55 protein-coding genes and 1 pseudogene (1 of these 56 cut by a window edge) are annotated in these 55444 nt (G+C 68.1%); 30 read left to right on the top strand and 26 right to left on the bottom strand.

Translation table 11 applies throughout. The features are described 5' to 3' along the window. From hemA to MMG85_RS18550, 9 genes are all read left to right on the top strand, one after another. Positions 1 to 155, top strand: the 3' portion of a protein-coding gene (gene hemA, locus MMG85_RS14275; RefSeq protein ID WP_241046625.1) for a glutamyl-tRNA reductase. Its footprint begins 1126 nt before the window's first position; 155 of the gene's 1281 nt are visible here — the last part of the coding sequence; the start codon falls outside the window, past its left edge; its stop codon occupies positions 153 to 155. Beyond that, the gene (gene prfA / locus MMG85_RS14270; RefSeq protein ID WP_241046624.1) at positions 133 to 1218 is read left to right on the top strand and encodes a peptide chain release factor 1; all 1086 of its coding nucleotides are present in this window, start codon (positions 133 to 135) and stop codon (positions 1216 to 1218) included. Before hemA ends, prfA begins: the two co-directional genes overlap by 23 nt. Beyond that, a complete protein-coding gene (locus MMG85_RS14265) occupies positions 1215 to 1661 on the top strand; it encodes a GNAT family N-acetyltransferase (protein WP_241046623.1) in 447 nt (148 codons plus the stop codon). The genes prfA and MMG85_RS14265 overlap by 4 nt, the downstream gene beginning before the upstream one ends. Positions 1662 to 1870: 209 nt before the next feature. Further along, entirely contained in the window at positions 1871 to 3595 is a 1725-nt protein-coding gene (locus tag MMG85_RS14260; protein WP_241046622.1) for a tetratricopeptide repeat protein, read from the top strand. Between the two features lie 25 nt (positions 3596 to 3620). Then, positions 3621 to 4139 carry a molybdenum cofactor biosynthesis protein B gene (moaB, locus tag MMG85_RS14255; protein ID WP_241046621.1) on the top strand — a complete coding sequence of 173 codons (519 nt, stop codon included), beginning with the start codon at positions 3621 to 3623 and terminating at the stop codon, positions 4137 to 4139. A 17-nt stretch (positions 4140 to 4156) separates the two neighbouring features. Beyond that, positions 4157 to 4495 (top strand): helix-turn-helix domain-containing protein, encoded by a 339-nt coding sequence (locus tag MMG85_RS14250; RefSeq protein WP_055940720.1) that lies wholly within the window; start codon positions 4157 to 4159, stop codon positions 4493 to 4495. 30 nt (positions 4496 to 4525) lie between these two features. After that, positions 4526 to 5305: a polyphosphate kinase 2 gene (ppk2, locus tag MMG85_RS14245; RefSeq protein ID WP_241046620.1), complete on the top strand. Its 780-nt coding sequence runs from the start codon at positions 4526 to 4528 to the stop codon at positions 5303 to 5305. 3 nt (positions 5306 to 5308) lie between these two features. Then, the gene (locus MMG85_RS14240) at positions 5309 to 5713 is read left to right on the top strand and encodes a hypothetical protein (protein ID WP_241046619.1); all 405 of its coding nucleotides are present in this window, start codon (positions 5309 to 5311) and stop codon (positions 5711 to 5713) included. Between the two features lie 578 nt (positions 5714 to 6291). Further along, complete coding sequence (locus tag MMG85_RS18550) at positions 6292 to 8625, top strand: glycosyl hydrolase family 18 protein (protein WP_345778857.1); 2334 nt, start codon at positions 6292 to 6294, stop codon at positions 8623 to 8625. A gap of 66 nt (positions 8626 to 8691) precedes the next feature. Here the strand turns inward: MMG85_RS18550 and MMG85_RS14225 are convergent, their stop codons facing one another. The 3 genes from MMG85_RS14225 to MMG85_RS14215 are packed head-to-tail and all read right to left on the bottom strand — an operon-like array spanning position 8692 to position 10804. Then, positions 8692 to 8958 carry an acylphosphatase gene (locus MMG85_RS14225; RefSeq protein ID WP_241046618.1) on the bottom strand — a complete coding sequence of 89 codons (267 nt, stop codon included), beginning with the start codon at positions 8956 to 8958 and terminating at the stop codon, positions 8692 to 8694. After that, complete coding sequence (locus MMG85_RS14220; protein WP_345778856.1) at positions 8958 to 9530, bottom strand: TlpA disulfide reductase family protein; 573 nt, start codon at positions 9528 to 9530, stop codon at positions 8958 to 8960. Before MMG85_RS14220 ends, MMG85_RS14225 begins: the two co-directional genes overlap by 1 nt. Beyond that, complete coding sequence (locus MMG85_RS14215) at positions 9527 to 10804, bottom strand: YihY family inner membrane protein (protein ID WP_241046617.1); 1278 nt, start codon at positions 10802 to 10804, stop codon at positions 9527 to 9529. The genes MMG85_RS14220 and MMG85_RS14215 overlap by 4 nt, the downstream gene beginning before the upstream one ends. 77 nt (positions 10805 to 10881) lie before the next feature. Here MMG85_RS14215 and wrbA point away from each other — a divergent pair, with 77 nt between their 5' ends. The 4 genes from wrbA to MMG85_RS14195 are packed head-to-tail and all read left to right on the top strand — an operon-like array spanning position 10882 to position 13029. After that, positions 10882 to 11478: an NAD(P)H:quinone oxidoreductase gene (wrbA, locus tag MMG85_RS14210; protein WP_241046616.1), complete on the top strand. Its 597-nt coding sequence runs from the start codon at positions 10882 to 10884 to the stop codon at positions 11476 to 11478. Further along, positions 11478 to 11810, top strand: coding sequence for a DUF2069 domain-containing protein (locus tag MMG85_RS14205; RefSeq protein ID WP_241046615.1), 333 nt, complete (start codon positions 11478 to 11480; stop codon positions 11808 to 11810). The genes wrbA and MMG85_RS14205 overlap by 1 nt, the downstream gene beginning before the upstream one ends. Beyond that, the gene (locus tag MMG85_RS14200; RefSeq protein WP_241046614.1) at positions 11810 to 12523 is read left to right on the top strand and encodes a hypothetical protein; all 714 of its coding nucleotides are present in this window, start codon (positions 11810 to 11812) and stop codon (positions 12521 to 12523) included. Before MMG85_RS14205 ends, MMG85_RS14200 begins: the two co-directional genes overlap by 1 nt. A 20-nt stretch (positions 12524 to 12543) precedes the next feature. Then, complete coding sequence (locus MMG85_RS14195; protein ID WP_241046613.1) at positions 12544 to 13029, top strand: asparaginase domain-containing protein; 486 nt, start codon at positions 12544 to 12546, stop codon at positions 13027 to 13029. Between the two features lie 140 nt (positions 13030 to 13169). Here the strand turns inward: MMG85_RS14195 and MMG85_RS14190 are convergent, their stop codons facing one another. Next, entirely contained in the window at positions 13170 to 13514 is a 345-nt protein-coding gene (locus MMG85_RS14190) for a GNAT family N-acetyltransferase (RefSeq protein WP_241046612.1), read from the bottom strand. A 404-nt stretch (positions 13515 to 13918) separates the two neighbouring features. Beyond that, entirely contained in the window at positions 13919 to 14134 is a 216-nt protein-coding gene (locus tag MMG85_RS14185) for a DUF4287 domain-containing protein (protein WP_241046611.1), read from the bottom strand. 540 nt (positions 14135 to 14674) lie between these two features. On the opposite strand from MMG85_RS14185, the gene MMG85_RS14180 reads away from it, so the two are divergent. Continuing rightward, positions 14675 to 16348 carry an EAL domain-containing protein gene (locus tag MMG85_RS14180; protein WP_241046610.1) on the top strand — a complete coding sequence of 558 codons (1674 nt, stop codon included), beginning with the start codon at positions 14675 to 14677 and terminating at the stop codon, positions 16346 to 16348. Between the two features lie 122 nt (positions 16349 to 16470). Here the strand turns inward: MMG85_RS14180 and MMG85_RS14175 are convergent, their stop codons facing one another. From MMG85_RS14175 to MMG85_RS14165, 3 genes are read right to left on the bottom strand one after another with little or no spacing between them, the layout of a single operon-like run. Next, positions 16471 to 17028, bottom strand: coding sequence for a hypothetical protein (locus MMG85_RS14175; protein WP_241046609.1), 558 nt, complete (start codon positions 17026 to 17028; stop codon positions 16471 to 16473). Between the two features lie 52 nt (positions 17029 to 17080). Next, entirely contained in the window at positions 17081 to 18463 is a 1383-nt protein-coding gene (locus MMG85_RS14170; RefSeq protein WP_241046608.1) for a hypothetical protein, read from the bottom strand. After that, positions 18438 to 19484, bottom strand: a complete 1047-nt coding sequence (locus MMG85_RS14165) for a hypothetical protein (RefSeq protein ID WP_241046607.1) — start codon at positions 19482 to 19484, stop codon at positions 18438 to 18440. The genes MMG85_RS14170 and MMG85_RS14165 overlap by 26 nt, the downstream gene beginning before the upstream one ends. A 615-nt stretch (positions 19485 to 20099) precedes the next feature. Here MMG85_RS14165 and MMG85_RS14160 point away from each other — a divergent pair. After that, positions 20100 to 21413 carry a M12 family metallopeptidase gene (locus tag MMG85_RS14160; protein WP_241046606.1) on the top strand — a complete coding sequence of 438 codons (1314 nt, stop codon included), beginning with the start codon at positions 20100 to 20102 and terminating at the stop codon, positions 21411 to 21413. A 10-nt stretch (positions 21414 to 21423) separates the two neighbouring features. Further along, entirely contained in the window at positions 21424 to 22443 is a 1020-nt protein-coding gene (locus tag MMG85_RS14155; RefSeq protein ID WP_241046605.1) for an MvdC/MvdD family ATP grasp protein, read from the top strand. Here the strand turns inward: MMG85_RS14155 and MMG85_RS14150 are convergent. The 5 genes and pseudogenes from MMG85_RS14150 to sufT form a co-directional block, all read right to left on the bottom strand. Beyond that, positions 22370 to 22696: a YbaY family lipoprotein gene (locus MMG85_RS14150; RefSeq protein ID WP_241046604.1), complete on the bottom strand. Its 327-nt coding sequence runs from the start codon at positions 22694 to 22696 to the stop codon at positions 22370 to 22372. The two genes, MMG85_RS14155 and MMG85_RS14150, sit on opposite strands and share 74 nt — an antisense overlap. Positions 22697 to 22845: 149 nt before the next feature. Beyond that, positions 22846 to 23079, bottom strand: coding sequence for a proprotein convertase P-domain-containing protein (locus MMG85_RS14145; RefSeq protein ID WP_345778858.1), 234 nt, complete (start codon positions 23077 to 23079; stop codon positions 22846 to 22848). Between the two features lie 114 nt (positions 23080 to 23193). After that, positions 23194 to 24636 (bottom strand): annotated as a pseudogene (locus tag MMG85_RS14140) (S8 family peptidase); the annotation flags it as partial. Positions 24637 to 25015: 379 nt separating this feature from the next. Then, positions 25016 to 26113: a branched-chain amino acid aminotransferase gene (locus tag MMG85_RS14135; RefSeq protein WP_241046633.1), complete on the bottom strand. Its 1098-nt coding sequence runs from the start codon at positions 26111 to 26113 to the stop codon at positions 25016 to 25018. 51 nt (positions 26114 to 26164) lie between these two features. Beyond that, on the bottom strand, positions 26165 to 26716 hold the full coding sequence (sufT, locus tag MMG85_RS14130) for a putative Fe-S cluster assembly protein SufT (protein WP_241046603.1): 552 nt from the start codon (positions 26714 to 26716) through the stop codon (positions 26165 to 26167). 110 nt (positions 26717 to 26826) lie between these two features. Between sufT and MMG85_RS14125 the strand changes: the two genes are divergently transcribed. Continuing rightward, positions 26827 to 27240, top strand: coding sequence for a hypothetical protein (locus MMG85_RS14125; RefSeq protein WP_156383547.1), 414 nt, complete (start codon positions 26827 to 26829; stop codon positions 27238 to 27240). Between the two features lie 7 nt (positions 27241 to 27247). On the opposite strand, the gene MMG85_RS14120 is transcribed toward MMG85_RS14125, so the two are convergent. Further along, complete coding sequence (locus MMG85_RS14120) at positions 27248 to 29413, bottom strand: alkaline phosphatase D family protein (protein ID WP_241046602.1); 2166 nt, start codon at positions 29411 to 29413, stop codon at positions 27248 to 27250. Positions 29414 to 29579: 166 nt separating this feature from the next. On the opposite strand from MMG85_RS14120, the gene MMG85_RS14115 reads away from it, so the two are divergent. Then, positions 29580 to 31955, top strand: coding sequence for a TonB-dependent receptor (locus tag MMG85_RS14115; protein ID WP_241046601.1), 2376 nt, complete (start codon positions 29580 to 29582; stop codon positions 31953 to 31955). Between the two features lie 75 nt (positions 31956 to 32030). Here the strand turns inward: MMG85_RS14115 and MMG85_RS14110 are convergent, their stop codons facing one another. Beyond that, a complete protein-coding gene (locus tag MMG85_RS14110; RefSeq protein ID WP_241046600.1) occupies positions 32031 to 33419 on the bottom strand; it encodes an NAD(P)(+) transhydrogenase (Re/Si-specific) subunit beta in 1389 nt (462 codons plus the stop codon). After that, positions 33416 to 33715, bottom strand: coding sequence for an NAD(P) transhydrogenase subunit alpha (locus tag MMG85_RS14105; protein ID WP_055940657.1), 300 nt, complete (start codon positions 33713 to 33715; stop codon positions 33416 to 33418). The genes MMG85_RS14110 and MMG85_RS14105 overlap by 4 nt, the downstream gene beginning before the upstream one ends. Before the next feature lie 163 nt (positions 33716 to 33878). Here MMG85_RS14105 and MMG85_RS14100 point away from each other — a divergent pair, with 163 nt between their 5' ends. From MMG85_RS14100 to MMG85_RS14085, 4 genes are read left to right on the top strand one after another with little or no spacing between them, the layout of a single operon-like run. After that, positions 33879 to 34214 carry a hypothetical protein gene (locus MMG85_RS14100; RefSeq protein ID WP_241046599.1) on the top strand — a complete coding sequence of 112 codons (336 nt, stop codon included), beginning with the start codon at positions 33879 to 33881 and terminating at the stop codon, positions 34212 to 34214. Between the two features lie 23 nt (positions 34215 to 34237). Then, positions 34238 to 34807 (top strand): RNA polymerase sigma factor, encoded by a 570-nt coding sequence (locus MMG85_RS14095; RefSeq protein WP_241046598.1) that lies wholly within the window; start codon positions 34238 to 34240, stop codon positions 34805 to 34807. Further along, entirely contained in the window at positions 34804 to 35196 is a 393-nt protein-coding gene (locus MMG85_RS14090; RefSeq protein ID WP_241046597.1) for a hypothetical protein, read from the top strand. The genes MMG85_RS14095 and MMG85_RS14090 overlap by 4 nt, the downstream gene beginning before the upstream one ends. Beyond that, complete coding sequence (locus MMG85_RS14085) at positions 35193 to 35636, top strand: DUF3106 domain-containing protein (RefSeq protein ID WP_241046596.1); 444 nt, start codon at positions 35193 to 35195, stop codon at positions 35634 to 35636. Before MMG85_RS14090 ends, MMG85_RS14085 begins: the two co-directional genes overlap by 4 nt. A 9-nt stretch (positions 35637 to 35645) precedes the next feature. On the opposite strand, the gene MMG85_RS14080 is transcribed toward MMG85_RS14085, so the two are convergent. The 3 genes from MMG85_RS14080 to MMG85_RS14070 all read right to left on the bottom strand — a co-directional run bounded on the left by MMG85_RS14080 (position 35646) and on the right by MMG85_RS14070 (position 41504). Continuing rightward, a complete protein-coding gene (locus MMG85_RS14080; protein WP_241046595.1) occupies positions 35646 to 36752 on the bottom strand; it encodes an NAD(P) transhydrogenase subunit alpha in 1107 nt (368 codons plus the stop codon). A 74-nt stretch (positions 36753 to 36826) separates the two neighbouring features. Continuing rightward, positions 36827 to 39139 carry a DUF1631 domain-containing protein gene (locus MMG85_RS14075; RefSeq protein ID WP_241046594.1) on the bottom strand — a complete coding sequence of 771 codons (2313 nt, stop codon included), beginning with the start codon at positions 39137 to 39139 and terminating at the stop codon, positions 36827 to 36829. A 187-nt stretch (positions 39140 to 39326) separates the two neighbouring features. After that, positions 39327 to 41504, bottom strand: a complete 2178-nt coding sequence (locus MMG85_RS14070) for a DUF1631 family protein (protein WP_241046593.1) — start codon at positions 41502 to 41504, stop codon at positions 39327 to 39329. Positions 41505 to 41644: 140 nt separating this feature from the next. On the opposite strand from MMG85_RS14070, the gene MMG85_RS14065 reads away from it, so the two are divergent. The 3 genes from MMG85_RS14065 to MMG85_RS14055 are packed head-to-tail and all read left to right on the top strand — an operon-like array spanning position 41645 to position 43746. Further along, positions 41645 to 42226 (top strand): nitroreductase, encoded by a 582-nt coding sequence (locus MMG85_RS14065; protein WP_241046592.1) that lies wholly within the window; start codon positions 41645 to 41647, stop codon positions 42224 to 42226. Then, complete coding sequence (locus MMG85_RS14060) at positions 42219 to 43139, top strand: 5'-3' exonuclease H3TH domain-containing protein (RefSeq protein WP_241046591.1); 921 nt, start codon at positions 42219 to 42221, stop codon at positions 43137 to 43139. The genes MMG85_RS14065 and MMG85_RS14060 overlap by 8 nt, the downstream gene beginning before the upstream one ends. Before the next feature lie 40 nt (positions 43140 to 43179). Then, positions 43180 to 43746, top strand: coding sequence for an NUDIX hydrolase (locus MMG85_RS14055; protein WP_241046590.1), 567 nt, complete (start codon positions 43180 to 43182; stop codon positions 43744 to 43746). 5 nt (positions 43747 to 43751) lie between these two features. Here the strand turns inward: MMG85_RS14055 and MMG85_RS14050 are convergent, their stop codons facing one another. Genes MMG85_RS14050 through prmC form a run of 4 tightly spaced genes read right to left on the bottom strand, consistent with a single transcriptional unit; the run spans position 43752 to position 47050 of the window. Next, a complete protein-coding gene (locus MMG85_RS14050) occupies positions 43752 to 44261 on the bottom strand; it encodes a DUF4019 domain-containing protein (RefSeq protein ID WP_241046589.1) in 510 nt (169 codons plus the stop codon). A gap of 17 nt (positions 44262 to 44278) precedes the next feature. After that, on the bottom strand, positions 44279 to 45193 hold the full coding sequence (locus tag MMG85_RS14045) for a dienelactone hydrolase family protein (protein ID WP_241046588.1): 915 nt from the start codon (positions 45191 to 45193) through the stop codon (positions 44279 to 44281). A 12-nt stretch (positions 45194 to 45205) separates the two neighbouring features. Further along, the gene (gene pip, locus MMG85_RS14040; RefSeq protein WP_241046587.1) at positions 45206 to 46147 is read right to left on the bottom strand and encodes a prolyl aminopeptidase; all 942 of its coding nucleotides are present in this window, start codon (positions 46145 to 46147) and stop codon (positions 45206 to 45208) included. Positions 46148 to 46177: 30 nt separating this feature from the next. After that, positions 46178 to 47050 (bottom strand): peptide chain release factor N(5)-glutamine methyltransferase, encoded by an 873-nt coding sequence (prmC, locus tag MMG85_RS14035; RefSeq protein ID WP_241046632.1) that lies wholly within the window; start codon positions 47048 to 47050, stop codon positions 46178 to 46180. Between the two features lie 368 nt (positions 47051 to 47418). Here prmC and ahpC point away from each other — a divergent pair, with 368 nt between their 5' ends. The 5 genes from ahpC to MMG85_RS14010 all read left to right on the top strand — a co-directional run bounded on the left by ahpC (position 47419) and on the right by MMG85_RS14010 (position 53436). Beyond that, complete coding sequence (gene ahpC, locus MMG85_RS14030; protein WP_055940616.1) at positions 47419 to 47982, top strand: alkyl hydroperoxide reductase subunit C; 564 nt, start codon at positions 47419 to 47421, stop codon at positions 47980 to 47982. Between the two features lie 237 nt (positions 47983 to 48219). Next, positions 48220 to 49806, top strand: a complete 1587-nt coding sequence (ahpF, locus tag MMG85_RS14025; protein ID WP_241046586.1) for an alkyl hydroperoxide reductase subunit F — start codon at positions 48220 to 48222, stop codon at positions 49804 to 49806. Positions 49807 to 49877: 71 nt separating this feature from the next. Then, complete coding sequence (gene oxyR / locus MMG85_RS14020) at positions 49878 to 50849, top strand: DNA-binding transcriptional regulator OxyR (RefSeq protein ID WP_241046585.1); 972 nt, start codon at positions 49878 to 49880, stop codon at positions 50847 to 50849. Between the two features lie 111 nt (positions 50850 to 50960). Further along, positions 50961 to 51401: a nucleoside diphosphate kinase regulator gene (gene rnk, locus MMG85_RS14015; RefSeq protein WP_241046584.1), complete on the top strand. Its 441-nt coding sequence runs from the start codon at positions 50961 to 50963 to the stop codon at positions 51399 to 51401. Positions 51402 to 52470: 1069 nt separating this feature from the next. Then, the gene (locus MMG85_RS14010; protein ID WP_241046583.1) at positions 52471 to 53436 is read left to right on the top strand and encodes a transaldolase; all 966 of its coding nucleotides are present in this window, start codon (positions 52471 to 52473) and stop codon (positions 53434 to 53436) included. A gap of 253 nt (positions 53437 to 53689) precedes the next feature. On the opposite strand, the gene msrA is transcribed toward MMG85_RS14010, so the two are convergent. The 3 genes from msrA to MMG85_RS13995 are packed head-to-tail and all read right to left on the bottom strand — an operon-like array spanning position 53690 to position 55366. Next, positions 53690 to 54340, bottom strand: a complete 651-nt coding sequence (msrA, locus tag MMG85_RS14005) for a peptide-methionine (S)-S-oxide reductase MsrA (RefSeq protein ID WP_241046582.1) — start codon at positions 54338 to 54340, stop codon at positions 53690 to 53692. Positions 54341 to 54389: 49 nt separating this feature from the next. After that, positions 54390 to 54659 carry a DUF2007 domain-containing protein gene (locus MMG85_RS14000; RefSeq protein WP_241046581.1) on the bottom strand — a complete coding sequence of 90 codons (270 nt, stop codon included), beginning with the start codon at positions 54657 to 54659 and terminating at the stop codon, positions 54390 to 54392. Between the two features lie 38 nt (positions 54660 to 54697). Next, positions 54698 to 55366 carry a glutathione S-transferase family protein gene (locus MMG85_RS13995; RefSeq protein ID WP_241046580.1) on the bottom strand — a complete coding sequence of 223 codons (669 nt, stop codon included), beginning with the start codon at positions 55364 to 55366 and terminating at the stop codon, positions 54698 to 54700. Positions 55367 to 55444 lie beyond the last annotated feature (78 nt).

The raw sequence follows: 55444 nt of genomic DNA, 5'->3' as shown, positions 1-55444 counted from the left end.
TGACCAACCGCCTGCTGCATCCGCCGACCGCCGCCCTGCGCGAGGCCGCGATGAGCGGCGATGCCGACCTGGCGCGCGCCGCCGACCGCCTGTTCCCCGCGCAGCCGCCCTTTTCCCATCTGAAGAAAGACGATGACGCCGACGCTGCGCCGTAAGCTCGAAGCGCTGGCCGAACGCCGGGAAGAACTCGAACGCCTGCTCGCCGATCCCGGCGTGATCGGCGACAGCGAGCGCTTCCGCAATTTCTCGCGCGAGTTCTCGCAGCTCGAACCGGTGGCCACCGCGATGGCGGAAGAGAAGCGCGCGCAGGCCGACCTGGCCGCCGCGCAGGCGATGCGCGGCGATCCGGAACTGGCCGAACTGGCCGACGAGGAGATCGCCGCCGCCCAGCAGCGCCTGGCGCAACTCGACGACGAACTGATGTTGCTGCTGCTGCCCAAGGACAACCGCGACGAGGGCAACCTGTTCCTGGAAGTGCGCGCCGGCACCGGCGGCGACGAGGCCGCGATCTTCGCCGGCGACCTGTTCCGCATGTACGCGCGCTACGCCGAGCGCCAGGGCTGGAAGGTGGAGATCGAATCCGACAGCCCCGGCGAACACGGCGGCTACAAGGAAGTGGTGGCGCGCATCGTCGGTCGCGGCGCCTATTCCAGGCTCAAGTTCGAATCCGGCACCCATCGCGTGCAGCGCGTGCCCGAAACCGAATCGCAGGGCCGCATCCACACCTCGGCGGCGACGGTGGCGATCATTCCCGACGTGGACGAAGTGGACGACATCGTCATCAATCCCGCCGACCTGAAGGTCGACACCTTCCGCTCTTCGGGCGCGGGCGGCCAGCACGTCAACAAGACCGAGTCCGCCATCCGCATCACCCACGTGCCCAGTGGCGTCGTGGTGGAATGCCAGACAGAGCGCAGCCAGCACGCCAACCGCGACAAGGCGATGAAGCGACTGAAGGCGCAGTTGCTCGATGCCGAGCGCAGCAAGCAGCAGGCCGCCCAGGCGGAGACGCGCAAGCTGCAGGTCGGCAGCGGCGACCGCAGCCAGCGCATCCGCACCTACAACTTCCCGCAGGGCCGCATCACCGACCATCGCGTCGATGGCCTGACCCTGTACGACCTGCCCAACATCATCCAGGGCAACCTGGACGAACTGATCGACCGGCTCAGTCGCGAGCACCTGGCGGATGAACTGGCGCGGCTGACGGAGGCCGCATGAATCCCATCGTGCGCCGCACCGGACTGACGCACCTGGACGTCGTCGCCGCCCTGTTCGACCAGTACCGCGGCTTCTACGGCCAGCCCTCCGACTTGGCGCTGGCGCGCGATTTCATCCGCGCCCGCATGGAACGCGACGAATCCGTCGTGCTGCTGGCGTGGATCGACGAGCGAGCCGTCGGCTTCACCCAGCTGTATCTCACGTTCTCGTCGGTCAGCGCGGCGCGCGTCTGGACACTCAACGACCTGTTCGTGACGCCAGGCGCACGCCGCAACGGCGTGGCCCGCGCCCTGCTGTCGGCGGCCGCTGATTTCGCCCGCGCCGATGGCGCGCTGCGGCTGGAACTGGAAACCGACCACGACAACGCCAACGCACAGGCGCTGTACCGCGCGATGGGCTGGGCCGCGTACGACGGCACGCTGCGCTTCCGCCTGCCGCTCTGAGCGTACCCTTGGAGGCTGTCGTACTCATTGTGGAAGCGACGTCAGTCGCGACAGTGATGCCTTGTTCGCGACTGACGTCGCTTCCACAGTCGGGAGTCCTGGCATCCGCGACTTGTCGCGCACGGTCGCCCGTCGCTAGGCTGCACGCATGATCGCCGCGACCTCTCCCCCTGCACCCAGCACCTGCGGCATTGGCCCCGGAAATCGCGATGGCCGCTGAAGACCCGCGCGACGAACGCGCACAACTGCGGCAGCGGGTGCAGCAAGCCCCGCACGACTTCATCGCGTGGGTGATGCTGTCGGATGCCGAACTCGACCACGGTGATGCCGAAGCCGGGCAGCGCGCCGCCGAGCGCGCGTTGAATCTCCGTCCCCGCCATCCCGAAGCCCTCGCCCGGCTCGGCCGCAGCCACTGGCTGTCGGGGCGCCACGTGCAGGCCGCGCAGACGCTGAGCGAGGCCGCCGCGCAGGCGCCGCAGCATCCCGGCATCGCGCTGTGGCTGGGCCATGCACTGGAAGATGCCGGTGAAGCCGAAGCGGCCGCACAGGCCTACGAACACGCCTACCGGCTGGTGCCGGACGAGCCGATGTTCGCCGCGCACCTGCTGAACTGGCGCCGCAAGCTGTGCGACTGGCGCGAGCTGGATGCCCTGTCGGCACAGGTGCGTCGCGCCGTCCGCGCAGGCAACGGAGTCGTGGAACCGTTCGCCTTCCTCAGCGAAGACGCCAGCGCGGACGAACAGCTGGCCTGCGCGCGTCAGCGTGCGCAGGCGTTGGCGTCGGTGATCCGACCGCTGCCGCCTGCCTCGCGCGCATCGGTGGACGCGCCGCTTCGCCTCGGCTTCCTGTCCAACGGCTTCGGCGCGCATCCCACCGGGCTGCTGACGGTGGCGTTCTTCGAAGCCCTGAAGGTGCAGGACGCGGGGGCCGCGCACCTGTTCGCGCTCACGCCCGATGATGGCAGTCCGATCCGGCAACGGCTGAAGGCAGCGACACAACTACACGACCTGTCCGGACAACCGCACGCCCGCATCGCGCAGGCCATCCGCGATCAGCGCATCGACGTGCTGTACGACCTGCGCGGCTGGGGTGGCGGCGGCACGCCGGAAGTGCTGGCGATGCGGCCCGCGCCCGTGCAGGTCAACTGGCTGGCCTATCCCGGCACGTCGGGTGCGCCCTGGATCGACTACGTGCTGGCAGACCGCTTCGCCCTGCCCGCTACATTGGCGCCGGCCTACAGCGAAGCGGTCGCCTGGCTGCCCGGCGCCTTCCAGCCGTCGGACACCCGTCGCGCGGTCGACACGCCTCCGTCACGCGAAGCCTGCGGGCTGCCTGCTGTCGGCGTGGTCTATGCCTGCTTCAACAACAGCTACAAGATGAATCCACGCAGCATGACGCGGATGCTGCGCGTGCTCGCCGGCGTTGAAGGCAGCGTGCTGTGGCTGCTGTCCGGGCCTGGTCTTGCCGACGATCGCCTGCGCGCGGCGGCACGGGCGCACGGCGTGGATCCGGCGCGGCTGGTGTTCATGCGCAAGCAGCCGCATGCGGACTATCTGGCGCGCTACCGGCATGCCGACCTGTTCCTCGACACGCATCCGTACAACGCGCACACCACCGCGTCGGACGCCCTGTGGGCAGGCTGTCCGGTGCTGACCTGCCCCGGCACGACGTTCGCCGCGCGCGTGGCCGGCAGCCTCAACCATCATCTCGGCCTGGACGACATGAACGTGGCCGATGACGACGCGTTCGTCGCCACGGCGATCCGCCTGGGCCACGATGCCGCCGCGCGCACGGCATTGCGCACGCGCCTGCAGAACGCACGCGCGGACGCACCGCTGTTCGACATGCCGCGCTTCGCGGAAGGCTTTGCCGACATCGCCCGGCGCATGGCGGACCGGCACCGCGCGGGCCTGCCGCCCGCGCCACTCGACTGACCCGCGATTGCGCTACCCTGCGCGCATGAGCCATGCCGATGCCCTGATCCCGCTGCGCCTCTGCGTGCTGACCGTGTCCGACAGCCGCAGCCTCGCCGACGACCGTTCCGGCGATTACCTGGCCGAAGCGCTGACGCAGGAAGGCCACCACCTGCACGACCGCGCCCTGCTGCCCGACGACCGTTACCGGTTGCGCGCATGCGTCTCGCAATGGATCGCCGATCCGGACGTCGACGGCATCCTGGTGACCGGCGGCACCGGCTTCACCGGCCGCGACTCCACGCCCGAAGCGCTGCTGCCGCTGCTGGACAAGGAAATGCCCGGCTTCGGCGAACTCTTCCGCCATGTCAGCGTGGACGAGATCGGCACCTCCTCACTGCAGTCGCGCGCCTTCGCCGGCCTGGCCAACCAGACCTTCCTCTTCTGCCTGCCCGGCTCCACCTCGGCCTGCCGCACGGCGTGGGAGAAGATCATCCGCGCGCAACTCGACGCACGCACGCGCCCCTGCAACCTGGCGACGCTGCGTCCCCGCCTGAAGGAATGAGCCAAGGAGCGCCCGCGATGTCACTCGATGCCACCCTGCGTCTGCTCACCAAGGCCAGTGGCCTGACCGCCGCCGACCTCGCCGCCGCCATCCCGCGTGCCGGCGTGGCCACGGTGAAATCCTGGCTCGCCGGCGAGAAGCTGCCCGGCGGCGACCAGCTCGCCGCGCTGGCGCGTGCGTTCGGTGTTCCGGCGGGTGCCCTGCTGTCGGAACTGGCGACCACGCTGGACCCCGCCCGCACGCAGGGCGAACACGACCTGCTGGCCGCCTACCGCGCGCTCAACACCCGCCAGCAGGGCGCACTGCTCGAAGTCGCCCGCGGCATGGCCGGCCACACCGCCCGCCGCAAGCGCTGACCCCCTTCCCACACCGCACAGGATGCCGCGATGAAAGCCCTCAAGCGCAAGGAATACGAAGCCCGCCTCAAGCCGCTGCAACTGGAGCTGGCCGCGATGGCACGCTGGGCCTCGCATTTCGGTGCGCGCATCGTGGTGGTGATGGAAGGCCGCGACACCGCCGGCAAGGGCGGCGCCATCGGCGCGATCACCGAACACCTCAACCCGCGCCAGTGCCGCGTGGTGGCGCTGCCCAAGCCCAGCGAGCGCGAAGCCACGCAGTGGTATTTCCAGCGCTACATCTCGCACCTGCCGGCGGCCGGGGAGATCGTGCTGTTCGACCGCAGCTGGTACAACCGCGCCGGCGTGGAGAAGGTGATGGGCTACTGCAGCGACGAGCAGCACGCGCGCTTCCTGCAGCAGGCGCCGGTGTTCGAGCGCGGCATCACCGACGACGGCATCCTGCTGTTCAAGTACTGGCTGTGCGTGGACCAGGCGCAGCAGGAAGAGCGTTTCGCCGAGCGCGCCGAAGAACCGCTGAAGAGCTGGAAGCTGTCGCCGATCGACCTGAAGGCACGCGAGAAGTACGCCGACTACACCGCCGCGCGCGAAAGCATGCTCAAGGCCACCCATACCAAGCACGCGCCATGGACGCTGGTCGACTTCAACGACCAGCGCATCGGCCGCCTCACCCTGATCCGCGATCTGCTGGACCGCCTGCCTGATACGCAGGTGCCGCTGGAACCGCTGGGCCTGCCTCCGCTCAAGGGCAAGCTGCACAAGGAACGCTACGGCGTGCTCAAGCCGATCAAGCCGCACCACGGCGGCTGACGCATGCGGTTGCCGCTGATGGCCGCACTGTGGCTGGCCGCATCGCGCGCGATGGCGCAGGACGCCGCTGCAGCATCCGACAACGCCGATGCGACGACGCTGGAAACCCTGACCGTCCGGCCCGAGCCGGAGGAAGTGGTGGACCTCTACCGCTTCGAGAATCCGGTCGAGGTCGAACCCACCATCTTCGACCGCAGCTGGAAGGAACCGACCAGCCTGGAGCAACTGGGCAAGAACGGCGGCATCGTGCCGGTGCTGGCCGGACTGGCGGCGAAAGGCATCCAGAGCGGCGCACGCAAGATCCCGGGCTGGAAGGAACCCCGGCAAGAGGTGATCGCACGCCCCCCGCCGCTGGACGAGGAACAGGCCGCTCGGGCATTGCGCCTGCAGCAGTCCGGCGAACCCTGAGGCTGCATCACCGGCCGCAGCGCCCTGCGCGGATCATCGACGCGAACGCACGTCGACGACCGCGCGACGACCGCCCGATCCTGCCCTGCGAACTGCCGGGCCCGCTGCCCGACATCCCGTTGGCGGACGAACCGTCGGCCGCGTCGTCACTGACAGCGAACCGGCCTCTTCACGCCGGTGCGGACAGGGCATGCACACGCCAGACAACGACGACCAGCGTCGCACCCGGCACGCCATCGACAGGTCGCCACGGGACATCGTGCGGTCACCGCGTGTCCGTGCGCCGCCCGCGTGAACGCGCGCGCGATGATGCGCGCCGCGCGTACACGTCTCCACAGTTGACGCACGGCATGTCGCACGCCGGCAGGTTCCGTCTGCTTACCAACACGACACAGCCATTGCAGCGCCAACAATTGCGATAGCCCAACTGCATCACATCGGTTCATGCGTGCATGCGGCATACCGGCATCCGGCGGATCCGATGCGAACCGTCCACCCCACACCGCACTACCCGGCACGACGGGGACTGCCCTGCAGTCCGCGACCTCCACCTTACGCAAGGCTATGGGAGAGTGATCATGTTGAGGAGATTGGGCAGAACCTACTGGCTGATCGGCGCACTGGCGATGGCCGCCAGCGGCAGCGCCTACGCGCAGACCGTCAGCTGCAGCGGCATACCCGCGTGGACGTCGTCCACCATCTACAACCCTGGCGACAGGCTGGTGTACCAGAGCCGGCTGTACGAAGCGAAGATCCAGATCTGGAACGCACCACCGACGCATTGCACGAGCTGCGGCTGGTACCAGGACCTGGGCGCGTGCGGCACCGGCAGCAACCAGCCGCCCAGCGTCACGCTGACGGCACCCGCCAATGGCGCATCGGTCGCCACCGGCAGCACGGTGACCGTCAGCGCCACCGCCAGCGACAGCGACGGCACCATCGCGCGCGTGGAATTCTTCCGCGGCACGACGTCACTCGGCGTGGATACCGCATCGCCGTACACGGTCAGCTGGAGCAACGCGACCGCCGGCAGCCATGCCTTCCGCGCGGTCGCCACCGACAACGGCGGCGCGACCGCCCAGTCGGCCACCGCGACGATCACCGTGGGCACGGCCTCCGATACCGTCGCGCCCAGCGTACCGGGCGGATTGAACTCGCCATCGAAAACCGCGTCCAGCGTGTCGCTGGCATGGAATGCCTCCACCGACAACAGCGGTGGCAGCGGGGTGGCCGGTTACGACGTCTACCGGAACGGCTCGCTCGCGGGCTCGGCCACCGGCACCAGTTACACCAGCACGGGACTGTCGGCCAGCACCGCGTACAGCTTCACGGTCCGCGCACGCGACAATGCCGGCAATGCCTCCGCACAGAGCGGCGCCATCAGCGTGACGACATCGGCCATCAGCGACAGCGTCGCACCGTCGGTGCCCGCCAATCTGGCCGTGGTCGGCCAGACCGGCAGCAGCATCTCGCTGGCGTGGAACGCCTCCACGGACAACAGTGGCGGCACCGGCGTGGCCGGATATGACGTCTACCGCAATGGCGCACTCGCCGGGTCGTCCAGCGGCCCTGCCTACACCGTGAGCGGACTGGCCGCTGCCACCAGTTACAGTTTCACCGTCCGCGCGCGCGACGCGGCCGGCAACGCATCGGCACAGAGCGCGGCCATCACCGGCAGCACCACGTCCGGAGGCGGCGGCAGCAAGCGGCTGCTCGGCTACTTCGTGCAGTGGGGCATCTACGCACGCAACTACCGGGTGAAGAACATCGACACCAGCGGTACCGCCGCCAAGCTCACCCACATCAACTACGCCTTCGGCAACGTGCGCAACAACCGCTGCGAGGTCGGCGTGACCCAACCCACCAACGAGGCCACCGGCGCCGGCGGCGACGCATTCGCCGACTACACCAAGGCCTTCAGCGCGGCCGAAAGCGTCGATGGCGTCGCCGATACCTGGGACCAGCCGCTGCGCGGCAACTGGAACCAGTTGAGGGAACTGAAAGCCAAGCATCCCGGCCTGAAAGTGCTGATCTCGCTGGGCGGCTGGACGTGGTCGCGTGGCTTCGCCGAGGCCGCCAGGCCCGCCAACCGGCAGGCGTTCGTGGCCTCGTGCATCGACGCCTACATCCGCGGCAACCTGCCCGTCACCGACGGTGCGGGCGGTACGGGCGCGGCGCTGGGCGTGTTCGACGGCATCGACCTGGACTGGGAATACCCCAATGCCTGCGGCCTCAGCTGCGGGTCGGCGGAGGACCGCGCCAACTTCACCGCGCTGCTCGCCGAGTTCCGCCGCCAGCTCAACGCGGTGCGTCCCGGCCTGCTGCTCACCGTGGCGGTGGGTGCCGGCGTCGACAAGATCGCCGCCACCGATCCGGGCCAGTACGCGCAGCACCTGGATTTCATCAACATCATGAGCTACGACTTCCACGGCACGTGGGAACCACGCACAAACCATCATTCGGCGCTGTTCGATTCGCCCAACGATCCTTCCACCGGCGACATCCGCCTTTACAACAGCAATGATGCGGTCGAGGCCTTCCTGCAGCGGGGCGTGCCGGCGTCGAAGTTGAACCTGGGCATCGGTTTCTACGGCCGTGGCTGGACCAATGTGCCGAACGTCAACAACGGCCTGTACCAGACCGGCAGCGCTGCCGCGGGCACGTACGAAGCGGGCAACGAGGACTACCGCGTGCTGAAGAACCTGGCCTGGCCCAGCTTCATCGATCCGGTCGCGCGCGCGCACTGGATCTACAACGGCACCACGTTCTGGTCGTTCGACAACCCGGCGATCATCACCGAGAAGATGAACTACACCAAGGTGCAGGGACTGGGTGGCGCGTTCTTCTGGGAGCTCAGCGGCGACGATGCGCAGGGCACACTGGCCAAGACGATGAGTGCGGGACTGGAGTAACCGCACGCGGCGGAAGGGAAGCGGCCGAAGGGCCGCTTCCCTTCTTCTGCCGCCACGAAGATGGCGTCAGCCAGTCACGAAACCGTCGTTGACGGCCCCCTTCCAGTCGCTGCGCGCCACCTCGTCCACGCGGGCCGAGGGCGGCCCGTGGCGGAGCCATTCCTCCAGCGCGCCGAGCGCAATGGCATCGCCATGAGCGATCACCTCCACGCGGCCATCCGGCAGGTTGGTCGCACGACCCGACAGTCCCAGGTCCAGCGCACGCTCGCGGGTGGAGGCGCGGAAGAACACGCCCTGCACTTTGCCGCTGACCAGGAAGCGCGCCGCCGCCATCACGCCTTCGCTTGCGGACCGCCCGCGGCAGCGATGGCGGCCTCGATCTCCTTGCCCGTCACCGGGCCGAGGAACTGCTTGGCCACCTTGCCGTCCGGCGCGATCAGGTAGGTGAGCGGCAGGCCGCGCGGCGTGGCGAAGTCGGCCGGCGGGTTGTAGACATCGAGAATGGCGATGGGATACACCACCGGCCGTTCCTCCAGGAAGGCCTTCAGGTCGTCGGCTTCGATCTCTTCGTAGGCCAGCCCGATCACCTCGATGTGCTCGTTGTCCTTGTCCAGCGCGGACAGGTCGGGCATCTCCTTCAGGCACGGGGCGCACCAGGTGGCCCAGAAGTTCACCACCACCCACTTGCCGCGCCGTGCGGCCAGCGTGTAGTCGGCGCCATCGAGCGTCTTGACCTGCAATACCGGCACCTCCGCCGTGCGGTCGGCAGGCTTTTCGGCGTCGGGGTCCACGGTCTGCACATGCGCTTCGATCGCCGGCTCCGCCACGTCGGCGGGCGCCGAGCCTGCATTGCATGCGGCCAGCAGCAATACCGCTGCCAGTGTCAGGGAGGAAACGGACTTCATGCAGGCTCCTGGTGGGATTCGGTGAACAGGTCGCTGACGCGTTTCTTCAGCAGTTCGCGCAAGGGCATGCGCAGGTCGTCCAGCGCGACGCGCGCGGCGCGACCCAGCGCGTCGTCGTGGAACGGCAGGTGCGCTTCGGCGACCGGAATGCGCAGCTGGCAGGCTTCGTACAGGTCGCACAGCGTCAGGTCGTCCAGGTCGCGCGACAGCAGCCACTCGCCTTCCTCGTCGCGGCGCAGCAGGTTGATCTCGGACAGCTGGCCCAGCATCTGCTGGATCAGCGAGTCGGTCAGCATCGGCTCCATCGCCAGGATCTGGTCGCTATGCAGTCCCTTGCCTTTCTCGCGCGCCTGCGCGAAGCGCCCCAGCATGCGCAGCAGGCCGTACAGCTCGTAGCCCATCGGCAGCCGCAGCGCCACCGGCTGGTAGCGGAACGCGGCCATGCCCGAGGCCAGCGACGCGCCCAGCAGCACCGCCACCCAGCACAGGAAGATCCACAGCAGCAGGATGGGCGCCGCCGCCACCGCGCCGTAGATCTTCTGGTAGGTGTTGAAGCTGCCGAGATAGGCGCCCAGGCCCCACTTGGCCAGTTCCAGCAGCACCGTCGCCAGCAGCGCACCGGCCACGGCGTAGCGCCACTTGATGGTCCGGTGCGGCACCACGCGGTAGATCACCACGATGGCCGCCAGTTCGATCAGCACCGGCGCCACGCTCAGCGACAGCGTCTGCAGCCAGCGGCCGCCGTCGGTGGCGAACACCGGCAAGGCATAGAAGCGCGCCGACAGGGCCAGCGAGGCCGCCGCCATCAGCGCGCCCAGCGTCAGCACGGTCCAGTACACCAGGAAGCGCGACAGCTTGGGCCGTGCACTGCGCACCCGCCAGATGCGGTTGAAGGTGGCCTCGATGCTGTTGAGCGTGATCAGTAGCGACACCACCAGCGCGATCACGCCCACCGCGGTCAGCTTGCCGGTGTTGGCCAGGAAGCCGTCCAGCTTCGCCTTCAGGCTGACCGCCGCGCCCGGCAGGAAGTTGGCGAAGATGTAGTCGCGCAGCTGCGCGCTCCATTCCTGGAACACCGGGAACGCCGACAGCACGCCGAACACCACCATCGCCAGCGGCACCAGTGCGAACAGGGTGGTGTAGGCCAGCGAACCGGCCGCCTGGAACAGGCGGTCGTCGAGGAAGCGCTTGGCCAGGAAGCGGAAGAACGTGCCCATGCGTGCACGGTCGCGCATGCGTTCGGTCCAGCGGTTCAACGAGTCCAGAGGCTCCATGGGCGGAAGGGTAACCGATGCGTCATGGAGGCGACATCGCCGATACTAGGCACTTCCCCGGTGATGAAGACGGTCCGATGCCCGAGATCCTGGTGCTCTACTACAGCCGCGGTGGGTCCGTGGCGCGGCTGGCGCGGCAGATCGCGCGTGGCGTGGGCGAAGTGGATGGCATGTCCGCGCGGCTGCGCAGCGTGCCGCCGGTGGCGGCGGTGACCCAGCAGGCCGCACCGCCCGTGCCCGAAGACGGCGCGCCCTACGTGGACAGGCAGGACCTGGCCGACTGCGCCGGCCTGATCCTGGGCAGCCCTACCCGCTTCGGCAACATGGCCGCGCCGGTCAAGCACTTCATCGATGGCCTGGGCGCCGAATGGGCCAGCGGCACGCTGGTCGGCAAGCCGGCGGCGGTGTTCACCTCCACCGCCACCCAGCACGGCGGGCAGGAGTCCACCCTGCTGTCGATGCAGGTGCCGTTGCTGCATCACGGCTGCGTGATCATCGGCATTCCCTTCACCGAGCCGCAGCTCAGCAGCACGCGCACCGGCGGCACGCCGTACGGCGCCAGCCACGTGGCCGGTGGCGACGACGATCCGCAGCCCAGCGAGGAAGAAGCCGCGCTCGCCCGCGCGCTCGGCCGTCGCGTGGCGGATATTGCCCGTCGCCTGGGGGTGAACTGATGGACCGCTCGCGCCTGCTGCTCGCTGGCCTGCTGCAACTGCTGGCCATCCTGTATGCCGTGTGGTTCTGGGGCGACCGCCAGTACACGCTGGCGCTGCTGGTGTTCGCTCTGCCGCCGATCCTGTTGATGATCGGGGTGATGGCGCGCCGGCGCACGGCGGCGTTCTGGGCCGGCGTGTTCGCGCTGTTCTGGTTCTCGCACGCGGTGATGGTGGCGTGGGCCGATCCGGTGAAGGCGAAGTTCGCCTGGGTGGGCATCGTGCTGTCCATCGGCATCGTGCTGGCCACCAGCTGGCCGGCATTCGCCAAGCGCTTCGGTCGGAAGCCTTGATGCGCTTCGCCGTCGCGCTGTTCTTCTGCGCCTTGGCGCCGTGCGCGGGTGCGCAGGACGCGGTGTGCGAACCCGTCGAACCGGCGCGCGTGGAGAACCGCGATGGCAGCGTGCTGACCGTGCGGACCGAATGCCCTTCGCCCGAACTGCGCCGCCACATCGCCGAGCTCACCTGCGATGCCGGGCGTACCTGCGACCGCTTGGAGGTCGACCAGGAAACGGCCTACACCCCGATGGGCAACGCCGGGCCGGTGGATGTGGACGGAGACGGCCTGCATGAGGTCGAGATCCGCGGCATGTGCGGCGCGGGGCCGAACTGCGAGGGCGATATCTACCGGATCGACCCGGCCACGCGGACGCTGCAGCATTTCTTCAGCGGCGGCTACTACGAGCTGCAGTTCCTCGACGGGTGGCTGGTGCAGGCCGGGCGCAGCAGTTGCTGCAGCTGGAACTACCTGCTGTGGAAGCTGGATGCCGTCCATTCGCTGCCGCTCGACGACGGCAACCGGGACCTGCGGGCACAGGTGGACGGCAGTGGCAGCACGTACGACGAAGACGGTCGCGGGGACGCGCAATGCACGTTCCTGCGGGAAAGCGGCGATAATCGCGTGGTGGTCGCACCGCCTTCGCCGGGACTGGAAGACATGATCTGCCGGCACTACGGCGAGGCGTACCGCCTGACACCCCCGGATACAACGCCAGGCGCGCCGTGAGCGCCGGCAGGAGCCTTGAGATGGACGAGCTGCTGATCGTCACCACCGGTGGCACGATCGACAAGATCTACTTCGACGACAAGTCCGATTACCAGATCGGCGATCCGCAGATCGGCATGATCCTGCGCGAGCTGGGGGTGACGTTCCGCTTCACGGTCATCCCGATCCTGCGCAAGGATTCGCTGCACATCACCGACGAGGACCGCGAGCTGATCCGCGCCACCATCGCGGCGCAGCCGACCCGGCACGTGCTGGTGACGCATGGCACCGACAGCATGGTGCAGACCGGCCATGTGCTGGCCTCGATCACCGACAAGACCATCGTGATGACCGGCGCCCTCAGCCCGGCCCGCTTCCGCGGCTCGGATGCGGAGTTCAACATCGGCTGCGCGATCGGCGCAGTACAGTCGCTGCCGGCGGGCGTGTACATCGCCATGAACGGTCGGATCTGGGATCCGGCGAAGGTGCGGAAGAATGTCGCGGCGAACCGGTTCGAGGCGGTTTGAGGCCCACAGACTCGTGGATGCCGCAGTAACAACAAGGCCCGCTGATGCGGGCCTTGTGATTCCACGAGGGAGGGAATTGTTCTCCGACCCTTGGGACTCCATCGGAAAACTTACACCGCCCCTGTTCTGGAGGATCAGATCTACGGCGGCGAGATGACAAACGCGTAGAGGCTTGCCGACAGCGGGACGGCTTTTGCCCCCATGGCCTCATACAGCGAGATGGCCCGGTGATTGCTGGAACGCACGTTGTTGATCACCAGCTCACGGCACGCCTTCTCACGCGCTTTCTGGCGCAGCTGCTCGATCACCGTACTGCCATAGCCACGCGAGCGCTGTCTTGAATCAATCTCGATCTTCTCCAGCACGAAACTCTCGCCGGGCTCGAACCAGCCATGGGCACGACCTACCCGGCGGCCGTCGAGCCACGGCTCGATGACATAGTGCCGCCGCTGCTCGCTCTCTTCGAAGCGCCAGTCCGTTTTCATCTGGAGATCGTTTGCTTTCAATGCTTCTCTACTTGTCTGCTATGGCCGAACACTGAATCAAGCCGGGCCGCCTGGCGGCCAGGGCAAAGGGGAAACAGGGGTCCGGAAACGGGCGCCAGAATACCTTCTCCAGGCGGGTCCGCGCGAGCAGCGCGGCGAAACAGACGAAGCATGTGCCCGTGACGCAAGGCACCGACAGCACGGTGCAGGTCATAGGTTGGGGTGAGCGCAGCGAAGCCCAACACCGTCTCCGTCCTCTGCACGGAAGCGTCCACGAGGCAAGCCAACCGCGCACGCCGAGAACTCAAGGACCCATCACCTTCACCGCGCGTTGGGGTTCGCAAGCTCACCCCAACCTATGCCGCTGCCGCGAATGTCACGGCACATAGGGCGAGCGTCGCCTCCTAACCCGCGCGCTTCGCCTTTTGATATGCCACCAGTGCATTCGCATGCCCGTGGCCCATCTTGTGCTCCGTCTTCAACAACGCCACCTGCTCCATGTGCTTCAGATCGCTGACGGCCTCCAGGATCTTGAACCAGTGCTCGACTGGCTTTCCGTATTGCTTTTCTATGGAGGGGAAGTAGGAAGCCGGGCCTTTCATCTTTTCGTTCGTCGCCATTGCAGTTTGCTCACCATGGAATGAGGCAGCCGCATCGCCACGTGGTCACGCGTGTTCTGCCTTGCCTAACCGACGAACAGGCCCGCTCCGGATCGACATGACCGCCGATACCTGCGGTCTGAGCCCGCGACAAAGAACCGAATGGGTCTCTGCCTCATCTCTCCATCCCCGTTTCCCGACCTCCACTGTCACATCACACAATAGACGCTGACACATCTTCTGCGCCTCAAACCATACCGTGATGCCGGCTTGCGATGCTTCCGACGCATCACACGCGCAGCACGCGTGACAGCCCTGTTCGACGGGAGGATCATCGCGACGGGAACGAGGCACCACGACTTGGCCTGTTTCCGGACGCCACGGCGTCCATGCAGACACCGGAGATCTCGGCATCGCCGCAGGCGTGCCGGGATAACGCAAACCGACTCCGGACGAGCAGGGAAGCCGACAGCGCAACCAGCCCGGGCTTCCTCTGCCGCACCTTCACCGGAGCGGATGCAGATGACGACACGACGCGCGGTACATGTGGGATTTGCTGCCATGCTGCTCGGATACTGGGCAGGCTTGGCGGCGGGCGTCGACGCGCACTGGTTCACGCACGGGATCTACGTTGCGTTGATGGTGGGCGCTGTCGCGATGCTTTACCTGCGGGCAGTTCGTGTGCGCGAAGAGCGTTCGGCTTGGGCGCTGCTCGCCTTGGGTTTCACGCCGTGGACGCTGGGCTGGATATTGCACCTGGGTGGCGAGGCCATGGGAAACCCGTGGATATCACCGGGCCCCATCGACCTGTTCTGGATGTCGCTGTATCCGTTCGCGATGGCAGCGCTGTTCCAATTGGGGCGCCAGTTGAGTGGACTGGGAACGGCGCTGCTCACGGACATCCTGACCATCACGCTGGTGACCGCCGGCTTGGTGACGGCCGTGGCGCTGCCGCCGCTGCTGGCGACCGAGAGCCTGGGGGAACTGGGGCGACTCGTCGTCGTCGCCTATCAGGTCGGCGACAGCATTCTGGCTGCCATCGCCGTGGTGGCGTTCGCGCTCGCCGGCAGGCAGGTGAGTGCCGCCTGGGTGCTGCTCGCCGCCGCGATCCTCACGCTGGGCGTCGCCGACACCGCCTGGACGCTGGAGGCTGCCGCCACCGGCCCGGTGCCGGGCATGATCGGCTCCAACGCGCTCTACCCGCTCGGCCCGGCGCTGGCGGCGGCTGCCGCATGGCAACCGGCCCATGACCGCAGCACCAGCTTCATGGGCGCCGAGATACGCATCCATGCGGCGGTCGTGCTGGGTGTGCTGTTCGGTATCGTACTGCTGGCGGCGAACGAATGGATTGCGGTTCCCGCCGTGTCGGTGGTGCTGGTGGCGCTGGGCCTGGCGGCGGCGATGCACCGGATCTGGCACGCGCTGCTCAAGGTCCTGCGCACCACGCGCTCGGCCGCTCGCGAACGCGAACTCGTCGGCGAAGTACGCCACGCACTTGCCGCCGGCGACCTCGACCTGCATTACCAGCCGCTGGTCGACCTGCGGACAGGCGCCGTGCATGGCGCCGAAGCGCTGCTGCGCTGGGACACGCGGTGTCCGGAAGCATTCCTGCCTGCGGTAGAGCGCACCGATCTGATCCGTGCGGTCACCGACTTCGTGCTGGATCGCGCGCTCGAAGACCTCGCGCAGTGGCGTGCGTCGGGCCACGAGATTGGTGTCTCCATCAATCTGGCCGCAGCGAATCTCGAGGAAATGGATCTGCCGGAACGCGTCGCCAACGCGCTGCTCCGGCACCGGTTGCCGGGCCACCTGCTGACGCTCGAGATCACCGAGGGGGCGGCACTCAGCGCGGGCGCCATTCCCGATCGCGTGGTCGCCGCGCTGGATGCGGTGGGCGTGGCGTTCTCCATCGACGACTTCGGCACGGGACATTCGTCCCTGGTGCGCATCGCCCGCTTCCCGATCACCGAGATCAAGCTCGACCGCTCATTCGTCGGCGACATGCGGCACGCCAAGCTGCCGATCGTCGCCACCAGCATCACCCTCGCCCAGAGCCTGGGCATGCGTGTAGTCGCCGAGGGCGTCGAGGATGCCGAGACCATGGCGCAACTGCGCGCACTCGGCTGCGACATCGGCCAGGGGTATCACTTCTCCAAGCCGGTGACGCGGGACGAATTGGCCCGATGGTTGCGGCTGGCACCGCCAGCGCACAAGCCTGCCGCCGGTACGGGCTGACGTCTTTCTTAGCGTTATCCCGATGCTGGGCAAGGATGCGCCGCATATCCTCGACGAGGATCAGGACCGACCAGATTGCCGCAGCGACTGGGTCCCCACACGCACATGACCGCTCCCCCAAGCTAGCGTCTCCGTCTCGCGGCGCGGTACTGCCCCTTCTCGCCCACACGTGCCCCGGCAGGATCGGTGTGGACACAAATGACGCCTCCGCAGATCACCGCATCGGAGGCATAGAACGCCTGGACGACGGGCACGGCGTCCTCGTAGCGCTGGAGCTCTTCCTTCGTGCTGGCCAGTTCGCGCCGGTAGTAGCCCAGGACCGTCCAGGCCACGAATACCGCCAACACGAGCACCGTGCCAGCGGCCGCGAGCCACATCCAGACCATGCGACCGGCGCTCCTGATCTGCGCCGATGTGCCCGCCACTGCGGCACCATACTCGGCCGTCACCGGCGACACCGCATCACGGGCTTCGTGGGTGATGCGCACGCTGGCGCTGTCCACGATGCCGGCGACATCGCGACGGAACTGGCCGACCTCGTTCCGCAGCGACTGCACCTGTTCATTGATGGCCGCGCTCATGCGCGCCTCCCTCTGGACCATCTCCGCTCGCAACACCATCAGCGCCTTGATGGCATCGGCTGACGTGGCGCTCGCGGTTACCGCATTGACGTCTTCCATGGCGACTCCCTTGTTCTCGACATCCTTGTGAATGGGTGGACCCGACGCGGGTCTAGCGCGCCATCTGGCGGTCCTGCGACACGGCCTGTTCGGAAGCCTGGTGTTGCGCGAGCCAGCGTTCGCCCTGCGCCTCCATGTCCCGACCTTCAGCGGAGCGCGCGAACTCGGTCGCCGCGCGGTCCGCCGCAGCGCTGTCGCCAGACATGACGGCGGCGAGGTAGCGGTCGCCCACAGAATCAAGCGGAGCATGAGCATCGACCTCCTGTCCGACAAAGCGATCATTGGCGCGCGCTTCTTGCCGCCCGTCCGGTGAAGATTGCGGTTGCTCCACACTTTGTCCAACCTCACGGTCCACGTCGTGAAAAGGTCCGCCCTCGGTGGAAGTCAACACGTACTGCCAACGTGTCTGTTCACGATTCCCCAAGACGGCGGCAATGAATTCACCGTAATCCGCAGGATGGATGGTCTGACAACCTGCCGAGTCCGTGTTGTGAGGCGATCCAGCATGGATCTTGAAAGAATTGTTCAACCGTCGAATGCCGTCGATGTCATCCTGGGTGAACCACCCGTCGCCATTCGTATCGCGCTGGACAAGATCGGCATTGCGGGGCGCGCTCGCCTGCTCGGGGGTTGGCCTCAACGAGAAGTCATTGGCGTTACCCCTGGCGGGATGCGTGGCTCTCAACATTTCAAAGGAACCTTCCGCCATGCGCCCGAGGTCCGGAATCGCATCATTGTCCGCTCGCTCTCCCTGCGGCCGACGCCACTGGACGTTTGCGTAGACCGTGTCCTCTCGACCAGGCGCGGGGCGCGCATGCGCATCGTATTGCGCTGTTGGCTCGGTGTTCGCGCGATCGGCAATGAACCAGTGCCGGCTTCCGTCCAGATCCTTCCGTAGTACCACGATGTGGTCGCCATACACGCCGGTGCCCCGGCGCAACTCTCGATCATGGGCTCCGGGAATGCGTGGGTCGTCCATGGCCGCTACTGTGGACGTCTCCTTTCGGAGCCAGAGAATCACGCTGTCCCCATTCCTCAGCGCGTCGAAAGCATCACGATTTCCACGCACTTCCACCATGCTCGCATAAACGTCGAATCTCTGATCCTGAGTCAGGCCAACCAGCTCATTGGGTGCGGCCGCGTCCCTGTCGTTGTACTCGGGCATGCGAGGTGGGCGAGTCGACTGCTGCAGGCGCTCGAGTATGGGAGCCATTTCCGGCGCCTGTTGTCCCCCCATCCGATCCAGCTCCACGCTTGCCCCTACCGCAACGTAACGATCCAGGGCCTCCTGCACGACCAGCCTCTCACCTGTGCGCTCTTGTTCAAGCATACGAAACGCCTCCGCGCCCCGCCCTTGCTGAAGGTGCTCGATCACCCCGTCCGCGGCCGCGCGAATGTCGATGTCGGTCTCATTGGTCGGATGAGGATTCGTCATTTGGCCCTCCTGGCCGTTGGGTAGAGACAGGGACGAGATAGCGATCCGCGTGACTGTCGTATCCGGCGTCACACGTGGACGAAGCCGATCCAGAGATTCGGCAAGGCCAGAGCGCCGTGGAGATCGTCTCGCGCAGTTCCATGCGCCTTCCATTCCAAACCAGGAAGCCAAAGTGGGCTACGTTTCTCTTGCCCCAGTAGTAATCCTCAAAGGCGCGCGGATCCGATGACGGCATGTCGGGCGGCTGATACTCGCCCTCCTGTACAGGGCGTAGCACCCAGCGCAGTACCGGAACATAGGCCAGCCTGCTGACATCCATGTGGACGTCGCTATCGACGGCGTCACCCCTCTCTCGAATGTATGCTCCATAACGGACATGCTCTTGAGCATTCATGCGCGGCGGCGGCGGCGATGCTTCGGACGTCACATCCCGGGGCACCTGATCCTTCTCCACCCGATAGAGCGTGAACTTGCGTTGGTACATGCCTGCAGGACGACACCGACGCTCCCGCGCCGAGCTCCTGATGGGCAACTCTTCACACTCGGGGCCATACACCATGTACACGGTGACGTCCGGATCAGGAGCCTCGAAGGACCGGATCCAGAATGGACTGTAGGAATCGAGAACCGCGAGGATATCGTGACGCTGACCCATACCCTTGACGAATCTGAAACTATGTCTTGATCCGGAGAGTCGTTCCCGCTCGGACTCTACCAAGAGCGGGTGCTGGTCCGGAATGTTGCGAATGAACGAGGCAAAGTGTTCTGGCAGCTTGCCCGTGCAGGCCATGTCTTCCAATGGCTCATCGGTGGTTGCACCAGCGCTGCAATCGGCGCCCATCGCAACCTCTTCTGTGTAGAAAGATGCTTGATGATTGCCTGTCACGGCGTACGAGTTTGCAGCCTGCCCATGTTGCGGAGAACGCGCACCGCTCTGAGCTTCGCTTGGCACAGAGGCGCAGGCTGCGAGCGACAGCGCAAACACCAAACTCATGGGCGCTGCCGGGCTACTGATCGACATATCGGGTTCTCCTTTCAGACATCGCCCCTTCCTGCTCGCTGCCTGCGTTACATAGGCATGGGGCGGTGATCGCCACGTTCCTACACCTCGCGCGAAGGAAATGCATGTAGTCGCATGGCGATGCTTTGTTTTTTGGCAACGATCGGGACGACAGCAATGTGATATGCACGTGGCCGTGCGCTAGAAAAGCTGAAGAATGCAAGGACAAGCTCGAAGCCTGTCTACAGGGTTCTACCCCGTCCCCTCGCGACATCGCGTCGAGCGCATCCCCAGAATGTGACACTTGCGCCGAGATCTGACCGCGCATGACGCATGCGCGAAGCCATGTACATGAATGTAGTCGATTCCGTCGCGTGTGCTGACGAGCGGTATGTCGTGGCTGGCCCGTGCACCGGGACCTGCGCGTTGTTGAAGGGTGAAGCAGAGCGGAACACGACCGCACGCACGTGATCGACGCGCGATCGCGATGCCCGAAGCCCTTCCTGAGCAAGGCGCTTCCCGCATATCACCGGCCCTCTCCTCTGCTGCAGTCGCGGCGTGATCGTCCACGGGGCGCATGCGCCGCCGCGCTCGCCCCTCGCGAGGAAGGCAGTTCATCCAACAGGAGATCCGGACATGGCAACCAAGAAGAACCCCCCGTCGCGCGCCGCAGGCGGCGGAGCGAACGATGGCGGCAGCGGCAGGACGGGTGAGTTCAGGGGCGCGGGGCCGGTGCGTACCGCGCTGATCCGCGGCGACACCTTCGGCGTCAGGCCCGTGCAGTACGTCGAAGTCGATGGCATGGCGATGTTCGAAGGCGACATCGTGCTGGGCACGGTGGAGGAAGTGGAGCGCATGTCGGACATGCTGCGCGAGGAAAGCGCATCGGGCGTCGTGCATGCGGTGATGATCTCCGGCGCGCAGTTCCAGTGGCCCAACTGCCGCGTGCCCTTCACCATCGACGCAGCGCTGCCCAACCAGCAGCGGGTAACCGACGCGATCGCGCACTGGGAGGCCAATACGCGCTTCCGCTTCGTGCCGCGGACAACCGAAGCCGACTTCGTCACCTTCCGCACCGGCTCGGGCTGCTCCGCGCAGGTCGGGCGGCGCGGCGGCCAGCAGTTCGTCAACCTCGCCGCGGGCTGCACGCTGGGCAACACGATCCACGAGATCGGCCATGTGGTCGGGCTGTGGCACGAACAGAGCCGCGAGGACCGCGACACGTTCGTCCGCATCAACTGGGAGAAGATCCAGTCCGGCTTCGAGCACAACTTCAACCAGCACATCACCGACGGCGACGACATCGGGCCTTACGACTACGGCTCGATCATGCATTACCCGCTGAACGCGTTCAGCGTGGACGGCAGCAATACCATCACGCCGATCGGCACGGTGCCGCCCGGCACGGTGATCGGCCAGCGCGCGGCGCTGTCGGCCGGCGATATCGCGGCGGTCAATTCGCGCTGCCCCGCCGTGACCATCAAGGAATCGATCAAGGACAACATCGCCGATACGCGCAAGGAACAGATCTTCGATACGCGCAAGGAGCAGATCAAGGACATCCGGCTGGACACGCGCAAGGAACTGATCACCGACACGCTGAAGGAACAGATCCGCGACACGGTCAAGGAAGGCGTGTTCGACCCCGGCCCGACCCTGGCCGAGAACGTGTTCACGCCCGGACGGCCGCCCATCCTGGTCAACCCGCAGCTCAATCCGCAGCTCAATCCCGCGCTCGTCGGCAGCACGCCGTTCGCGGTGGCCACGCCGCACGAGGCCACGGCCGCCGGCGCCGCAGGCACGGCGGCGGAGCTGGACAACGAACTGCACCAGCTGGCGGAAGAACTGGCGCGGCTGGATGCCGCCCGCGGCTCGCTGCAGGCCCAGTACGACCAGACCCGCGCGCTGCTGGAGCAGATGCTGCGGCAGGACGACGGCGCGGCCGGCTGAGGAGGCGGTGATGATCGTGGTGATCTCCCATCCGGACGATGCACACGCCATGCGCGTGATCCGTTGCCTGGAAGAACGCGGCGAGCCGGTCCTGTTGCTGGACCTGGCCCAGCTGCCCCGGCACGCGACCCTGACGGTGGACTACCGGCACGGGCCGCGTCCGCAGATCCGCTACCGCCAGGCCGACGGCACGGTCCATCCGCTGCACGACGCGAGCGCCGTCTGGTGGCGGCGCCCACAGGCACCGGACCTGTCGGAGGTGACCGATCCGCAGACCCACATGTTCACCGCCAACGAGTGGAACGAGGCACTGAACGGCCTCTGGCAACTGCTGCAGGACGCGCGCTGGATGAACGAGCCGAACCGCGACGACGCCGCGTCGCGCAAGGCCCGCCAGTTGCGGGTGGCGGCGGAAGTCGGGCTGCGCACGCCGCGCACGCTGATCACCTCCGATCCGGACGAGGCGCGCGGCTTCATCCGCGATCTCGCGCCACGGGATGTGATCTACAAGACCTTCTCGTGCACCCACGCCATCTGGCGGGAGACGCGCATGCTGCGGGAAGCGGACCACGCCCAGCTGGACACCGTGCAGGTCGCACCGGTGATCTTCCAGGAGTACGTGCCCGCCCGCGCCGACCTTCGCGTCACCGTGGTCGACGGCAGGCTATTTCCGGCCGCCATCGCCTGGACGCCGCGCGCCGGCTCGATCGATTTCCGTCGCAACGTGGGCGAAGCCACGATCACCGCCGAGGTCCTGCCCGCGGACGTCCACGACCGCGTGCTGGCACTGATGGAACGGCTTGGCCTGGTCTACGGGGCGATCGACCTGCGGCGCACGCCGGATGACGAGTACTACTTCTTCGAGGTGAACACTGCGGGCGAGTTCCTGTTCATCGAGGACCGCACCGAGCTGCCGATTGCCTCGGCGATCGCCGACTGGCTGGCGGGGCGTGCGCTCAGCCTACCCGACGCAGTTCCACGCGCATCCGCGCGGCCGCGTGCGATGCCAATGGATACGATTGCGTCGTGATGTAGTCGCCGACGGAGACCTTGCCGTCGCCATCCGCATCCAGGTGCACCCAGACGATGGCGCCGGCTGCCCGCGCATCCAGGCGCAGCTCGACGGGAAACAGCGCCGCGTCGGCCGGCGTGCGGGTTTCCATGCGATGCAGGACACGGGCCGGACCATCCGCCCAGGAGGCGTCGCGCACTTCGACCCTCAGCGCGCTGCCCGGCGGCAGTGCGGTCCCGTCGGCAGCCACGATGTCCAGCCAGAGGTCCATGCGTACCGAGTATAAGCAAATGCCGGCGCTGCGCCTCGCTGGAGGCCTCCATCCGTCGGGCCGCATGCGCGCAACCCGGAAACGTCGAATCCCCGGCGCGGAGCCGGGGATTCGCCATGCGCATCCTGCGCGTTCCCCTCAGGGGATCCTCAGAAGGTGATGCTCCAGCTGTTGATGTAGCCCACGTCGGCCGAGGCACGGTCGCGGGCGCGCAGGCGCCAGCTGCCGTTGAGGGCTTCGCCGGACAGGTTGACCGTGTAGGTCTGGTTGATGTTGTCGGCACTGCCGCCGCTGCGGTTGTGCAGCACGTACACCGAACCGTCCGGCGCCAGCAGGTCGACGATCAGGTCGCCCTTGTACGTGTGCACGATGTTCACCGCCACCTGCGCATTGCTCGGCGCGTTGCCGGTACGGCCCGACACGGCGATGGTGCTGGTCACGCCGGTGGTGTTGTTGTCGGGAATGCTGACATCGGTGCCGTTGGTATAGGTCTGCGTGCCGCCGCCCGGGGGCGTGCCGCCCTGCGCCGCCACCACCGCACCGTCGGCATTGGCGATGCCCGCGCCGCAACCGCCCGAGCACGTGCCCGGCAACGCACGCGCGGTGCTCTTCAGGATGCTCTCCACCTGCGCCGGGGTCAGCGGCGAAGGCGCGGCCGCCTGCATCAGCGCCACCACGCCGGCCACGTGCGGGGCCGCCATCGAGGTGCCGTTGTACGACGCGTAGCTGGCGCTGCCCGGCGTGGTGCTGCCGGTGTTGAGCGTGGACAGGATGCTCGCGCCCGGCGCGGAGATGTCGATGCCGGTGCCGTAGTTGGAGAAGCTGGCACGCGAACCGGCCGACGTGGTCGCTGCCACCGCCACCACGTTGGGGCAGTTCGCCGGCACCGCGCTGGACACGTTGGTGTTGCTGTTGCCGGCTGCCACCACCACGGTGGTGCCGCGACCGACCGCCCCGTTGATCGCGTTCTGGTAGGTGGTGGAGCAGCTGCCGCCGCCACCCAGCGACATGTTGATCACTTCGGCCGGATTGGCATTGGCGGGCACGCCGCTGACGGTGCCGCCCGAGGCCCAGGTGATGGCATCGGCGATGTCCGAGGTCAGGCCGCCGCAGCGTCCCAGCACGCGCACCGGCACCACCTTGGCGCCGAACGCGGTACCGGCCACGCCGGTGGCGTTGTTGGTCACCGCCGCGACCGTGCCGGCCACGTGGGTGCCGTGCCAACTGGAGTTGCTGACCGGCGAGCCGCTGTAGCACTCGTTCGCCACCGGGTTCCAGTCGCCTTCGTCGTTCGGGTTGGCATCGCGGCCGTTGCCGTCGCGCGAGACGAAGGTGTCGCTGATGAAGTCGTAGCCCGGCAGGATGTTGGCGTTGAGGTCGGCATGGTTGGTGATGCCGGTGTCGATGACCGCCACCACCACGCCCGCGCCGGTGGACTTGTCCCACGCCGGACGCACGTTGATGCCCGACGCCGTGGTGCCGAAGCCCCACTGCTCGGACAGGCGCGTATCGTTGGGCGTCAGCACCGGATACATGCGCTGGTCGACTTCCACGTATTCGACGTTCGGATCGGCCGCCAGCTGGCGCATCAGCGATTCGGCTTCCACCCGGTCCAGCTTGCGGTCGGCACGCACCACGTCCGCCCCGCCCGCCGCCAGGCGGCGCAGCTTCTGCAGGCCCAGCGCGCGGCCGCCGCGCTTGGCGACGCCGGTGGCGGCCGCCGTGCTCAGCGAACGCTGCAATTGCGTCGCATCGGCACTCTCCGTGCTGCCGTCGCGGTACTTGACGATGAAGCGGTCGTAGCCGCCCGGTTCTTCGACCTGCAGGCCGCTCATGTCCACGCGACCGGCCATCGCCGGCAACGCGTACAGCGATGCCAGCACGGCGGACGACAGGCACAGCAGGCGTACACGCGAACCACGCTTTGCAATTCCAGACATCAGACTCTCCCTCAAAATAGAAATGAAAGGCCGCCAATGCGGCAATAACCCGGTCGAGGGCGCAGGGCTGCTACGGGAGGGGGTGGACGGGCTGTTGCGTTCGACCGGATGCACGCCATGCGATGCACAGCGCAACGACGACGCTAACGGAGTGCGCGCACATGAATCAGCGATGAAAGACACACTTCGCATCGGCATGTTGCAAACGTAATCACCGGGATACACGCATGAAGTGCAGGTCACCGGTGGACATGCGCAGGTAGATTCATTTACGTGGTTTGCGCGTGACGAGTGCGAATTTTTTATTCGCGTTTGCGCAATCCGAAGACATAAAAAAAGCCCGCTTTTCAGCGGGCTTTTTTTTGCCATGCAACGCGCCTCAGTCGCGCAACTTCACCAGCCAGCCATGGCGGTCCGGCAGGCGACCGTACTGGATGTCGGTGAGCTCCTTGCGGATGCCCATGGTCACTTCGCCGGCCGGCGCGGTGAGGTCGCCGACCTCAAAGCCCTTGCCCTTGAGCTGGCCGATCGGGGTGATCACGGCGGCGGTGCCGCAGGCGAAGACTTCGACGATCTCGCCCGAGGCGACGCCCTGCTTCCATTCGTCGATGGAGACCTTGCGCTCTTCCACGGCGTGGCCGCGGTCGCGTGCGATCTGGATGATGCTGTCGCGGGTGATGCCTTCCAGGATGCTGCCCGACAGTTCCGGCGTGACGATGTGGCCGTCCTTGTAGACGAGGAACACGTTCATGCCGCCCAGCTCTTCCAGGTACTTGCCTTCCACCGGGTCGAGGAACAGCACCTGCGAGCAGCCCTGCGCCTGCGCTTCCTGCTGCGGCAGCAGCGACGCGGCGTAGTTGCCGCCGCACTTGGCCGCGCCGGTGCCGCCCTTGGCCGCGCGCGCATAGTCCTCGGACAGCCAGATGGCCACCGGCGCCACGCCCTTGGCGAAGTACGCGCCGGCCGGGCTGGCGATGACGTAGTAGCCGGCCTGCTGCGCGGCACGCACCCCGAGGAAGGCCTCGGTGGCGATGATGAAGGGACGGAAGTACAGGCTGGTCTCCGGCGCCGACGGCACCCAGTCGCCATCAATGGCGACCAGCTGGCGCAGCGATTCGACGAACTCGTCGACCGGCAGCGGCGGCAGTGCCAGGCGTGCGGCCGAGCGCTGCAGGCGCTTGCCGTTGGCGGCAGGACGGAAGGTCCAGATGGAACCGTCGGCGTGGCGATAGGCCTTGATGCCCTCGAAGATCTCCTGGCCGTAATGCAGCACCGAGGCGGCCGGGTCGAGCGACAGCGGACCGTAGGCGCGCACTTCGGCGTCGTGCCAGCCCTGTGCCTTGTCCCAGGTGATGGCGACCATGTGGTCGGTGAAGTGCAGGCCGAACCCGGGACTGGCGAGGATGGCGTCGCGCTCGGCGGCCGTGCGGGCCTTCTCGTTGCGGGTGACGCGGTAGGTCAACGGGGCGGCGTTCATCACGTTCATCTCTTCCTTCCTGACGGGTTCTGCGGTGGCGAGCCCGGAGGCTCAGAGCATGCCGGTTTCCAGCTTGGCGGCATCGGACATCATGTGGCGGCCCCACGGCGGGTCGAACACCAGCTCGACATCGGCCTCGGCGACGGTGGGGATCATCTCCAGCTTGCTGCGCACGTCGTCGACCAGGATCTCGCCCATGCCGCAGCCGGGCGCGGTCAGCGTCATCTTCACGTCGACGCCGCGCTGGCCATCTTCGCGGGTGGTGAGGTTGGCTTCGTACACCAGGCCGAGGTCGACGATGTTGAACGGGATTTCCGGATCGAAGCAGGTGCGCAGCTGGTTCCACACCAGGGCTTCGACTTCCTCGTCGCTGGCATCGGCGGGCAGCGACAGCGGCTCGGACGGTTCCTTGCCGATGGCGTCGGCATCGCGGCCGGCGATGCGCATCAGGTTGCCCTCGACGAAGACGGTATAGCTGCCACCCAGTGCCTGGGTGATGTAGCCATAGCTGCCGGCCGGCAGGGTGACGAGTTCGCCCTGCGGCACCAGCACGGCGGCGCAGTCGCGGGAGAATTGGACGGGTTCGCTGCTGCGGGAATACATGCCGGACCAGATGGGGGCGCGCGTGGGGCGCTGCAAGGCGGCCTATTGTAACGCCCGCGCCCCGGCGGTCGCGTTCAGGCCGTATCCTTGGCGGCCCTGCCGGAGTCTCCATGTCCCCTGCCCCGCGTCGCAACGCCCGCTGGCTTGTTCCCCTGATGCTCGTGCTGGCCAGTGCCTGCGTGCTGGTGATCTGGGTGGCGCTGGCGGTCTACCTGCAACGGCAGGCCGGCTGGATGGCCCTGCTGGCTGCGCTGGACGTGGTGCTGGTCGTGCGCCTGGGCGGCATGGCCGCCGGCCCGCGGCGCGCGGTGCTGGCGGCGCTGGTCACGGTGGCGATCTGCGCGCTGGCGCTGTGGACGATCGCCGCCACCCAGATGGGCTTCCCGTTCGGGCTCAGTCCCTGGGATTCGGTGTTGCGGCTGGGCGCGCACCACGCGTGGACGCTGATTTCCCTGACCACCACGCCGCTGGATGTGGTGGCATTGCTGGTGGCGCCGCTGCTGGCGGCGTGGTGGACGCGCTGAGGCCACCTCAGGCCGGCGTCCGCAGCACGCGCTCGCCATTCGGCGCCAAGGTGACCGAGAACGTTTCACGCAGCAATGCCGCTTCGATGCGGGTCGCGTCGTCGTAGAGCCGCTGGCCGCACAGGTCTGCCGGCAGCAGCAGGAACCGAACGTCGCAGGCACCGGCGGCATCGCGCTGGAACAGGCCAACGCCGTGGTGACGCGTCTGCGCGTGGCGGATGCGTGGGTCTCCGGCCGCCAGCAGGGCATCCAGTCCGGCGACCAGGCGCTCGCCCGCCGCAGCGGTGGCGGGATCGGCCTTCGCCGCGTCCGCCATGATGGCCGAGAGCGTGGACGACGAGATCGCCGGCGCCGTGAACTCCACGGTCTTGCCGGAATGCCGGGTGGCGAAACTGGCATGGATGTCGCCCGACAGCACCACCGCGCCGGCCGTGCGGTCCAGCGCCGCCACCAGCGCATCGCGCTGCACGCCGAAGCCATCCCACTGATCGACGTTGAGGTAGAACTTCCTTCGCAGCAGCGGCGGCGCATCGAGCGCGGGATGGGACAGGTCCAGCACCATCGGCGTCATCGAGACCGAACTGGCGACGAGGAAGGTGCGCGACGCGTCCTGATCCAGCTGCGTGGCCAGCCACGCCTGCTGGGCGTCGCCCAGCGCGGGCGGCAAGGCACCCTCGGCCTGGCGCAGGGCGAGCAGCAGGTCGTAGCTGTCCTTCACCACCATGTAGCGGCTGCCGAGGTGGCTGAAGAGCGCGCTCTTGCCGAACGCCAGCCACGGCAGGCCGCGCGGATAGTCGTCGCCGGCTTCCGGCGGAAGCTCGACGCCCATGAAGCCAGGTACCGCGGCGTTGTAGCGCGCCAGCACATCGCGCACCACGTACACCGCCATCGGCTGGGCGGACAGGGTCGCCGCCCGCGCCGCGGCAGCCTTCCGGTCCACGCCGGCGTCGGTGTAGGCCCGGGTCAGCGCGCGCCGTAGCGGCTTGCGCAGGGTCTTCCAGCGGTCGTCGGCGAGATCCAGGTACGGCATCAGCGCCGCCGCCAGCGTCGGCCATGCCATGCCCAGTTGCGGGGCCAGTCGCCGCAGTGCGGCTTCGTCGTACGCCAGCGCGCCCGGGAACGCATCCTCCGGAATCGGATGGTCCGGCCGATGGCTGCGATAGTCGAGCAACAACAGGCTGGCATCGCGCCCGTAGTCCAGCCGTCGCCAGAGCCGTGCATGCGGATGCAGGCGCGCTTCGTCCACCGCCTGTACGCCGGCGGCGTCCACTTCGCCGACCTCGACATCGACGGGCATGTACTCGAAATAGGCGCGCTCGGCGTTGCGGCGACGGCGGGCATCGCCTTCCTCCTGCCGGCCGTCCTCATAGGTCGCGTGGTCCTGCCAGCAGTCGTCGCTGAACTCGTGGTCGTCCCAGATGGCGATCAGCAGCGCCTGCAGCGCGCTGTCGGTGCGGTACTGGCGATGCAGCTGGCGGTAGTTGTCCAGGCTGGCCGCGGCGAGGTAGCCGCCGCCCACGGCGCCCACCCGCAGCGCACCGTCCATGTCGTCGAAGACGATGCCGCGTGCGCCATCGGCGCGCTGGAAACTGGTGTCGCCGACCGATTCGTAGACGAAGTCGCCCAGGTGCAGCACGAAGTCGAGGTCTTCCTGCAGCAGCGGCACCAGGCTGTTGTACCAGCGCCCACCGTAGTCCTGGCAGCTCATGAAGGCGAAACGCAGCGGCGGCGTCGGCGCATCCGCGGCGGGAGCGGTGCGCGTCATGCCCACCGGCGACGAGACCCACGCGTTGCCTTCGCGACGCAGGAAGCGGAAGTGGTAGCGCCGTCCCGGCTGCAGGTCCTGCACGCGCACGCGCAGGCAGTGGTCGTGCTCGGCGCGCGCGGTGAGCTCGCGCTCGATGCGCAGTTGCGAGAACGCGGCATCGTCGGCCACCTGCAGGCGCACGGCGACATCGCCCCCGGCCGCATCGGGCACGCGCGTCCACAGCAGCACGCGGTCCGGCCGCGGATCCCCGGACGCGACCGACTGCGGAAACGCATCGCGCCGCATCGCGGGCATGGCCCGGGCGGGAAACCAGCGGCTCGCGAACGGCAGGCTGGCGGCGGCCAGCGTGAGCTTGAGGAACGCACGGCGCGAGGGGCGCAGCGCGGAGGGATCGGATGCGTTCACGCAGGGCTCCATGTCGCGAAGCCGCGCAGCATCGCCGGCGCAGGTTGCGGTGATGTGGCAATCGCGCCCGTCATGGCGCGGCAACATGGAGCGGTCAGCCTGTGCCGTCGTCTCGTCGCGCCTTGCGTGCGATGCATCGCCTTCCCTCCCTTCTCCACGGCCCGCCATGACTCCCAGCACCCGCACCGCGCGTCACCCTGCCCGCCGCTCCCTCACCGTCGCGCTCTGCGTGGCGCTGGCCTGTCCTGCCGCCGTGCTGGCGCAGCAGGCCGACGCGCCGGATGCCGGCAGCGCCACGCAGCTGGACACCATCGTGGTGACCGCGCAGAAGCGCGAGCAGCAGGTGTCGGAAGTGCCGATCGCGATCACCGCCTACTCCGGCGACTTCCTCGACCGCCAGGGCATGACCACGCTGGGCGATCTGGCCGGTTTCGTGCCCGGCCTGCAGGTGCAGGAACAGAGCCCCAACAATCCCGGCTACGTGATCCGCGGCATCACCTCCGACAGCGGCGAAGCCAATGTGCAGCCGCGCATCTCGGTGTTCCAGGACGGCGTGTCGATCAGCCGCTCGCGCGGCGCCTCGGCGGCCCTGTTCGACATGGAGCGCGTGGAAGTGCTGCGTGGTCCGCAGGGCACGCTGTTCGGCCGCGCCGCCCAGGTCGGCGCCGTGCACTACATCCAGAACAAGGCCAAGGACGCCACCAGTGGCGCCTTCGAAGTCGGCACCGGCAGCGACAGCCAGCGGCTGGCCAGCGGCTACTTCAACGCGCAGATCGCACCGGAAGCGCTGGCCGCGCGCGTGGCGGTGTTCCATGAGGAGCGCGACGGCAGCATCGACAACGCCGCCGGCGGCACGCTCAACGGCAAGGACACCACGGCGGTGCGCGCCAGCCTGGGCGCGCTGATCGGCGAGGCCAGCCGGATCGACCTGATCGCCAACTACCAGAAGGACACGCCGCCCGGCACCGCCTTCATCAGCGGCACGATCCCCAACCGCCAGGGCAACACCACGCCGTACGCGGACGCCGAGCTCAACCGCGGCGAAGAACTCGGGCTGGACCGCACCGTGCGCAGCCTGACCGCGCTGGGCTCGTTCGCGCTGGGCGAGAACTGGACGCTGGACACCATCGGCGGCTGGCGCAGCTTCGATTCGCACGAGGAATTCGACGCCGACGGCTCACGCCTGAAGGCGATGGAGTTCGCCGAGATCGCCGAAGGCGACCAGTGGAGCCAGGAGGTCCGCTTCAACTTCGACAACGGCGATACCTTCGCCGGCTTCTTCGGCGCCAGCTACTTCGTCGAGGACGGCTCGCAGTACGTGCCGTTCGCCACCGACGAGCGCAGCCTGTTGGCGTTGCTCTCGCAGAACGCGGCCTTCCGCCAGCAGATCGGCGCGCTGCTCGGCGGCATTCCGTTCCCGGCGATCCCGCTGTTCGGCGCGGACGGCGATCCCTTCGTGTCGTATACGCTGCCGGGCGGCCTGCACGCGCTGCTCAATCCGGACCACCGCGAAGCCTTCGCCAACTACGGCACGACGGAAGCGTGGGACGTGTTCCTGGACGGTACGTGGCGCGCGACGCCATCGCTGGAATTGAGCGCCGGCCTGCGCGCGACATGGGAAACGCAGACCGCGGGCTACCAGGGCTTCGCCGGCAACGCGCCGACGCTGTTCAACGGCCTGGGCGCCGGTGCGCCCGCGCCGCTGGCCGGCAACAACATCCTCAACAGCGCCACCGCCGGCAAGCTGGAGCGCAGCGAGGACTTCGATTCGGTGGTCGGCCGCGTGGCCGCGCGCTATACGTTCTCGCCGACGCTGAGCGCCTTCGCCACCGTCTCGCGCGGCCGCCGTCCGAACGTCATCGACATCACGCCGCAGCGCAGCCAGGTGCTGCCGGCGGAGATCGTCAACAGCTACGAGGTGGGCATCAAGGGCGGCACCGCCGGCGGGCGCCTGGCCTATGACGTGTCCGCCTACTGGTACGACTACAGCGACTTCCAGACGCAGATCCCCAATCCCAGCGGCGGCGCGCCGTTCCTGATCCCGACCAATGGCGGCAATGCCACCGCCAAGGGCGTGGAAGCCTCGATCACCGGCGAGCTGGCGACGGGCCTGGTGCTGTTCGCCAACTACGCCTGGACCCACGCGCGCTTCGATGACCGTGACGACGACGGCAATCCGCAGCTCTATGCCGGCCACCGTTTCCGCCTGACCCCGGACCACGCCGCCGCGATCGGCATGGACTGGCGCATGCCGATGGGCGCCGCCAGCTTCTACCTGCGCCCGTCCTACAGCTGGAAGTCGAAGGTGTTCTTCGAAGACGAGAACACCCCGGGCCTGGAACAGGACGCGTACGGCCTGTTCAACCTGCGCATGGGCGTGACGCTCGCCGACGGCCGCTGGGACATCGGTGTGTGGGGCAGCAACCTGACCGGCGAGGACTACCTGATCGATGCCGGCAACACCGGCCGCCAGTTCGGCACGCCGACCTTCGTCGCCGGCCAACCGCGCGCGTACGGCATCACCGCCAAGGTCAGGTTCTGATGCGGCGTGCCGCACGCCATGAAAAAGCCGGGCGATGCCCGGCTTTTTCTTTGCCGCTGGTGCAGGTGCGTGCGTTCAGTGCCCGCCGTCCAGCGCCTTCAGTTCGCTGACCAGCGCATTGGCCATCTCGGACCCATCGCCGTACAGCATGCGGGTGTTGTCGGCGTAGAACAGCGCGTTCTCGATGCCGGCGAAACCGGTACCCTTGCCACGCTTGATGACGATGGTGTTCTTGGAGTTGACCACGTCGAGGATCGGCATGCCGTAGATCGGCGAGGCCGGATCGGTCTTGGCCACCGGGTTCACCACGTCGTTGGCACCGATCACCAGCGACACGTCGGTGTTGGCGAACTCGGGATTGATGTCGTCCATGTCGGCGATCAGGTCGTACGGCACCCCGGCTTCGGCCAGCAGCACGTTCATGTGGCCCGGCATGCGGCCGGCGACCGGATGGATGGCGAACTTCACCTTGACCCCGCGATCCATCAGCTTCTGGCTGAGTTCCCAGATCTTGTGCTGCGCCTGCGCCACCGCCAGGCCGTAGCCGGGCACGATCACCACGCGCTCGGCATAGGCCATCATCGCGGCCACGTCGGCGGCCTCGATCGGCTTCATCGAACCGCCGATCTCCTGCATGGCCGCACTGCTGCCGCCGAAGTTGGAGAACAGCACGTTGCTGATCTTGCGGTTCATCGCCTTGGCCATCAGTCGCGTCAGCAGCATGCCGGCCGCGCCGACCATGGTGCCGGCGATGATCAGCGCCTCGTTGCCCAGCACGTAGCCCTCGAACGCCACCGCCAGGCCGGTGAAGGCGTTGTACAGCGAGATCACCACCGGCATGTCGGCACCGCCGATGGGCAGCGTCATCAACACGCCCAGCGCCAGCGACAGCACGAAGAAGGCAATGATCCACGGCATCGCCAGCGTGGTCAGCGCCATCGCGCCGCAGGCCACGGCGGCAAGGGCGACCAGCGCGTTGAACCACTGCTGGCCGGGGAACGTGTAGCGCTTGTCCATGCGCCCGTCGAGCTTGGCCCAGGCGATCACCGACCCGGTCAGCGACACCGCACCGATCAGCGCGCCGATGACGGCGAGCGACAGCGTGAACGTGGACGGTGCCGGTTCGCCTGACGAATAGCGCACCAGTTCCACCGCACCGATGGCCGCCGCCGAACCGCCCCCCATGCCGTTGAACAGCGCCACCATCTGCGGCATGTCGGTGATGGCGACCTTCTTGCCCCACACCCAGTTCAGGCCCACGCCGATCACGATGGCCGCAACCATCAGGCCGATGTTGTGCAGGCCGGGCAGGAAGAACGTGGCGACGGTGGCGATCAGCATGCCCATGCCGGCCCACTGGATGCCGCTGCGCGCGGTCTTCGGGCTGGCCATGCGCTGCAGGCCCAGCAGGAACAGCGTGGCCGCGACGAAGTAGCTCAGCTTCACCAGGGTGAGCGCGCTCATTTGGCGTCTCCCGGCTTCTTGCTGCTCTTGAACATGTCGAGCATCCGCTCGGTGACCACGTAGCCGCCGGCCGCGTTGCCGGCGCCCAGCAGCACCGCGACGAAGCCGATGGCCTTCTCCAGTGTCGTGTCGGCATGACCCAGCACCACCATCGCGCCGATCAGCACGATGCCGTGGATGAAGTTGGAACCCGACATCAGCGGCGTGTGCAGGATCACCGGCACGCGGGAAATGATCACGTGCCCGGCGATGGCCGCCAGCATGAAGATGTACAGCGCCACGAACCCGTCGCTCATCCGCTCCCCCATCCTGTCCACGTTGTCGATGCACGGGCCGTGGCCGGTGCTTCCGCATCATAACCGCACCTGAACCCGCCGGTGGGGCGCGCACCGGCGTCAACCAACCGCCATCCCGGGCGTTTCCCTGCTTGCACCATCCACCCCACGAGAGGAGCCGATCATGAAGCGCATGTCATTGCTGGGCCTGACCGTACTGCTGCTGGCTGCCACCGGCACGGCCGCCGCCGGCGACCGTGGCGATCGCATCGACCAGCGCCTGGACCGCAAGGGCGACCGCATCGAGCATCGCCTGGACCTGCGCGGCGACCGCATCGAGCGCCGCTTCGACCGCAGCGCCCGGTGGGCCGACCAGCATGGCCGTCCACATGCCGCCAACCGGCTGGAACGTCGTGGCGACCGCATCGACGCACGCCTGGACCACCGGGGCGAACGCGCCGAAGCCCACTGGGACCGTCGCGGCGATCGCATCGATCGACGCCTCGACCGTCGCGGCTGATTCACGGCAGCGGCCGCTACTCTATGTTGGTGAGCACCTCTCCCAGTCCGTTGCCGGAAACGTCGTCGCCCGCCCCGCTGGCGGCGACCATCGAGCTGTTCCTGGCGGACATCGGACCGCGTGCGTTCCGCTTCGCCGAAGCCGGCCTGCGCCATCGCGAGGACGCGCTGGATGCGGTGCAGGACGCGATGATGAAGATGCTGGCCTATCGCGAGCGGCCGGCCGGTGAATGGTCGCCGCTGTTCTGGAGCATCCTGCGCCGGCGCATCGTCGACCTGCAGCGCCGCGCCGGCTTCCGGCTGCGCTGGCTGCTGCCGACCGGCGACCGCGGCGACGAGGGTCCGGTGGACTGGGCACCCGACCAGGGCGCCGGTCCGGCACAGGCCCATGACCAGCGCGAGGCCTATACGCGTCTGGTGCAGGCGCTGCGCGGCTTGCCTGCGCGCCAGCGCGAGGCGTTCACCCTGCGCGTACTGGAAGAACTGGATGTGGCCGACACCGCGCGCGCGATGGGCTGCTCGGAGGGATCGGTGAAGACCCATCTGTCCCGCGCGCGCGACGCCCTGCAAAAGCAACTGGAGGAATTCCGATGAACCCCGCCCACGATGACGGCACTGGCTTGGACCAGCAGGCCCGGCGCCTGCACCAGGCCGCCCTGGCGCAGGTCTCGCCGCAGACGCTGATGCGCCTGCGTGCCGCCCGCCACGATGCCGGACAACAGGCTCCGGCCGCCGGCCGCGCCCGCACGTGGCGCTGGTTGACCGCCACGGCGTTCTCCGCGGTGCTGGCCGTGGGCGTGGGTGTGCAATGGCTGCCCCGCACGCCGCAGGCCACGACGCCTGCGGTGACGACCGCGGTCGCGCAGGCGGACAGCCTGGCCGACGAACTCGCCGTGCCCAGCGCCCTGGATGAAGATCCCGATCTGTATCTCTGGCTGGCATCCGCCGACGCCCAGCCCCTCGCCATGGAGTCGAACCGATGAAGGCCCCCGCTCTTCGCATCCTTGCCCTGGGCCTGGCGCTCGCCAGTGGCCAGGCGCTGGCCCAGTCCTCGCCCGCGTCGCTGCCCGACTGGGACAAGCTGACGCCGCAGCAGCGCGAGGCCTTGATCGCGCCGGTGCGCGACCGCTGGAACCGCGAACCCGACGAGCGCGCGCGCATGCTGGAACGTGCGCAGCGCTGGCAGGCGCTCACGCCGGAACAGCGCGCGCAGGCGCGCCACGGCATGAAACGCTTCGAGAACATGAATCCCGAACAGCGCCGCCAGGCGCGCGCGCTCTACGGCCACATGAAGACCCTCACGCCGGAACAGCGCGATGCGTTGCGCGAGCAGTGGAAGAAGATGACGCCGGAACAGCGCGAGGCCTGGATCCGCGACAATGCGCCGCCGCGACGCGATCGCGACCGGCGGCCCGAACGCTGAGCCCGACGGTCAGGCGGCGGCGTTCGTCGCCGCGGGCCGGTCAGGCCACACGGTTTTCACCAACAACTCGTCGTTCCAGTCGAACTGCAGCGCGCCGTCCCTGACGAACAGCGCGACGAAATTCAGCACGTTGCGCGCATACATCTCGCTGGCGTGCACGGCCCCCAGACTGGCGAGATTCAGCGGTCCGGCAATCGTCACGCCGTTGTGCGGATAGGTGTCGCCCGGCCGCGTCAGTTCGCAGTTGCCGCCGGTTTCCGCCGCGAGATCGACGATGACGCTGCCCGGCTTCATGCCCTCGACCATGGCCGTGGAGATGATCTTCGGTGCCCGCCGGCCCGGCACGGCGGCCGTGCAGACCACCACGTCGATACCCTTGAGATGGTCGGCCAGGCGCTGCTGCTGCAGCGCGCGCTCCTCTTCGGTCAGCTGGCGCGCGTAGCCGCCTTCGCCGGCCGCACTGACGCCGAGGTCGAGGAACTTGCCGCCCAGCGATTCGATCTGCTCGCGCGTTTCCGGACGCACATCGAAGCCTTCCACCTGCGCACCCAGGCGCTTGGCCGTCGCCACGCCCTGCAGCCCTGCGACACCGGCGCCGACGATCAGCACCTTCGACGGGCGGATCGTGCCGGCGGCGGTGGTCAGCATGGGAAAGAAGCGCGGTGCGAGCTGCGCGGCGATCAGCACCGCCTTGTAGCCGGCCATGCCGGCCTGCGAGCTCAGCACGTCCATCGCCTGCGCGCGCGTCGTGCGCGGCAAGCGCTCGAGCGGGAACGCCTGGATGCCGTTCGCCTGCAGCGCGGCGGCGCGGGCGGGATCGGCCGCGGGCTGCAGCATCCCCACCAAGGTAGCGCCGGACTTGAAGCCGGCGATGGCATCGGGCGACGGCGGCTGCACGCACAGCACCAGGTCGGCGCTGGCGCGGCCCTGGCCATCGACGGTGTCGGCGCCGGCATCGGCGTAGGCGCTGTCGAGGAAGCCCGCGCCCTCGCCGGCGCCCTGCTCCACGCTCACCCGCGCACCGGCGGCGATGAGTTTCCGGACGGTTTCCGGCGTCGCAGCCACGCGGCGCTCGCCTGCGGCGGTTTCCTTCAGTACCCGAACTTCGACCGCCATTGCGCCCCTCGTCGTTAGGTCATCCGTGCCGCGATGCTAACAGAGCGCGGCAGGGCCGCGCGGAGGCGATCGGCTCAGGCGGGCGTGGTCGCCGAGGGGGCCGGTTCCAGGCGCTCGATCACGCCCTGCATGGCGCTGTCGAAGGCGTCTTCGCTCTGGTGCGTGCGCAGGCGGCCGAGCCGCACCATCGCCGCCAGTTCCTCGGGCGAGGCCACGCAGAAGCGCACGCCGCGACGGTTGACGAACAGCAGGCGCGAGGAGATCGGGCTGACCCACGACAGCTTGCCCGCCTGCACCTTGTTGTCCTTGTCGATGAAGTCCAGCCAGGTACCGATCGGCAGGCCGCGGAAGTGGTCGGCGTCGCTGTGGTCGAAGTCGAGCGTATCGGCCCCGCCCACCAGTTGGATCGGCGTGGTGTCGTCGTCGACGACGGGCTTGGGCAGCACCACCTGCGGCAGTTCCGGCAGCGCCTTTTCCAGATCCGGACGCGCGGCCGCGACGGCCTGCAGGGTGTCGTGCAGCGCGTCGACGGCGCCTGCCGCGGCGTCCTGGTTCATGCCGACGCTGGCGAACACCTTCAGCATGTCCGTGCGCCACGCCTGCAGCCACGGCTTGCCGACCACATGGCGCTGGGCTTCGGTCAGTTCCTCGAGAATGCCATCGGCGAGCGCGAGCGATTCGCGCAGTCCGGTGCCGTCGTCGCCTTCGCGCAGCACGGTCATGGTGACGTGGTGCGCCCACGGCTGGCGCAGGAAATCCTCGATGGCCTGCGGCACGCGGCGGCCACTCAGGCGTTCGTCCAGTTCGGAGGTCATGCGCGCGCGCGCGGCTTCCAGCCGCTCCTGCCCGCGCTGGATCTCGGCGGCGCGGCGCTCGGCGATCTCGATGCGACGGCGGTGCTGCTCAAGGAAGGCGCGGAACTCTTCTTCCAGGGTCAGGAAGATGGCCAGGTTCTCGTTGAACTCGGCGACCAGGCGGTCGACCACTTCCTCGACCTTGGTCAGCAGGGTGCGCTCGGCGGCGCTCTCGCCGTTGTTGCCCTCGCAGGCCTCGGCCAGCACGTTGAGCAGGCGGCGCGCCGGATGGGTCTTCTGCACGAACATGCGGCGGTCCAGCAGCGCCACCTTCACGAACGGCACCACCAGCCGGCCGATCAGCTCGCGCGGACGGCCTTCCAGATCGCGCTCGTCGAGCATCACGTCGAACAGCATGCCGACCAGGTCGATGGCGTCCTCGTCGACCGGCGCCAACCGCGCCTGCGACGGATCCACGCCCAACTGGGTGGCGCTGCTGAGCACTTCATTCTTCAGCCGCTGCGACAGGGACTCGCCGGTATCGCCGATGGCGGCACGCAAGGTGGCGCTGGGCGAGGCCTGCAGCAGCGACAGGACCGACAGCATCTCGCGCTGCGAGAGGTCGCGCTGGCGCGGATCGACCGCACGCGCTTCCGTTGCGTCGCCGGCGTCGCGGCCGCGGCGCGATTCCTGCAGCAGGTGGTGCAGCGCCTCCAGCAGCACGCCCTGCGCGCCCGGGCCGGACGCGTAACCGGGCGGCACGTCGCCGAATCCGCTCGGGGCCGGGGCCGGCTGGCTGGCCTGCAGCCCGCGACTAACGCCGGCCATGCGATTGAGGAAACGCGCCGCCCACGCGGGGGCACCGGGCTCCTCACCGTCGCCGCTGACGTCCAGTTCCTCGGCGGCTGCCGCGGCGGCGGGGGTCGGTGCGCGGCGCGCCGGCAGCTCCGGCATCACGCCGACCTGCATCAGGCGCTGGTCGAGCGAGGCGTAGATACGCGCGATGGCGGGCACGAAGTCGCGCTCGCACAGTTTGATCACCACCAGCCGCACGTCGGGCGCCAGATCGCAGCCGGCGAAACCCTGGTGCACGGCCACGCCGATGTGCTCGGGGCCGATCGGGTTGAGGTCGGCATCCAGCGTGATGTCGCCGGCGATCCAGCCCAGGCGGCGGTCCAGCCGCGCCAGCACCGGCTTGCACTCGCGCTGGATGACGTTGGCGAAGTTGCGCACGGCCAGGCGCGATTCCAGCTCCTGCTCGGACACCAGGCTGAGGGTGTCCTCGGCGGATTCCAGGAAGACCCGTTCGATCGACAGCGGCTGGCCGGCTTCCAGCGCCTTCCACGAGCGCTGCAACTGGCCGCGGAACCGCCCGATGATGTCATCGCGGCGGCGGCGAAGTTCGCGCATCGCATCGAGGAAAGCCATCTGGGACGGACCGGCGCGCTCGGCGCGGTCGAACAGCGCATCGTCGAAACGTCCCAGCGCCACCGCGAAGGCATCGACCAGCGGCGGGATCGCGGCGTCGCGCGCCTGCTCCAGCAGACGCGTGTCGCGCCCGGGGCGGTCGGCGATGTTGAGGACGTTCGACATGCGCAGGGGTCCCCGCCCTGACGGGCGAAAGGAAGGTGGGGGATACGGACGGGGATCCGCGATGACATCGTAGGAAATCCGACCGACGGGCAACCGTGATGGCCTCGGCAGTTTGATGCCACGCAACACGTTACCGCACAGAAAACCCCCGCGGCACGCGGCTTGCATGTGCTCGCCCGCGCCCGGCTCAGCCCGCCGCGGGCGTCACCAGCCGGTCCACCACGCCCTGCATGGCGCTGTAGAACGCGTCTTCGTCGCGGTGCATGCGCACGCGCCCGAGCTGCGCCATCACCACCAGCTCCTGCACCGACGCCACGCAGATGCGCGCGCCCGCGCGGCTGACGAACATCATGCGGCGCGAGAACGGACTGACCCAGCTCAGGCGGCCGGCCTGCACACGGTTGTCCTTGTCGACGAAGTCCAGCCAGCTGCCCTCGCGCAGATCCTGGAAGTAGGCGGTCATCACCGGATCGAGATGCTCCATGCCCTGCACCCACTCGTGCGCCTCCAGCAGGCCCGGCAGCACCGGCGGCGGCTCCACCGGCGGTTCCTGCGGGGTCGCCGGCGTTTCCTCCGGCGTCGCCTGCGGTTGCACCAGCGCCGAGAACAGCTGCTCGCGCAACGCGGCGATGGCGGTGCGCGACTGGCCCGAGGCCATCCACATGGGCTGCAGCCAGTCCATCGCGGCATGCCAGGCGCGTACATCGCTGCGCACGTGGGCGTCGGATACGGCCTGCAGCAGGCCCTCCAGCATCATCGGTGCGGCCTGTGGCTTGTTCAGCGCCTGCATGCGCGCGGCGTACGCCGGCCAGGAGTCCACCAGCACACGCCTTATCGCCAGCGGCGGGTCCTGGGCCTGCAGGCGCGCGTCGAGCTGGGTGGCGAACTGCGACACCGCTTCGGCTTCGGCGTCCTTCGCCTGCTGCTCGGCGGCCAGCGCCTGCTCGACCTTCACCGCCTCGCCGCGGTAGCGCGCGTAGAAATCGTTGAAATCGGCGCGCGCGGCGCGGAACACCGACTGGCTCTCGTCGAAATCCGTCACCACGCGCTGCACGGTGTCCTTGACCTTCTCCAGCAGCAGGCGCTGGGCCTCGGTCTCGCCGGGGTTGCCGTCGCAGGCCTCGACCAGCACGTTCAACAGGCGACGCGCGGGATGGGTGGATTGCAGGAACAGCTTGCGGTCCTGCAGCGCGACCTTGGTCATCGGCGCCATCAGGCGGCCGAGCACCTGCACCTGCTCCGGCGTCAGATGGCTCTCGCGGAAGATCACCTCGAACAGCATGCCGACCAGGTCGACCACGTTCTCGTCGATGTCCGTGATCGCCGCGGCTTCCGGCGCCACGCCCAGCTGCGCGGCGTGACGGAAGATCTGCTGCTTGAACGCGGCCTGCAACCGGTCCGGCGTGGACAGGATGGTGGCGTGCACCTCGGGCACGCCGATCTGCAACAGCGTCAGCGCCACCACCAGTTCGCGCTGCGACAGCGAGGTCGGCGTCACGTGGCTGCGCACGGCACCCTGGCTACGCGCACGCTGCTGCCGGGATTCCTCCAGCAGGTTGTGCAGCGCCGGCGGCAGGCTGGGGGCGGATTCCGCGTGGGCGATTGCGGCGTCGGCATCGCCTTCGTCCCACGACACGAAGAAACGCGTCATCCAGTCGGGCTCGTTGGGAGCTTCGTCGCCGGTGCTGGGAATCGCCTGCGCCCGACGCGTGCGTCCCGTCGTGCTGTCCTGGGCACCGAGCCTGCGCACCAGCTGCGCGTGCATGGATTCGTAGATCGGCCCAAGCAGCTCGACCAGTTCCCGTCCGCAGCACTGCACCGCCAGTGCGCGCACGTTGCCCGGCAACGACGCGACCGCAAAGCCCCGATACACCGCCATCGCCACGCGCGCCGGCGAATACGGCGCGCTGTCCGGTTGCAGGCGCACGCCCATGTCCAGCCAGGTCAGGTAGCCATTGAGGCGCAGCAGTTCGGACTGCCATTCGCGTGAGATGAGGTCGGCCAGCTGCTCCGTCGCCAGGCGCACATCCAGCTCGTCCTCTTCGACCAGGCCGAGGTCCGAACCGGCCTGCTCCTGGCCGAAGCGCGCCACCGGGGCTTCGCCGGCGGCGGCGGTCCGCCATGCCGCCGCCATGTCCTCGCGGAATCCACGCAGAATCAGTTCCCGCCGGTCCTTCAACGCCAGCAGCCCTTCCAGATAGGGCGCGCGATCCAGTTCCATGCGCTCCAGCCGGTCCAGCATGGGCTGGCGCAGGCCGTCCACGACGTCGGCAAATGCGGCTTCCAGCGGCGCCTGCATCGCTTCCTGCAACAGTTCGACGAGCTGGTTGCCGGAGGTGGGAAGGGGCGGCGGGGTGGCGGGCATTGCGTCGTCGGGTCGGCCAGGTTGTCCGCTACGACCCGTCCTGCTGTGCGGATCCGTGCGTGGCGCGGACGGTGATGCGTCCGCTGCGATTAAACTCATGCACCGATACCGTGCACTGCATCCCACTATAAGGCGACTCGATGCCCACCGAAAGTCTGTTGCAGGCGCTGGACGCGCGCCGCTCCGTTCCCTCGAAGCAATTGGCCGAGCCCGGCCCGGACCCGGCGACGCTGCGGCGCATGCTGGCATCGGCCGTGCGCGTGCCCGACCACGGCAAGCTGGTGCCGTTCCGCTTCATCCATCTGCATGGCGACGCGCGGCATGCGCTGGGCGACCGATTGGCGGAACGCACCCGCGCGCTCGACCCCGACGCCCCCGATGCCGCCGTGGAAAAGGATCGCGGCCGTTTTTCCAGCGCACCGGACATCATCACCGTGGTCGCACGGCTGACCGCCGGCCACAAGGTGCCCGAGCAGGAGCAGCTGCTCACCGCCGGCAGCGTCTGCTTCGCCCTGTTGCAGGCGGCGCAGGCGTACGGATTCGGTGCGCAGTGGCTGACCGGATGGATGGCCTACGACACCCACGTGTCACAGTTGCTCGGCCTCGCACCGAACGAGAAGATCGTCGGCTTCATCCACATCGGCACACCGCGCCTGCAGGCGCCCGAACGGGAACGCCCCGATCCGGCCGCGCTGCTGACCGAGTGGACCCCCGATGCCTGAGCCGCTGCACCCGCGCCCGCTCCATCTGGTCGATGCCAGCCTGTACGTGTTCCGCGCCTGGCATTCGATGCCGGACGAGTTCCAGGACGCCGACGGCTGGCCGACCAATGCGGTGCATGGCTTCGCGCGCTTCCTGCTCGAACTGCTGGAGAAGGAACGCCCCGCGCATATCGCCATCGCCTTCGACGAGGCGTTGGACAGCTGTTTCCGCAATCGCCTCTACCCGGCCTACAAGGCCAACCGCGAACCGGCGCCGGAAGAACTCCGCCGCCAGTTCACGCATTGCAAGGCGTTGTGCGCCGCGCTCGGCCTGAGCGTGCTGGCCCATGCCGAATACGAGGCCGACGACCTGATCGGCAGCGCGCTGCACGAAGCGCGTCCACGCGGCTTCCGCGGCATCATCGTGTCCGCCGACAAGGACCTGTCGCAGCTGTTGGCGGAACATGACGAGCAGTGGGACTTCGCGCGCGGCCAGCGCTGGGGCATGGCCGGGGTGAAGGCCCGTCACGGGGTGGAGGCGCGACAGATCGCCGATTACCTGGCCTTGACCGGCGATGCGGTGGACAACATCCCGGGCGTGTCCGGCATCGGCGCGAAATCGGCAGCGGTGCTGCTGGCGCACTTCGGCGACCTGGACACCCTGCTCGCCCGCATGGACGAAGTCGCCTTCCTGCGCCTGCGCGGCGCCGCCACGATGGCCGTCCGCCTGCGTGAACAACGCGAGCACGCGCTGCTGTGGCGCCAGCTCACCACCATCGCACTGGACGCGCCGCTGGGCGATATCGCCTCCGGCCATGCGCGCGGCCAGGCCGACGGCGACATGCTGGCCGGCCTGTCCGATGCCCTGCGTTTCGGCCCGATGACGCGGCGGCGGCTGCGGGTGGCGGCGGGGTTGGAGCCGCCCGGCTACTGAGCCGCTGTCAAACGTCATCCGCACCCGATAGCATCGCCGCATGAACGAACGCGACGACAACAAGCGCAAGGCGCCCGCCGAGGTGGTCTGGCAGGGCAAATACCAGCGGATGATGGTGCGTGGCACGTGGGAATACGTGGAGCGCGCGCACGCCGGCGGACTGGCCGCGATCATCATTGCGGTGACGCCGGACGACGATGTGCTGTTCGTCGAGCAGTTCCGCGTGCCGTTGCAGGCGCGCACCATCGAGATGCCGGCAGGTCTGGTGGGCGACATCCATGCCGGCGAATCGATCGAAGTCTCCGCCATCCGCGAGCTGGAAGAGGAAACCGGCTGGACCGCCGACCACGCCGAGGTGCTGATGATCGGCCCCACGTCGTCGGGCAGCAGCAGCGAGAAGATCGCCTTCGTCCGTGCCACCGGCCTGCGCAAGGTCGGCGATGGCGGCGGCGATGGCGACGAGGACATCACCGTGCATGCGGTTCCGCGCCCGCGCGCGGCGGCCTGGCTGGCGCAGAAGATGGGCGAAGGCTACGCGCTGGATGCCAAGCTCTGGGCCGGGCTGTGGATGATCGACCACACGCTCGACGGCACGCCGCGCGGCTGAGGCGATCAGGCGACCTTGACGGCGTAGCCGGCCAGGCGCCAGACGCCTTCTTCCTCCCGCCGCAGGGTGACCACCTCGCGGTGCGGCAGTCCGATCGACCCGAACTTCACCGAGAACTCGAGCACCGCATAGGTCCCGATCTGCCAGCGCGTGCGTTGCGCGGGCTGGTCGACCCGCACCGCGACCCATCGCCGCGCCGTGCCGCGCCCGAGTTCGCGATGGCGTTGCTCGAGCTGGCCGAGGAAGGATTCCTTCGGCATGCCATCGCGCATCGTCGCCGACGCGGCCGACCACAGGATCTCGTGCTGACCCTGTTCGATGGCGTTGATGAAGCGCATCGCCGCCATGCCCAATCGCGGAACGTCGACGTCCTCCAGCCCGATCCTCGCCGCTGCCTGTGCTGCCACTTCCGCCATCGCGCTGCCCTGCCCGTTGATCCGGTGAGGTCGCGGCCCGCGCATCGGGCCGGCGACACATTCCCGGTTTGTTCGTGCCGCGGTGGCGGCACCGGACATGGCGACAGGCGCGCGGGTCAGCCGAGATGCTGGCGCAGGAAGGCCAGCGTGCGCTGCCAGGACAGCTCCGCCGCAGCCTGGTCGTAGCGCGGCGTGGTGTCGTTGTGGAAGCCGTGGTTCACGCCCGGATAGACATGCGCCGTGTAGGGCACGCCGGCCGCCTGCAGTTGTTGCTCGTAGGCCGGCCAGCCGGCATTGACGCGCGCATCCAGTTCGGCGAACTGCAGCAGCAGCGGCGCCCTGATGCGCGCGGCCTCCTCCGCTGACGGCTGGCCACCGTAGTACGGCACGCCAGCATCGACCAGGTCAGGCAGTCGCGACGCCAGCAAGTTCGTCACCAGCCCGCCGAAGCAGAAGCCGATCACGCCCAGCCTGCCGCTGCTGCGCGGCAGCGCATCGGCGAAGCGCGCGGCGGCTTCGAGATCCGCCATCACCTTGTCGCGGTCGAGCGTGGCCTGCATCTCGCGACCGGCATCGTCGTTGCCCGGATAGCCGCCCAGCGGATACAGCGCATCCGGCGCGAACGCGATGAAGCCGGCGACCGCCAGCCGGCGCGCGACATCTTCGATGTACGGATTCAGGCCGCGGTTCTCGTGCACCACCAGTACGACAGGATGCCGTCCTTCCGCACGCGGCATCGCCAGCAGGCCACGACCCTCGCCATGGCCAAGCGGTGCGGGGAACGTGCGATAGACGGTGGTGATGCGTGGGTCATCGGTCGCGACCTGCGCCGCGAAGGCATACTGCGGAGCCAGCGCCGCCAGCAGCGCCGCTGCCGTGGTGCCGCCCACCGCGAACTGCGCCGCGCCAGACAGGAAACCGCGCCGGTCGACGCGGCCATGCACGTAGTCGTCGTACAGATCCAGCACGCGCTGGTCGAAGGCGGAAGCCGGTGTGCGCTGTTCGTCCATCGTGTTCCCCTCGGTGGTCATGAAGGCTTCGGGTCAGGCGAAGGCGTCGGTCGCGCGCACCAGCGCATCGACGTTCTCGGCCTCGAACGCCGAGTGGCCCGACGCCGGGGTGATTTCGAGCGTCGCCTTCGGCCAGGCCTTGTGCAGTTCCCAGGCATTGGCGACCGGGCAGACCACGTCGTAGCGGCCATGCACGATCACGCCCGGGATGTCGGCGATGCGCGAGGCGTCGCGCAGCAGCTGGTCTTCGACCTCGAAGAAGCCGCCGTTGACGAAGTAATGGTTCTCGATGCGCGCGAACGCCAGCGCGAACTCCGGCTCCTCGTGCCCGCTGACGAAATCCGCATCTACATGCAGGAAGCTGGTCGCGCCCTCCCACACGCTCCAGGCCTTGGCGGCGGCCAGGCGGGTGGCCTTGTCGTCGGAGGTCAGGCGACGGTGGAAGGCCGAAATCAGGTCGTGGCGCTCGACCGACGGGATCGCGGTGACGTAGTGCTCCCACGCATCCGGGAACAGGCGGCTGGCGCCTTCCTGGTAGAACCATTCCAGTTCCCAGCGGCGCAGCATGAAGATGCCGCGCAGCACCAGCGCGGTGACGCGCTGCGGGTGCGTCTCGGCGTACGCCAGCGCCAGCGTGGAGCCCCAGCTGCCGCCGAACACCTGCCAGCGGTCGATGCCCAGCGCCTCGCGCAGCTTCTCGATGTCGGCGACCAGGTCCCAGGTGGTGTTGTCGACCAGGTCGGCATGCGGCGTGGAGCGACCGGAACCGCGCTGGTCGAACAGCACGATGCGGTACTTGGCCGGGTCGTGGAAGCGGCGCATCTTCGGGCTGCAACCGGCGCCGGGGCCACCATGCAGCAGGACGACCGGTTTGCCGTGCGGATTGCCGCACTGTTCGTAGTAGAGCGTATGGCGGTCGTCGACCTTCAGCGTGCCGGTGTCGAAGGGCTCGATGTCGGGATACAGCGTGCGCATGGGCGGCATGTCCTGGAAGAAAGCGACAGTCTAGCGGCTGCGATCTTGCCCTTCCGTTACGCGCCCCAGCGTCACCCGGTCGCGCTGCTCCAGGTCGGTTTCCGTGGCGACTTCGACGAAGCCCGCCGCTGCCAGCAGCGCGCGGATCGCCTCGCCCTGGTCCCATCCATGTTCCAGCAACAGCCAGCCGCCGGGCCGCAGATGCGCCGGTGCGGCCGCGACGATCTCGCGGATGGCCTCCAGTCCGTCCGGCCCCGACGACAATGCCGTCGGTGGCTCGAAGCGCAGATCGCCCTGCCCCAGATGAGGATCGCCCTCGGCGATGTAGGGCGGGTTGCTGGCGATCAGATCGAAGCGCTCGCCAGCCAGCGGCGCCAGCCAGCTTCCGCCGCGGAACGCGACGTTGCTGATGCCGTTCGCCGCGGCGTTCGCCCGCGCGACCTGCAGCGCGTCTTCGCTGACATCGGTCGCCACGACCTGCGCCAGCGGCCGCTCGCTGGCCAGCGCGAGCGCGATGGCGCCACTGCCGGTGCCCAGGTCCGCGATGCGCAGCGGGCGGTCGTCGGGCAGCCGCGCCAGCGCCAGTTCCACCAGACGTTCGGTTTCCGGGCGCGGGATCAGCGTGGCAGGCGAGACCTGCAGGTCCAGCGTCCAGAACCCGCGACGGCCCAGCAGGTAGGCCAGCGGTTCGCCGGCGGCCCGGCGCTGCAGCAGCGCCTGGAAAGCCGCCGCCTGGGGCGCGGGCAGCGGATCGTCGCCGTGGGCGAACAGCCACGCACGTTCGCGCTGCAGCACGTGCAGCAGCAGGTGTTCGGCCTCGTGGCGGGCGTCCGGCCCGGGCAGGCCCAACGCGGCGGCACGCAAGGCCAGGTCAAGGCGGTCGGTGGGCAGGTCGGCAGGCATCGCCGGGCATGGTACCGGGCCGCGCGCCGCCCCGGACGCCGCCGCATCGCGGCGCTGCACCATCATGGTGCTCAATCGCGTATGGAGGGAGGAAGCCCGGCGCAGGCCGTCCGACAGGCGATTCTCGACGCCGGCCGGCGCGGTCGAGTCTCCATCATCGGCCAAGGCGCGACCCGCCAACTCATTGAAAAACCGGGATTCACACCCAAGATCGGTACCGGCGGTGGCCGTGCTGGCGAGCCTGTTCAGGCGCTCCGATAGCCAAAGACTATCTATCCAATTCCATCAATCGATTTGAGATATCAATAGCCCCTGCCTACCATGGCGCCATCGCTTCACCACACCCACTCCACTCACGAGGATCTCCGATGTCCCTGATCAACACCCCGGTCCAGCCGTTCAAGACCACCGCCTTCCACAACGGCGAATTCGTCGAAGTCACCGACGGCACCCTGAAGGGCAAGTGGTCGGTCCTGATCTTCATGCCGGCCGCCTTCACCTTCAACTGCCCGACCGAAGTGGAAGACGCTGCCGCCAACTACGCCGAGTTCCAGAAGGCCGGCGCCGAGGTCTACATCGTCACCACCGACACGCACTTCTCGCACAAGGTGTGGCACGAAACCTCCCCGGCGGTGGGCAAGGCCCAGTTCCCGCTGGTCGGCGACCCGACCCACCAGCTGACCCGCGCCTTCGGCGTGCACATCGAAGAGGAAGGCCTGGCCCTGCGCGGCACCTTCGTCATCAACCCGGAAGGCGTCATCAAGACCGCCGAGATCCACAGCAACGAAATCGCCCGTGACGTGTCGGAAACCCTGCGCAAGCTGAAGGCCGCGCAGTTCACCGCCGCCAACCCCGGCCAGGTCTGCCCGGCCAAGTGGAAGGAAGGCGCCCAGACCATCGCCCCGTCGCTGGACCTGGTCGGCAAGATCTAAGCATTTCCGCAGCACCGCGCGTTCCTCGCCGGGACGCGCCAGTTCCATCGCATCACGCCACTCCGGGCCACCGGCCCGGAGTGGCTCTCTCTCGGACGTTTGCAGCAGCGGCATGCGCCGCTCGCCGGCTCCTCTCTCCCTGGCCGGCTCCCTCCCCCGGCGCATGCCGCTCCTGCAAACGCCTGACCTTCCCTTCCCCGGTTCTCTTCCCAGAATCCCTCCACGGAGACGTTCGCCATGCTGGACGCCAATCTGAAGACGCAGCTCAAGGCCTACCTGGAAAAGGCCGTGCGCCCGATCCACATCACCGCCCACCTGGACGGCAGCGACGCCTCGTCGCAACTGCAGGCGCTGTTGCGCGAACTGCAGGACGCATCCGCGAACATCCATGTCACCGAACAGCAGGGCGGCGAGCGCACGCCGTCGTTCTCGCTGACCTCGCCCGGCCATGACATCCACCTGACCTTCGCCGGCCTGCCGATGGGCCACGAGTTCACCTCGCTGGTGCTGGCGCTGCTGCAGGTCGGCGGCCATCCGTCGAAGCTGGCGCAGGATCTGATCGAACAGATCGGCACGCTGGACGGCGACTATCGATTCGAAACCTATTTCTCGCTGTCGTGCCAGAACTGCCCGGACGTGGTGCAGGCACTGAACCTGATGGCGGTGCTCAATCCGAAGATCCAGCACGTCGCCATCGACGGCGCGCTGTTCCAGCAGGAAGTCGAACAGCGCGAAGTGATGTCGGTGCCGACGATCTTCCTCAACGGCGAGGTGTTCGGCGCCGGCCGCATGGGCGTGGAAGAGATCGTCGCCAAGCTGGACACCAACGCCGGCGAGCGCGAGGCCGAGAAGATCAAGGCCAAGGCGCCGTACGACGTGCTGGTGGTCGGTGGCGGGCCCGCCGGTGCCGCGGCTGCGATCTACGCCGCGCGCAAGGGCATCCGCACCGGTGTGGCGGCCGAGCGCTTCGGCGGCCAGGTGCTGGACACCATGGCGATCGAGAACTTCATTTCCGTGCCCTACACCGAGGGCCCGAAGCTGGCCGCGGCCCTGGAACAGCACGTCAAGGACTACCAGGTCGACGTGATGAACCTGCAGCGCGCGGAGAAGCTGGTGCCGGCCGGCGCCGACGGTCTGGTCGAGGTGCAACTGGCCAACGGTGCGTCGCTGAAGTCGAAGACCGTGGTCCTGTCCACCGGTGCGCGCTGGCGGCAGATGAACGTGCCCGGCGAGAACGAGTACCGCAACAAGGGCGTGGCCTATTGCCCGCACTGCGATGGCCCGCTGTTCAAGGGTAAGCGGGTGGCGGTGATCGGCGGCGGCAATTCCGGCGTGGAGGCAGCGATCGACCTGGCCGGCATCGTGGCGCAGGTCACGCTGATCGAATTCGACAGCCAGTTGCGCGCGGATGACGTATTGCAGCGCAAGCTGCGCAGCCTGCCGAACGTGCGCGTCGTCACCAGCGCACAGACGACGGAAGTGCTGGGCGATGGCAGCAAGGTCAACGGTCTGGTCTACAAGGACCGAACCGGCGGCGACACGCACCGCGTCGAACTGGAAGGCATCTTCGTGCAGATCGGCCTGCTGCCGAACACCGAATGGCTGAAGGGCGTGGTGGACCTGAGCCCGCGCGGCGAGATCATCGTCGACGACCGCGGCCAGACCAGCGTGGCGGGCGTGTTCGCCGCGGGCGACGCCACCACGGTGCCGTACAAGCAGATCGTCATCGCCATGGGCGAAGGCTCCAAGGCCGCGCTCAGCGCCTTCGACCACCTGATCCGCACGTCGGCGCCGGTGGAAACCCCGGACGCGGTCGCGGCATGATGCACCGGCGCGGGCCACGCAGGGTCCGCGCCTTCGTCGCACGCAAAGCCGTTCCCTGAGGGAGGAGTCCGATGAATCTCCGCGACCTGAAGTACCTGGTGGCACTGGCCGACCACAAGCATTTCGGCCGCGCCGCCGCCGCGTGCTACGTCAGCCAGCCCACGCTGTCGACCCAGATCAAGAAGCTGGAAGACGAACTGGGGGTGCCCCTGGTCGAACGCGCGCCGCGCAAGGTCATGCTGACGCCGGCGGGCCGCGACGCCGCCGACCGCGCGCGACGCATCGTGGCGGAAGTCGAGCAGATGAAGGAAGCCGCGCGCCGCAGCCAGGATCCGGAAGCCGGCACGGTGCGGCTGGGCCTGTTCCCCACGCTGGGGCCCTACCTGCTGCCGCACGTGGTGCCGCAGTTGCGCGCACGCTTCCCGCACCTGGAGCTGCTGCTGGTGGAGGAGAAGAGCGACGTGCTGCTGTCGCGCCTACGCGAAGGCAAGCTCGACGCCGGCCTGTTGGCCCTGCCGATCGCGGACGACCAGCTGCACACCGAATTCCTGTTCGAGGAACCCTTCGTGCTGGCCGTGCCCGAGTCGCACCCGCTGGCGCAACGCGCGTCGCTGACCCTGGCCGAGCTGTCGCAGCAGCAATTACTGCTGCTGGAAGATGGTCATTGCCTGCGCGAACAGGCGCTGGACGTCTGCCGCCTGGCCGGCGCCAACGAAAAATCCGAGTTCCGCGCCACCAGCCTGGAAACGCTGCGGCAGATGGTGGCGGCCGATGTCGGCATCACCCTGCTGCCGACGCTGGCGGTGAAGCCGCCGGTGGCGCGTTCGCCGAACATCCACCTGCTCGGCTTCAGCGATTCGCATCCGAGCCGGCAGATCGCGATGGTGTGGCGCAAGAGCTCGGCGATGAGCGAGTTCCTGCAGCAACTCGCGCAGGTGTTCCGCGAACTGCCAGCGGGGCTGCTTGAGCCGGATGCGCCCGCCCATGCCGCGGGGACCAGCGCCACCCGACCACCTGAACCGTCGCGTCCGCACATGGCTTGAAGGCATCGCGCTTCCGGGCTACGGTAAGCGCGCAAAACAGGACTCCGATGGGCGGCGCAGCAACGCGTCGCCCGTTTCTTTTTGCGCGACCCCAAAACCGAGAGAACCACGATGAACAACACCCGCACCAGCGGCCTGCCGCCTTCCCTGCCCCCGCTCGTGATTTCCAGCCGCGACCTGTCGCGTCTCGAAGCCCTGCTCGATACCCCCGTGCTGCGCCGGCATCCGGCGGCGCTGGCACTGATGGACGAACTCAACCGCGCCGACGTGCGCGCGCCGGACCAGATGCCGGACAACGTCGTGACGATGCACTCGCGCGTGGAATGCGATGACGAGCTCACCGGCGAGCATCACCAGCTGACGCTGGTCTATCCCCACGAAGCGAACGTCGAGACCGGCCTGGTCTCCGTGCTGGCACCGGTCGGCAGCGCGCTGCTCGGTCTGTCGGTGGGTCAGACGATCGACTGGCAGGCCGCCGGCAACCGCCCGTTGCGCCTGCGGGTCACCGCGATCACTTATCAGCCGGAAGCGAGCGGCGATCTGCATCGCTGAGTGCTTGCTGGATCGACATGCGGACCGTTGGCGTCGGCGGAAGTTGTCGACCATCGAACTCAAGCGCTCGCGGCGATTTTTATGGGTGGTTGGAGATGGTGCCGCTCGCCGCGGAGGCCCTACTTTTCTTTGCTTGTGCAAAGAAAAGTAGGCAAAAGAAAGCACACCCCGGCGGTCCGCCCGCCGCTGCGCGGCGGGTTCGCAGTCCCGGCGGGAATTTTCGTAAGGGCCATCCTGGCCCATACGGAAACGGCGCACGTCCTGTGCGCCGCCCTGCGGGTTTTACCCGCCGGGACTGCCGGACCTCAGGGGACCCAGGAGCCGAAGCGGACGCATCCGCACTTGCTGTTGCTGCTGCTTTTGGGCCCCCATGAGGCACGGCGAGTGGGCCGGGTAAAACCCGAAGGGCGCCGCCCCGGATGGGCGGCGTTTTCGTATGGCACACGGATGTGCCTTACGAAAATTCCCGGACCGCTCGCGGACCCTGCGCAAAGCGCAGGGCGTGCCGCCTGGGGCGTGTTTCTTTGGTCCCTTTCTTTGCACGAGCAAAGAAAGGGACGCCCCCGCGGCGAGCGGCACCATGCGTCGGCAGCAGAAAGCCTCGCCCGCAAGGCCACGGGCCCAAAAGCCATCGCGGATGTTGTGGCGCCCCATGGAGAGCGAAGACGCGGACTTCGTTGGCCCTCACCCCAACCCCTCTCCCGCAGGGAGAGGGGCTCAAGCGCGAGTCCGCCTGGCGAGTACGCTCCCGAGAGAAAGCAGGGATCACGCGCGGCAGTGCCGGGCATCGAGAAAAGTCCCTCCCGCAAGGCCATCAAAAGCAAGAGCCCATGGCGGATGTGGCAACGGCCAACGGATGGCGAAGACATGGACTTCGTTGGCCCTCTCCCCAACCCCTCTCCCGCAGGGAGAGGGGCTTGAACCGCGCGACCATGACCATCAAGCCTAGCTCGGCGACGAGCCGCACCATGCCAAAACAACGCCAATTCCCACCGCCTGCCACAAACCTCCGCACCGGGGGACAGGGCATACTTCCCCTCCCCATCCTCTGCCCCAGCCGAGCCACCGCATGAACTCCGCCGCCCCCAGCAAACTCCAGCAGCTCCGCGAACTCTCCGTCGTCGTCGCCGACACCGGCGACTACGACGCCATCAAGCGCCTCAAGCCGGTGGACTGCACCACCAATCCCACACTGGTGAAGAAGGCGCTCGACCTGCCGGTGTACGCCGACCTGATCGAAGAGCAACTCACCTGGGCGCGCGCGCAGGGGGGCGGAGAGGCGCTGGTGGACGAGATCGTGGACCGCCTGACCGTGGGCGTCGGCGTCAAGCTGGCCGGCCTGATTCCCGGCCGCGTTTCCACCGAGGTCGACGCCGACCAGGCCCACGACACCGCCGCCACCGTCGCCAAGGCGCGCAAGTTCGTGCAGATGTATGCCGACCAGGGCGTCGGCCGCGAGCGCATCCTGATCAAGGTCGCGTCCACTTGGGAAGGCGTGGAAGCCGCACGCGTCCTGCAGGCCGAAGGCATCGACTGCAACCTCACCCTGATCTTCAACCCCACCCAGGCGATCGCCTGCGCCGAGGCCGGCGCGTTCCTGATTTCGCCGTTCGTAGGCCGCATCCTCGACTGGTACGTGGCCAACGGCCAGGCGCCGGGGACCATCGATGAGGATCCTGGCGTGGTGTTCGTGCGCGGCGTGTATGCCGAGTTCAAGCGCCGCGGCTCGCCGACCGTCGTGATGGGCGCGTCCTTCCGTTCGACCGCGCAGATCGAGGCGTTGGCCGGCTGCGACCGCCTGACGATTTCGCCCGACCTGCTGGAGAAGCTGGAGCAGGAAACCGGCGAACTGCCGCGCAAGCTATCGCCCGGCGTCGCCGAAGGCGTGACGGCCGCGCCGGTGACGGCGGAGAGCTTCGCCGCTGCGATCGAGGCCGATCCGATGGCCAAGGAAAAGCTGGCCACCGGCATCGACGCCTTCGCCAAGGACCTGCAGGCATTGCGCGCGACCATCCGCGAGAAGCTGGCGGCCTGAGGCCGCCTTCGCGCCGACGACGAGCGCTTGCGCACCGAGGACTGACGGGTGGAAGCGCGGGCCAAGGACGGCGGGCACTGGCGCCGTTCCACCCGCCGCCCGGACACCGGCGGCAGCGCGTATGAAGCCGTTTACGTCCGTGGCATTACGCGGTTTCAGGGAAGACACACCGTGGGAGCGACATAAGTCGCGACGCTTCCACGGTCAGCTCAAACGGCAGCGCGACTGACGTCGCTCCCACAACCGCTCTGCCTCAGGCATCCAGCCCGATCGGACAGCTCACGCCGGTGCCGCCGAGTCCGCAGTAACCGTTCGGATTCTTCGCCAGGTACTGCTGGTGATAGTCCTCGGCGTAGTAAAACGGCGGCGCCGGGTAGACGACTTCGGTCGTGATGTCGCCGTAGCCGGCCGCACGCAACTGCTGCTGGTAGGCCTGCAGGCTGGCCTCGGCAGCGGCCTGCTGCTCCGGCGTGTGGCAATGGATGCCGGAGCGGTACTGCGTGCCCACGTCGTTGCCCTGGCGCATGCCCTGGGTGGGATCGTGGCTTTCCCAGAACACCTGCAACAGTTGCTCGAACGACACCTGCGCCGGGTCGTAGACCACGCGCACGACTTCGTTGTGGCCGGTCTGGCCGGAACACACTTCCTCGTAGGTCGCATTCGGCGTACCACCGCCGGCGTAGCCGACCGACGTGCTGTACACGCCGGGGACGTTCCAGAACTTGCGCTCGGCACCCCAGAAGCAGCCCAGGCCGAATTCGACCTGCTGCAGACCGTCGAATGCATCGCGCAACGGATGTCCGTTGACGAAATGCACGTTGTGCAGCGGCAGCGGCGTGCTGCGTCCGGGCAGCATGTCTTCCGCGCGCGGCATGCGCTGCTTGTAGGCTCCGATACCCAGCATGGTGAACCTCGTGGTCGTGGTCGTGGTCGTGGTCGTGGGGGAAGGCGGATCAGGCGGGCAGGATGCCGGCGCCTTCGCCATCGTCTTCCAAGATGGGGCCGTCGTCGCGCGATTCCAGTCCCAGCGCCTGCACGATGCCCTCTGCTTCAGGGAATGCCGGGTCCGGCACGCAGACCCGCAGCACGCCGAACAGCGGCAGTTCGCCCATGCCGCCCAGCAGCGATTCGCCGAACACGAACGCCGGGATCGCGGCCTCCTCCAGCGCGTGCTTGACCAGATGGGCGTCGAACAGGTTGTCGGCCAGGTAGACCACGCGCATGGATGTGTCCTCCGCCGCCAGCCTACACCGCGCGTCCGTTACAGCGGAACGCGCAATGCATCGGTGGCCGCGACCGATTCAGTTTCCGCCGCGGCCGCCGCGCGCCACTCGCGCATGGCCGGCAGCGCGAACAGCGCCTGCATGTACGCGCCTGCGGTCGCGTCCACCTCCACGCCGTAGCCCTCGAAGCGGATCGCCACCGGCGCGTACATCGCGTCGACGATGCCGAACCCGCCGCACAGGAAGTCGCCATCGCCACCGTGTGCTTCACGTAACTGTCGCCACAGGTCCTGCACGCGATCGATGTCGCGCTGGGCGGCGGCGTCCCAGCGGTAGGCGTCGGGCGTGCGCCGGCTGTTCATCGGCAGCTGCGTGCGCAGCGCCACGAAGCCCGAATGCATCTCGGCCGCCGCCGCGCGGGCCAGCGCGCGCGACTCACGGTCCTGCGGCCATCCCCTGCCGTCCAGCCAGCGCTCGTTGGCGTATTCGCAGATCGCCAGCGAATCCCATACGTGCACCCCGCCATCGTGCAGCGCCGGTACCTTGCCGGTCGGCGAGTGATGCCGGACCCCGTCGGCGAACCCGGGCGTATCCAGCAGCAGCCGGACCTCGTCGAAGGCCACGCCGAAGTGCCGCAGCAGCAGCCAGGGCCGCAGCGACCAGGAGGAGTAGTTCTTGTTGCCGATCACCAGGACAGGAAGGCTCATGCGAGGATCACTGCGACTCGGGGCGGTTCAGGATAGACCAGCGCGGCCACGGGACCGGCTAAACTTGCGTCTTTCCCC

It is taken from the genome of Pseudoxanthomonas sp. LH2527 (assembly GCF_022539275.1).
Taxonomy (GTDB): Bacteria; Pseudomonadota; Gammaproteobacteria; order Xanthomonadales; family Xanthomonadaceae; genus Pseudoxanthomonas_A.
Note: the sequence above shows the minus strand (reverse complement) of the source record. Positions and strands in the feature narration are given on the sequence as shown.

Coding starts and splice junctions, on each gene's coding strand:
- MMG85_RS14175 (WP_241046609.1), bottom strand. CDS start 17,028: ATGGAAGACGTCAATGCGGTAACCGCGAGCGCCACGTCAGCCGATGCC.
- MMG85_RS14100 (WP_241046599.1), top strand. CDS start 33,879: ATGAAGCGCATGTCATTGCTGGGCCTGACCGTACTGCTGCTGGCTGCC.
- MMG85_RS14160 (WP_241046606.1), top strand. CDS start 20,100: ATGGCAACCAAGAAGAACCCCCCGTCGCGCGCCGCAGGCGGCGGAGCG.
- MMG85_RS14050 (WP_241046589.1), bottom strand. CDS start 44,261: ATGTCCGGTGCCGCCACCGCGGCACGAACAAACCGGGAATGTGTCGCC.
- MMG85_RS14170 (WP_241046608.1), bottom strand. CDS start 18,463: ATGACGAATCCTCATCCGACCAATGAGACCGACATCGACATTCGCGCG.
- MMG85_RS14045 (WP_241046588.1), bottom strand. CDS start 45,193: ATGACCACCGAGGGGAACACGATGGACGAACAGCGCACACCGGCTTCC.
- wrbA (WP_241046616.1), top strand. CDS start 10,882: ATGCCCGAGATCCTGGTGCTCTACTACAGCCGCGGTGGGTCCGTGGCG.
- MMG85_RS14065 (WP_241046592.1), top strand. CDS start 41,645: ATGCCCACCGAAAGTCTGTTGCAGGCGCTGGACGCGCGCCGCTCCGTT.
- ahpC (WP_055940616.1), top strand. CDS start 47,419: ATGTCCCTGATCAACACCCCGGTCCAGCCGTTCAAGACCACCGCCTTC.
- MMG85_RS14260 (WP_241046622.1), top strand. CDS start 1,871: ATGGCCGCTGAAGACCCGCGCGACGAACGCGCACAACTGCGGCAGCGG.
- prmC (WP_241046632.1), bottom strand. CDS start 47,050: ATGCCTGCCGACCTGCCCACCGACCGCCTTGACCTGGCCTTGCGTGCC.
- MMG85_RS14090 (WP_241046597.1), top strand. CDS start 34,804: ATGAACCCCGCCCACGATGACGGCACTGGCTTGGACCAGCAGGCCCGG.
- MMG85_RS14115 (WP_241046601.1), top strand. CDS start 29,580: ATGACTCCCAGCACCCGCACCGCGCGTCACCCTGCCCGCCGCTCCCTC.
- prfA (WP_241046624.1), top strand. CDS start 133: ATGACGCCGACGCTGCGCCGTAAGCTCGAAGCGCTGGCCGAACGCCGG.
- MMG85_RS14155 (WP_241046605.1), top strand. CDS start 21,424: ATGATCGTGGTGATCTCCCATCCGGACGATGCACACGCCATGCGCGTG.
- MMG85_RS14000 (WP_241046581.1), bottom strand. CDS start 54,659: ATGCGCGTGGTCTACCTGGCCGACAACCTGTTCGACGCCCATCTGGTC.
- MMG85_RS13995 (WP_241046580.1), bottom strand. CDS start 55,366: ATGAGCCTTCCTGTCCTGGTGATCGGCAACAAGAACTACTCCTCCTGG.
- MMG85_RS14075 (WP_241046594.1), bottom strand. CDS start 39,139: ATGTCGAACGTCCTCAACATCGCCGACCGCCCCGGGCGCGACACGCGT.
- MMG85_RS14225 (WP_241046618.1), bottom strand. CDS start 8,958: ATGGCGGCGGCGCGCTTCCTGGTCAGCGGCAAAGTGCAGGGCGTGTTC.
- MMG85_RS14095 (WP_241046598.1), top strand. CDS start 34,238: ATGTTGGTGAGCACCTCTCCCAGTCCGTTGCCGGAAACGTCGTCGCCC.
- sufT (WP_241046603.1), bottom strand. CDS start 26,716: ATGTATTCCCGCAGCAGCGAACCCGTCCAATTCTCCCGCGACTGCGCC.
- ppk2 (WP_241046620.1), top strand. CDS start 4,526: ATGAAAGCCCTCAAGCGCAAGGAATACGAAGCCCGCCTCAAGCCGCTG.
- MMG85_RS14190 (WP_241046612.1), bottom strand. CDS start 13,514: ATGAAAACGGACTGGCGCTTCGAAGAGAGCGAGCAGCGGCGGCACTAT.
- moaB (WP_241046621.1), top strand. CDS start 3,621: ATGAGCCATGCCGATGCCCTGATCCCGCTGCGCCTCTGCGTGCTGACC.
- MMG85_RS14220 (WP_345778856.1), bottom strand. CDS start 9,530: ATGAAGTCCGTTTCCTCCCTGACACTGGCAGCGGTATTGCTGCTGGCC.
- pip (WP_241046587.1), bottom strand. CDS start 46,147: ATGCGCACGCTGTATCCCGACATCGAGCCCTTCGACACCGGCACGCTG.
- MMG85_RS14010 (WP_241046583.1), top strand. CDS start 52,471: ATGAACTCCGCCGCCCCCAGCAAACTCCAGCAGCTCCGCGAACTCTCC.
- MMG85_RS14215 (WP_241046617.1), bottom strand. CDS start 10,804: ATGGAGCCTCTGGACTCGTTGAACCGCTGGACCGAACGCATGCGCGAC.
- MMG85_RS14195 (WP_241046613.1), top strand. CDS start 12,544: ATGGACGAGCTGCTGATCGTCACCACCGGTGGCACGATCGACAAGATC.
- MMG85_RS14125 (WP_156383547.1), top strand. CDS start 26,827: ATGTCCCCTGCCCCGCGTCGCAACGCCCGCTGGCTTGTTCCCCTGATG.
- MMG85_RS14150 (WP_241046604.1), bottom strand. CDS start 22,696: ATGGACCTCTGGCTGGACATCGTGGCTGCCGACGGGACCGCACTGCCG.
- MMG85_RS14070 (WP_241046593.1), bottom strand. CDS start 41,504: ATGCCCGCCACCCCGCCGCCCCTTCCCACCTCCGGCAACCAGCTCGTC.
- MMG85_RS14080 (WP_241046595.1), bottom strand. CDS start 36,752: ATGGCGGTCGAAGTTCGGGTACTGAAGGAAACCGCCGCAGGCGAGCGC.
- MMG85_RS14250 (WP_055940720.1), top strand. CDS start 4,157: ATGTCACTCGATGCCACCCTGCGTCTGCTCACCAAGGCCAGTGGCCTG.
- oxyR (WP_241046585.1), top strand. CDS start 49,878: ATGAATCTCCGCGACCTGAAGTACCTGGTGGCACTGGCCGACCACAAG.
- MMG85_RS14265 (WP_241046623.1), top strand. CDS start 1,215: ATGAATCCCATCGTGCGCCGCACCGGACTGACGCACCTGGACGTCGTC.
- MMG85_RS14135 (WP_241046633.1), bottom strand. CDS start 26,113: ATGAACGCCGCCCCGTTGACCTACCGCGTCACCCGCAACGAGAAGGCC.
- ahpF (WP_241046586.1), top strand. CDS start 48,220: ATGCTGGACGCCAATCTGAAGACGCAGCTCAAGGCCTACCTGGAAAAG.
- msrA (WP_241046582.1), bottom strand. CDS start 54,340: ATGCTGGGTATCGGAGCCTACAAGCAGCGCATGCCGCGCGCGGAAGAC.
- MMG85_RS14240 (WP_241046619.1), top strand. CDS start 5,309: ATGCGGTTGCCGCTGATGGCCGCACTGTGGCTGGCCGCATCGCGCGCG.
- rnk (WP_241046584.1), top strand. CDS start 50,961: ATGAACAACACCCGCACCAGCGGCCTGCCGCCTTCCCTGCCCCCGCTC.
- MMG85_RS14200 (WP_241046614.1), top strand. CDS start 11,810: ATGCGCTTCGCCGTCGCGCTGTTCTTCTGCGCCTTGGCGCCGTGCGCG.
- MMG85_RS14060 (WP_241046591.1), top strand. CDS start 42,219: ATGCCTGAGCCGCTGCACCCGCGCCCGCTCCATCTGGTCGATGCCAGC.
- MMG85_RS14105 (WP_055940657.1), bottom strand. CDS start 33,715: ATGAGCGACGGGTTCGTGGCGCTGTACATCTTCATGCTGGCGGCCATC.
- MMG85_RS14055 (WP_241046590.1), top strand. CDS start 43,180: ATGAACGAACGCGACGACAACAAGCGCAAGGCGCCCGCCGAGGTGGTC.
- MMG85_RS14180 (WP_241046610.1), top strand. CDS start 14,675: ATGCTGCTCGGATACTGGGCAGGCTTGGCGGCGGGCGTCGACGCGCAC.
- MMG85_RS14205 (WP_241046615.1), top strand. CDS start 11,478: ATGGACCGCTCGCGCCTGCTGCTCGCTGGCCTGCTGCAACTGCTGGCC.
- MMG85_RS14165 (WP_241046607.1), bottom strand. CDS start 19,484: ATGTCGATCAGTAGCCCGGCAGCGCCCATGAGTTTGGTGTTTGCGCTG.
- MMG85_RS14110 (WP_241046600.1), bottom strand. CDS start 33,419: ATGAGCGCGCTCACCCTGGTGAAGCTGAGCTACTTCGTCGCGGCCACG.
- MMG85_RS14185 (WP_241046611.1), bottom strand. CDS start 14,134: ATGGCGACGAACGAAAAGATGAAAGGCCCGGCTTCCTACTTCCCCTCC.
- MMG85_RS18550 (WP_345778857.1), top strand. CDS start 6,292: ATGTTGAGGAGATTGGGCAGAACCTACTGGCTGATCGGCGCACTGGCG.
- MMG85_RS14085 (WP_241046596.1), top strand. CDS start 35,193: ATGAAGGCCCCCGCTCTTCGCATCCTTGCCCTGGGCCTGGCGCTCGCC.